Raw genomic sequence first — 57,671 nt, forward strand, 5'->3', positions numbered from 1 at the left:
ATGCAATTTATCAATTGCTTTTTTTATCAATTTAACTTGACTATCAAAAACATTTTGCAAACGCGCACTTCTTTTAATTGATGGTCTAAATGCTTTTAACTTTTTACAATAATACAACAGTAACTCTGCTTCTGTTTCTTTCTTTTTAGAGTAACGAATGTATTTTTTAGTCAACGTTAAAATTTTACGCATACTCTTTCTTATATAAAAAAAACTTTTGGTATTTATCTCTGTAAAAAGCTCATCCATTTGGTCTTTAACAGACTGAATGTAAGATTCTTCATCATGAGACTCAAACAACAAATAGGTTAATAATTCTTTATTCTCTTTCTTAAATCTTGCTAGATGTAAACACAATTCTTTTAAATCATTTGCAGACTTATGAGAAAGTTCGTCTTTTAATTGTTTTACGGTTACTGCCTTCATCAAATTATTTTTTTTACAAGATAAAAAAAGAAAACCTCACATAAATTAATTTGTGAGGTTTATATTTAAATATCCGCTAAAGCGTAATTATTTTCTTATTGAATACTAGGTATTGTTACAACTTCGTTAACATCTGCTTCATAATCTACACCAGGAACTTTAAATCCGAATAAATTATAAAAATCATTACTATAACCTTCTAAATCTCCTATTTCAGATAAATTTTCAGTTGATGCAGTTTCCCAAAGCTTAGTAACTTCAGCTTGCACATCTTCTCTCATTTCCCAATCATCAATTCTTATTCTTCCTTTATCATCTAAGTCTAAAGAACCACCAAATAAACGCTCACTATATAAACGTTGAATTTGCTCTATACAACCTTCATGAATTCCTTTGGCTTTCATTATTTTATATAATAAAGAAATGTATAAAGGAATTACAGGAATAGCAGAACTAGCTTGTGTAACTAAAGCTTTATTAACAGAAACATAAGCTTCTCCACCAATAGCTTTTAAATCGTCTGAAATTGTAAACGCAGTAGCTTCTAAATGATCTTTAGCAGCACCAATTGTTCCATTTCTATAAACTGGTTTTGTAACTTCTGGCCCTATATAAGAATAAGCCACTGTTTTAACACCTTCAGATAAAACGTTAGCTTCATTTAAAGCGTCCATCCACATTTTCCAATCTTCACCACCCATTACAGTTACAGTGTTTGCAACATCATCTCCTTCTGCAGGTTTTATAGAAATATCTGTAACCTTACCTGTATGAAAATCTACTGTTTTATTAGAAAAATCTCCACCAATTGGTTTTAATACAGATTTGTATCTTTTTCCTGTTTCTGGATGTGTTCTTACAGGTGAAGCTAAACTATAAATTACTAAATCTACCTGACCTAAATCATCTTTAATTAAGTTAATTACTTGTTCTTTAACTTCGTTAGAAAAAGCATCACCATTAATACTTTTTGCATATAAACCTGCTGCATTTGCATGTTTTTCAAAAGCTGCAGTATTGTAAAACCCAGGAGAACCTGGTCTTCCTTCTGATGCTGGTTTATCAAAGAATACTCCAATTGTAGCTGCATCTGAACCAAATGCACTAGAAATTCTTGAAGCCAATCCAAAACCTGTAGAAGAACCAATAACTAACACTTTTTTTGCGCCATTAATTGCTCCTTTAGATTTTACATATTCTATTTGATCTATCACGTTTTGCTCACAACCTGTTGGATGTGAAGTTAAACAGATAAATCCTCTTGTTCTTGGTTCTATAATCATTATAATTAGTTTTTGTTAATTTAAATTAACTACTTATTTAAAGTTTTATTTTTAATTATTTCAAATCCAAAAAAACCTATTTGAGATTCTATTGTTATCGATTTAAAGCTATCCATCTCTTTTAAGTAGCTATGGCTGTATTGTATGTTTTTTTCTTTTTTATTAAATTCTATTATAAAAACTGGTTTTCTTTCACTTCTATGATATTTTCTACCTCTAACTGAATACCTATCAATTATTTTATATTCTTTTTTAGTTTTAGTATGATCGGGTAAAAAAAAGTTTATTGACAAAAATAATAACCCAATTAATCCGCCTAAAAATAATGCATTTTGTAAAAATGATAAAATATAACTTAAATACCCCTCTAATTTATAGGTAAAAACATATCTCTTATAATCATAAAAAAAACCAATTAAACCTGAGACTAAAATTACACCTAAAATTATTGTAAAATCAATACTTGTTTTGGTAAAAAGCAAATATTGAAGAAAAAGAAATATAAAACCAATAAAAAATAAAAGTTTATATATTCTTTTATTTTTCTTTCTTATTTTTTTTATTCTTTTTTTCTCAGCTTTTTTAGAAACCATTAATTATTGATTCAAAAAAGAATTTACATTCATTTCAATTCTATTTAAAACATTATCAGTAGCTGCTTTTACAAAAGTTTCTCCTGTAATTTGTTCATATAACTCTATATATCTGTTAGAAATTTCGATGATTTTTTCATCAGACATTTCTGGTATTTGTTGTCCGTCTTTACCTTGAAAACCGTTTTCTATCAACCATTGACGTACAAACTCTTTAGATAATTGTTTTTGAGCTTCTCCTTTATCTTGTCTTTCTTGATATCCATCAGCATAAAAATAACGAGAAGAATCTGGTGTATGAATTTCATCAATTAAAACAATTTTACCTTCTTTTGTTTTACCAAACTCATATTTAGTATCAACTAAAATCAAACCTCTTTTTGCAGCAATTTCAGTACCTCTTTCAAATAGAGCTCTTGTATACTTTTCTAAAACAATATAATCTTCTTCAGAAACAATTCCTTTTGCTAATATATCTTCTCTAGAAATATCTTCATCATGCTCTCCATTATCTGCTTTTGTAGATGGTGTAATTATAGGTGAAGGAAATTTATCATTTTCTTTCAATCCTTCTGCCATTTCAACCCCACATAAAACTCTTTTACCTGCTTTATATTCACGAGCTGCATGTCCAGAAACATAACCTCTAATAACCATTTCTACTTTAAAAGGATCACATAAATGACCAACTGCTACATTTTCATCTGGATTTGCAATTAACCAATTAGGAACAATATCTGCAGTGTCATTCATCATTTTTGTTGCAATCTGATTTAAAATTTGACCTTTAAATGGAATTTGACGTGGCAAAATTACATCGAATGCAGATAGTCTATCTGTTGCAATCATTACTAAAAGTTCATCATCTATATTATAAACTTCTCTTACTTTACCTTTATAAACAGACTTTTGTTTTGGAAACTGTAAGTTTGTATCGTTAATTGTATTCATTATTTGTTATGTTGTTGTGGCTGCAAAAATAAACTTTCCTAATTTATTTCTTTTTGTTTTTTAAAACTTTTATTTGTTTTAAATTATCTGCTATTGGAGTTGCAGTAATTACTTGTTCTCCAGGGATAAAATAGAAGAAATACGCTGAATTTTGGCCAACTTTTCTTACATTTAATTTAGTATTGTCTTTAAATACAAGCGTGTAATTTGGTATTATTTCTTTGTTAGCATATTTACTCTTTGTACCTAGTGCCATACCTGTTCTCATAGAAACAAATAGTAGAAAAAAGATAAACATCATTCCTGGAATAATACTTTCTTTCTTTTTTAATATAGCATATTTCTTATCCCATTTTTCGATATTATAAATTTTTTGATACCATTTTTTAACTCTTAAATAGGCATAAAATTTAAACATCCATTTTGTAAAATATAAATACATTAACCAAAACATAATTCCTAAAAACAACGAAAGCTTCCAATTATTAGTTAATAAACTAATAGGAGAAATTAATGCATCTAATATAGTTGTGTAATTTAAATAGGAAACTCCAAAAATTCCGTAGAAAATTGCATCACTTACAATTCCTAAAATAATAAGATACAAATACCCGATATAAAAATAATCTTGTAGTCCTAATTTGCTTTCGTCTATTTTTATCATTCTGTTTCTATACTTTTATAAGCAGTAATTATTTTCTTTACTAATTTGTGTCTTACAACATCTTTATCATCTAAAAATACTTGAGCAATTCCATCAATATCTTTTAAAGCCAATAAAGACTCTTTTAAACCAGAAACTTGTTTTCTTGGTAAATCTATTTGACCTGGATCTCCAGTAATTATAAATTTAGCACTTTTACCCATTCTTGTTAAAAACATTTTCATTTGATTATGAGTAGTGTTTTGGGCTTCATCTAAAATTACAAATGCACTATCTAAAGTTCTACCCCTCATAAACGCCAAAGGTGCAATTTGAATTACTCCTTTTTCTAAATGAGATTCTAACCTTTCATGTGGTATCATATCTCTTAAAGCATCATACAAAGGTTGCATATATGGGTCTAACTTTTCTTTTAAATCTCCAGGAAGAAATCCTAAATTTTCTCCAGATTCTACTGCAGGTCTTGTTAAAATAATTCTTCTAACTTCTTTTTCTTTCAATGCTTTTACAGCTAAAGCAACTGCTGTATAAGTTTTTCCTGTTCCTGCAGGACCAACAGCAAATAACATATCGTTTTTTGCCATTAAAGAAACCATTTTACGTTGGTTTTGAGTTTGTGCTTTTATAAGCCTACCATTAACTCCATGAACCAAAACTTCTTTTGCATTTTTTGCAGCTGTAGTTTTTTCTTCATTTCCATTAGATGTTAATATTCTTTCAATACTATTCTCATCTAACTTATTGTACTTATTAAAATATTTAATTAAGCGTTCTAAACGGATTTCAAACTCATCTAAAATATCTGATTCTCCATATATTTTAAGTTTAGATCCTCTTGCTACAATTTTAATTTTTGGAAAATATCTTTTTAATTGTTCTATTGTACTATTATGTGCTCCAAAAAAATCTTTTGGATTGATTTCTGTAAGCTCTATAATGCGTTCGTTCAAATGATTAATTTTTATTAGTTATTTACAATTTTATTTCAACTAAAAATAGCGAATAAATTTTCTAAAATGATTAGATTTGCGTAAAATAGTTAACAACTTTTACACAATTAATTAACAGCAATAATTTAATGTCTCTAATTACATTAACAACCGATTTTGGAACAAAAGACCACTTTGTAGGTGCTGTTAAAGGAGCTATTTACTCTGAACTACCTGATGCTAAAATTGTAGATATTACTCATGAAATATCTCCTTTTAACATTACAGAAACTGCTTATATTTTAAAAAACTCGTACAAAAGTTTTCCAGATAAAACCATACATATAGTTGGTGTAGATTCTGAATTAAGTGCAGACAACAAGCATATTGTTTTAGAATTAGACAATCATTTTTTTGTTTGTCCAGATAATGGAATCATTTCTATGATAGCTTCAGAAATTAAACCTACTAAAATTTTTGAAATTAATATTCATGATAGAATTGAAAGTAGTTTCCCTGTTTTAGATGTTTTTGTACAAGTGGCTTGTTTTATTGCTAGAGGTGGTAATTTTACTGTTATAGGCAAAGAAATTCAAACCTATAAAAAGATGATCGAAATTCAGCCTAAAGTTAATCAAGCACAAAACCAAATAGTTGGAGGCATTGTTTATATAGATAATTATGGAAATGTAATTAGTAATATAAGCAAGAAAATGTTTCAAGAAATTGGAAAAGGGCGTCGTTTTAAAGCAAATGCAAGACGTTATTCTTTTTCTAAAATATTTAGCAAATACAATGAGGTTGCTGGTGATAGTGCTCATGACAGTATACAATATGATGGTAGCAAACTTGCGCTTTTTAATTCTGCAGGGTATTTAGAAATAGCAATTTACAGAAGCAATTTAGATACTGTTGGTGGTGCTTCTACACTTTTAGGTTTAAGCTATAGAGACTCTATAACTATAGATTTTATAAACGATTCTCAACCAGACTTTACACCAATCTCTTAAGAAATATGTTTGTTAGAATTGTAAAAATGAGTTTTCATAAAGAACACATTTCAGCATTTTTGTCGATGTTTGAAGAAAAAAAAGCATTTATAAAAGCTTCTAAAGGATGTAGTTTGTTAGAATTATATCAAGATAAAAATAATCCAGAAATATTTTTTACTTATTCTTATTGGGAAAAAGAAGAAGATTTAGAAAACTACAGAAACTCTGATTTATTTAAAAATGTTTGGGCAAAAACCAAAGTGTTTTTTAATGACAGACCTTTAGCTTGGAGCGTAGATAAAAAAATTACCCTTATTTAAAATTCGTTTATGAAAAAAATTACATTATTAATTATTATTCTTTTTACAATTACAATTAGCGCCCAAACTGAAAAAGGAAAAGTTTTTGTTGGTGCAAACAGTAATTTTAGTTTTAATTCGTCTAAGTATACAACAACTAGTACAAGTTCTAACTATTCTAGTACCTACACAAGTGACCCTACAAACAGTTTTAGTTTTAGCCCACAAGTTGGTTATTTTATATCTGATAATTTTGTTTTGGGTTTAAATTTTAGACTTTCTTCTACAAAAGTAAAAGGAAATGAAAGTAATGGTTTTTACACTATTTCTCCTTTCGCAAAATATTATCTTTTAGAAGGCAACTTAAAACCATTTTTAAATGCAAGTTTAGGTTTAGGTTCTTTTTTTAATAGTTATCAAAACTATATTGTAGATCCAAATACTTCTTATTATGAAAAAGTTTCTACAAAAATAAATTCAGCTAGAATAGGTGGAGGTTTAGCTTACTTTTTAAATGATATTATTGCTTTTGAGTTTAATCTTGATTATTTTAATGAAACCTACAAATCTGACAATAATCAAAATAGCAATACAACTAAACAAACTCATTCTGGAATTCAGTCAACAATTGGAATAGCTCTTTTTTTATAACCTATGAACTTCTCTCCTTTTCCCATATTAGAAACTAAAAGGTTAATTTTAAGACAATTAAATCTTAATGATACAAAAGCTATTTTTGGTTTAAGAACCAACAAAGAAGTAAACCAATTTATTACAAGAAACACTCCTAAAAATCTTGCAGAAGCAAGAGCTTTTATAGATATGATTTCTAATTTAGTTGCAAATAATAATGGTATTTTTTGGGTAATTGAATCTAAACAAAACAACCTTGTACTTGGTACAATTGGTTTAAGACATTTTGGAGTTGATGAAAATTATGCTGAAGTTGGGTATGAATTGCATCCAGATTTTCAAGAAAGAGGCTTTATGAGTGAAGCTTTACAAGAAGTATTAAATTTTGGTTTTGATAAATTAAACTTAAAAACTATAGAAGCTTTTACTCACAAAAATAATATTGCTTCAATTGCGTTGTTAGAGAAACATAGTTTTGTTTTTCAACCAGAAAGAAGAGAAGAAGGATTTGAAAATAATAGAATTTTTAAACTTGAAATTAAAAATTAAATGCTAGCAATACTAAAAAAAGAATTCAACTCGTTTTTTGCAAGCCCAATAGCCTATTTGGTTATTGCTGTCTTTTTGCTAATTAACGGTTTATTTCTCTGGATTTTTAAAGATGATTTTAACATCTTAAATGCTGGATTTGCAGATTTAAATCCGTTTTTCTTTTTAGCTCCTTGGGTGTTTTTATTTTTGATTCCTGCTATTACAATGAAATCTTTTGCAGACGAATTTAATAACGGAACCATAGAACTTTTAAAAACAAAACCAATTACAGATTGGCAAATTGTTTTAGGTAAATTTTGGGCCTCACTTTTATTAGTAATTGTTGCTTTAATTCCTACTTTAACTTATGTTTATACAGTTTATAGCTTAGGAAATCCTGAAGGAAATTTAGATTTTGGAAGCACAATTGGTTCTTATATTGGTTTGCTTTTTTTAGCATCAACTTATACAGCAGTAGGTTTATTTACCTCTACTTTATCTAAAAATCAAATTGTTGCTTTTATTTTAGGAGTTTTTATAACATTCTTTTTATACTATGGTTTTGATGCCATTTCTAACTCTTTAGGAAATGACTTAATCATCAAAAAAATAGGGATTAACGAGCATTTTAAAAGTATATCTAGAGGTGTAATTGACACAAGAGATATAGTTTATTTTTTAAGTGTTACTTTATTCTTTTTATTCATCACAAAAATGCGTTTAGACAATGAGTAAAAAAATAAAAAACATAGCAATTTCACTTATTTTATTGATTGTTTTAAACTTTATCAATCAATATTTTTACAAACGTTTTGATTTAACTGCAGACAAACGTTACACACTTTCTGAAACCACAAAAAACATTGTTTCTAACATTGACAAAAATCTTTTTATATCTGTTTATTTAGAAGGAGATTTTCCATCAGAATTTAAAAGATTACAAGCAGAAACAAGACAGTATTTAGAAGAATTAGCTGCAGAAAACTCAAACATTAAAATTAATTTTGAAACTCCAGATAATCAAAGAGAAGACTTGATTAAAAGAGGAATGTTACCAAGTCAGTTAACAGTTGAAGAAGAAGGAAAACTATCTGAAGCAATTATTTTTCCTTGGGCAGAAATAACTTATGGTAATAAATTAGCAAACGTACCTTTATTACCAAATGCTATTGTTTCATCTCAAGATGAACAGTTACAAAAAGCTATAGAAAATTTAGAATATAGTTTTTCTAATGCCATAAATTCTATCACTCAAAAAAAGAAAAAAAGTGTTGCAGTTATAACAGGAAATGGCGAATTGCAAGACATTTATCAGTTTAGTTTTTTAAGTGAAATTGCTAAAAAATATCATTTAGCAAAATTTACTTTAGACTCTGTAGCTACAAATCCGCAAGAAACGTTACAAGGTTTAACTACTTTAGATTTGGCTATTATTGCTAAACCAACACAAAAATTTACTGCCAAAGAAAAATTTACTTTAGACCAATATATTGCAAATGGAGGTAAAACTTTATGGATGTTAGACAATGTACAAGCAGACCAAGATAGTTTGTTTAATAATGGTAAAATGTTGGCTTATCCTAGAGATTTAAATTTAACAGATTTGTTGTTTTCTTACGGAGTTAGAATAAACACAACTTTAATAAAAGACTTGTATTCTGCTCAAATACCTTTAGCTACTGGTAATGTTGGCAATCAAACTCAGTTTAAAAATTTAGAATGGTTTTTTCACCCTTTAGTTGGCGGAAATCCAAATCATGCAATTACAAAAAATGTTTCTCCAGTTCGTTTGCAATTTGCAAATCAGATAGACACTTTAAAAAACAACATTAAAAAAACTCCTTTATTAGTAAGTTCTTTATTAACCCAAAAAGTAGGAACTCCTAATTTTATTGAATTACAATCTATTGCTAACGAAGTTTTAGAAAAAGATTATAATAGTGGAAATCAATTATTTGCTGTTTTGTTAGAAGGCGATTTTAATTCTGCATATAAAAACAGAGTAAAACCATTTAAATCTAACTTATATAAAGAAAATAGTATAGACAATAAAATGATAATTATTTCTGATGGTGATATTGGAAAAAATCAAATTTTAAAAGGAGAGCCATTTGATTTAAACAGAGATAAATGGACCAATCAACAGTTTGGAAATAAAGATTTTCTTATAAATTCTGTAGATTATTTATTAGATGATGTTGGCTTAATACAATTAAGAAACAAATCACTAAAAATTAGAATGTTAGATAAACAAAAAGCATTTAAAGAACGTACTTTTTGGCAGTTTATTAATGTTGCTTTACCTCTAATTATTTTATTCGTTTTTGGTTTTATTTTTAATTATTTGAGAAAAAGGAGATATTCTTAAATATTGAAAGTTTTCAGTTGCAGTAAGTAAAAATTAAAGTTCTCGATACAATTTTCTCATAAAATCGAAAATCACTCGAACTGACAGACTCTTCAACTTTTAGTCTTTATTGCTCTATACCTCAGAACCTTTACAATTTTATAACTAACCAATACTCAACAAATCATCATGAATAAAAGTATAACCTAATATTTCTTGTACTTTTTTAGAGCTAATTATTTTCCACTGATAAACCTCATTATTTTCAAACTCTGACATTTCAAAACCATTACTTAATTTCGCTAAAGTGTAAAATTCTCTTCTTGTTGGATGATGATTAGAGCATGCGTTAAAAGTTTGATTCCAACAATTTTGATCTATAATTTCATGAAGAATTTCAATACAATCTTCTTTATGAATCATGTTTACAAATCCTTTTGGTTGTGGAATTTTTCTTCCGTTTTTAAACCAATTACAAGGTTGTCTTTCATCTCCAAACAAACCTGCAAAACGAACTATAGTCGTTTCAAAAAAAGTATTTTCTCTAAATAAATTTTCAATTTCAGTTAAAGGCGTATTTAAAACCTCATCTTCTTCAGTCATAACTTTATTAACTCTACCATAAACTGATGTAGAACTAATAAATATTACTTTTTGAATTGAAGAGTTTTCAATTTGAGATATTAAGTTTTCAAAACCATCAACATCTTTAGAGGTAATTGCAATAATTAAAATATCAGAATTTAAAAAAGAATCAAACTCTTCAAACTCAGAAATATCAACAATATAAGGTTCAATTCCATTATCTTCTAAAAGCTCTAACTTTTCTTCAGAAGTTGTAGAACCTTTTACTTTAAAACCTTCATTTAACAACGAAACTGCTAATGGTTTTCCTAACCATCCACAACCTAAAACACTAACATCCTTCATTACAACAATTATCGTCTTTTACTAATTTACAAGAAGAAACTGCTAATAAAGCTCCTAATATTGGTGCTAAAATGTACAACCACAATCCTTCAATATTACCAGAAACAATATTGGGTGCTAAAGAACGAGCAGGATTCATTGATGCATTGGTAATTGGACCTGCAAAAAGAGCTTCTAACAATACTACACCACCAATTGCTATACCTGCAATAACACCTATTTCTTTACTACCTGTAGAAACGTTTATAATTACAACCATTAAGAAAAAGGTTAAAAGTAATTCTAAAACAAAAGCACGCCAAACATCTACTTTTGGTATTGTAGAACCTAAAAATTCACTTTCAGGAAAAAGAAACCACATTACTAAACTTGCAGCAAATGCTCCCAAAACTTGAGCAATAATATACTTAGGTACTTCTTTCCAAACAAACTTTTTTGCATAGGCAAAAGCTATGGTAACTGCAGGATTAAAATGCGCTCCAGAAATGTCTCCAAAAGCATAAATCATTGCCATAACAATTAATCCCCAAGTTATTCCAATACCAACATGTGTAACATCTCCACCTGTAACTTCATTAATTGTCATGGCTCCTGTACCACAAAAAATTAGTGAAAAAGTTCCAATAAATTCAGATATATATTTCTTCATCTTTTTATATAATAGCCACAAAGATACAAACCCTTATTTTAAGTTTTTGTTAACGTTTACCGTAATTTGAAATTGTAATTTTATAACACAAATAAAACTAAACAATCATGAGAAAAATTTCATTTAAACTTTTAAGTACTTTAACTGTATTTTCTTTATTAATTCTAACAAGTTGTCAGAATAATGAAACAAAAGAAGTTGTAGAAAAGAAAGTAGAAAAAACCGTAAAAAAACCAGCTGCAAAAATTTCTGCACCTCAACCTAGTCCTTCATCTACTTTAATACAAAAAGTAGGATTAACTGATGTTACTGTAGAATATTCTAGACCAAGTATGAAAGGACGTGCTATTTTTGGTGATTTAGTACCTTATGGAAAAACTTGGAGAACAGGTGCAAATGCAAACACAAAAATTACTTTTAGCACAGATGTTACTATTGCAGAAAAAAATGTAGCAAAAGGAACTTACGCAGTTTACACTGTACCAAATAAAGAATCTTGGGATATTATGTTGTACTCAGACACAAAAAACTGGGGAAACCCTAAAGAATGGGATGATACAAAAGTAGTTGCTAAAACTTCTGCAAAAGTTCTTAAAATGCCTATGGATGTTGAAACTTTCACAATTACTTTTGATGATTTAACAAACAATTCTGGAGTTTTAGGTTTCCTTTGGGAAGATGTTTATGTGGGTATGCAATTTGATGTACCAACTGATAAAAATGTAATGGCATCTATAGATGAAGTAATGAAAGGTAAACCAAATGCAAGAGCCTATTATGATGCTGCTGTTTATTTTAAAACTACTAATAAAGACGTAAATAAAGCTATGACTTGGATTGATAAAGCTATTGAAATGAGTAAAGAAGACCCTAAGTTCTATTATTATAGACAACAAGCATTAATTCATGCCAAAGCAGGTGACAAAGAAGGTGCAATTATTGCTGCTAAAGAATCTTTAAAATTAGCTGAAATTGCAAAAAATGAAGGATATGTAAAAATGAATAAAGCATCTTTAAAAGAATGGGGAGCTCAATAATTTTTTTCAATTTAATATAGTTTAAAAAAATCTCAAGTGTTTACTTGAGATTTTTTTTTATTATGGTAATCAAAATCATCATTTCTTAATATTTTAATATATTTGATTTCATAATACTTTTTAAAGTGAAAAATATTTTAATTCTATTTTTATTATTTACAAGTTCTTCTTTTTTATTTGGTCAAGATAATGAAGACAGACAGGGAGATGGATATTCTAGTAATTCTTCCTATATAGAAGAACTGAACAGTTTATTAAAAAGAAGTTATACTTATGAGCATAAATCTTTAAGATTTAAAAATGATTCATTAATTCAGATTAATAAATATGGAAAAAGAAGTATAAGAGTTAGAGATATTGATATTAGTAGTATTGATGTTAAAAAAGATACTGACTCTAATTATAAAGTAATAATATTATGCAAAGGTGGTAAAAAAAACATGATTGCAGATTGGGGAACTTATAATAGCTTTGGAATAGTAGTTACAACTAAATATTATGCTGAAGAAGTTGCCAGACAATTAAAATATTTTCTATACTCTTTAGGGTATAATTAATGATTACTTTTTAATATTTTAAATCAATAATTTCTCTCACAGTATCTAATGTCTTTATTAAGATTTTGGAAAAATTAAAAGTCATTACATCACTTTCTTTTTTTCCATTTCTTAAAAGGTTATTGAAATGTTCTGTTTCAAAATTGTAACCAATTGTTTGGTAATTAAAATCTATTGTTTCTTCTTTACCATTTTCTGTTATTGTTACAGTTGTTGGCATATGAAACATGGTATTTATCTTTATAGTTCCCCTTTCAAAATTAAAAATGGCTTCTGTAGCTGTATTTTCTATCAAAGTACTTTTTAAAGTTACTTTAGCTGTTTTATAGTTAAAAATCATATCACAACTTGAATCTGCTCCATTTTCAAAAAAAGTAGCATCTGCTTTTATAGAATTTGGGTTACCTAAAGTAGATAACGCAGCAAAAATTGGATAAATTCCAATATCTAATAAGCTACCTCCTCCTACTTCTTTTCTAAACAATCTTCTACTAGTATCATATTCATTGTAAAATCCAAAATCTGCTTCTAAACTTTTTAACTTCCCAAGTTTTTCATTTTTATAAACTTCTAAAACATAATTATAATGAGGCAAAAAGAAGGTCCATAAAGCCTCCATTAACAAAACGTTGTTTTCTTTTGCTACTGTTAACATTTCTTCTACTTCTTGCAAATTCATTGCAAAAGGTTTTTCGCATAAAACAGCTTTTTTATTTTTTAAACAAAGTATTGTATGCTCTTTATGAAAACTATGAGGTGTTGCAATATAAACTGCATCAACTTCAGCATCTTTAGCTAGTTCATCATAAGAACCGTAAGCTTTTTTAGAGTTGAATTTTACAGCAAATTCATCTGCATTTTCTTTACTTCTAGAAGCTACAGCTACTAGTTCAGCATCTTTTATTGTTGCTAAATCTGTTGCAAATTTTTGAGCAATATTACCCAAACCAATTATTCCCCAACGTATATTTTTATTTTTCATTTGTAAGCGTTTTATCAAAATTAAAGTATCCTAAAAAAAAGAATAAAATTATTAAAGAAACTACGTGAATAATATTTAAAGAAACATCATTAAAGATATCAAAAGTAATTTTAAATATGGTCAAAGAAGTAATCATTAAAGTAATTTTACTTTGTTTATTTATTGATTTAAAAACAAATGACAAAGAGAAAAATAAAACTAAAATACATCCAATAAAATTCAACCATAAATAGCTAATTATTGGTTCTAATCCTTGAGATTCTAATCTAAATATTCCAAAATAATAAATAGAACATATTAATATTTGAGTTATCAAAGCAGATTTAAAAACGGAATTTCCATTTACTTTTTTAAAGAAAAATGCCAATAAAAAAATACCCAACACATTTCCGTAAAAAATTGATCCAATAATATTTACCAACTGTATTAAATTATCAAACAAATTGGCTACACAAGCTACTGAAATTGCTATTAAACCCCAAAGTAACGTAAACCATTTAGATGCTTTTACAAAATGAGCTTCACTCTTTTCTTCGTTTACATTACGTTTATATAAATCTATGGCAGTTGTACTTGCCAAGGCATTTAATTCTGAAGCTGTAGAAGACATAGCTGCAGATAAAATTACGGCTAACAAAAGTCCTATTAAACCTCTTGGTAAATTGTTTAAAATAAAATGAATAAACACATAATCTTTATCATTAGATTCTATTTTTTTTATGGATTTTTCATCAACTTTTTTAATTATTTTTTTAGCCGATTCTTTTAATTCTAAATCTCTTTTATTTAGCTCTTGAATTCTTTCTTTTTCTTCAATCTGAAATCCATCAGAAAACAACAACCTTTTATCATTTTCAATTTTTATATGTTCACTTTCTAACTTTTTATATTCTTCTACAAACTCAGATTTTAAAATTTCTTCATTTGCAGTTGGATTAAAATTTAAAGGAGAAGCATTAAATTGATAAAAAACAAAAACCATTACACCAATTAACAGAATAAAAAACTGCATTGGTACTTTTAAAAGTCCGTTAAAAATTAACCCTAACTGACTTTCTCTAATAGATTTTCCAGATAAATAACGCTGCACCTGACTTTGATCTGTTCCAAAATAAGAAAGCATTAAAAAAGTTCCGCCTAAAATCCCTGTCCAAATTGTATATCTATTACTTAAATCAAACGAAAAATCTAACACTTCCATTTTATCACTTGCTCCTGCAATTTCTAAAGCATTTGTAAAAGAAATGTTTTCTGGCAATTGACTCATAATCATAAAAAACGCTATTAGCATTCCTATAAATATGATAACCATTTGTTGTTTTTGCGTAACATTTACTGCTTTTGTACCACCAGAAACTGTATAAATAATTACTAAAAAACCAATAATAATATTTAAGGTTAACAAATCCCAATCTAACACTGCACTCAATATTATTGCAGGTGCAAAAATGGTAATTCCAGCAGCTAAACCTCTTTGAATTAAAAATAGAATTGCAGCTAAACTTCTGGTTTTTAAATCGAATCTTCCTTCTAAAAACTCATAAGCTGTATACACTTTTAATTTGTGATAAATTGGTATAAAAACAACACAAATTATAATCATTGCTAGTGGAATTCCGAAATAGAATTGCACAAAACCCATTCCACTATGAAAAGCTTGACCTGGTGTAGATAAAAATGTAATTGCACTTGCTTGAGTTGCCATAACAGAAAGTCCAATGGTCCACCATTTAGAGTCACTTCCACCTTTAATATAATCGGTTACATTTTTATTTTTTCTAGTAACATAAGTACCATAAGCAACAATAAAAATTAAAGTAACAGACAGAATTATCCAGTCTATTGTATGTAGTTTACTTGAAATTCCCATAAATTAAACTGTAAAATAAGTAGTAATAAAATAAAACGCAATAATGTAAATAACATTGGCTATTAAAACCAATGAATATTCTTTTTTCCAAGTACTCTTTTGTTCTTCCATTATAATATTTTTTTGAAGCTATTTCCTGCTTTCCACTATATCTTTTTATACCGTCATTACGAAATTTACTATTTTGTAAACTGTGGCAATCTTATAATTAAAAGACAGATTGCTTCGTTCCTCGCAATAAAGCTTATTTATTTTGAGTATAAAAAGGATGCCGTTTCAATCAGGGCTAAACTTGTTTGCTTGTTTTTTACTTCTTAATTATTGATTTTACCTCTACATTACTCTTACCTACAGATAGCATATTTGCAAATAATTTATAGGCTCCAGAAACACCTGCTGGTAATTCTCTAAAAAAGCTTAAACCAGTGTATATATAATTTCCTTTACCATATTTTGCAATTAACAAACTTCCTTTTTTAGCAGTTTCTCCTTTATCATGCATAGATAAAATAGGTGTATACTCTTTACTCCAAGAATTAGGAAAATACAACCCACGTTCTTGTACCCAACCCTTAAAATCATCATTTGTAATTTTGTTTGGAAAATTTAAAAGTGCATGATTTTTAGCTAAAATACTTACTTCAGCAAACTCATCTGTTACTCTATCTCTTGACAATGTTAACGAAAAAGGTGCAGCAACATCTACCCCTCTATTGGTATTGTATTGCACAATCATATTCCCTCCTTTTTCTACATAATCTAACAAGAATTTTTGTTTAAACTTTAATTCTTTCACCACATTATAGGCTCTAATTCCTAAAACAACAGCATCGTATTTATGTAAGTTTTCATCATTAATTTCTAACGGATTAATTGCTACAACTGTATACCCAATTTGTTGTAAACTTTCTGGAACCACATCTCCAGCACCTTTTATATAACCAATATAATTTCCTGCTTTTTTTATGTTTAATCTAACAATTTTAGCTTCAGAATTTAACAAAACAGATTGTTTAGGAATATGATTATAGTTAATTTCTACCAACTCTTTTTTGTACAATTTCCCATCAATATTTGCAGTAACAGTTAGCTTACCATCAGATTGATTTTTAGGTGGAGTCACCAAAAATTCTACTATTTGTTTGTCATTTTTTTGCTGAATATCAAATTCAATTTCTTTTGGAGTTACTTCCCAACTTGTTGGAACATTTAATTCTACTTTACCTTTCGTATTATTTGCTCCTGCTCTAACTTCTACAGATACTTTTTTAGGTTCATCTGAAGAAAAAATTAGTACTTTGTCTTTTAGTTTTGTGGTTACTTTAGGCAAAACTTCAAAAGGTTCATAAATTTCACCTTTATCTCTTTTAGAATACCTATAAACAACATCTTTTGTAAAGGAAATATCATGTTCCCAAATGTTTAAGTTAAAAGTAACTTGCAAAGGTCTTTTGGTTTCTGGATTTCCAATTAAAAGCTGATTATCTACTGTATACATTCCTAAACTAGCTTCTTTTTCTAACCAATAAGGAGCAGAATAATTCTTATTTTTAATAGGCAAATTACCTTTTAAATTAATTTTTACATTATCCTCTAACTGTTTATCAACTTCTATTGTAGTTGTTGTGTTATTGTATGAATAATCGTAAGAATATAAGTATGAAGTAATATCACTTCTATTTAAAACTTCAATATTTATGGCAATATCAGAGTTTGGAATTCCACTAGAACTTGTTGCAGAAACCTCTAGATACAAACCAGCACAAGCTTCTATAATTTCTTTAATTTCTTTTAGTTTTAAACTCCTCCAATGAGCATCATCTAAACGTTTAATTTTTTCATAAGCTTCTAACAATTTTGGTAAATGTTTAGAAGGATTTACAAAATTGAAATTGTTTTCTATTTCATATAAAATAGCACCAATTTCACCACCATTTTTTAAACGATTCCAAGTAGTATTGATTCCCGAAAAAACATAGTTTTTATCTTTTAATGGAGTTCCTTTTAAAAACTCTAAATATTCGTTTTGTGTACCTCTAGTTGTTAATCTACCAAAACCCTGACATAAATGCTGACTACTTGCAATAGATGCCAACTCGTTATTAGACAATCCTTTTAAAGGATAATACACACCAATATTTAATTTTGTAAAACCTTTTGTTGCTTTTTTAAACGCATCTTCTCTACCTCTAAAAAACCAAGAAGAAGTATTTTGAAACAATCTTTTTGGCTGCCAAGTATTGGTATATTTTAATTGATTTTTAAATTTGTTTTTATCATTTGCCAACTCAAAAGCCTCTACACTTAAAATTGCAGAACTTGTATGATGCCCATGTGTGGTTCCTGGTGTTCTATGATCAAATCTATTAATTATTACATCTGGTTTAAAAGTTCTAATTGCCCAAACAACATCACTCAAAACTTTTTCTTTGTCCCAAATTTTTAACGTTTCATCTGGATGTTTAGAATACCCAAAATCATTGGCTCTAGAAAATAGTTGTTCTCCTCCATCAACATTTCTTGCAGCTAACAACTCTTGAGTTCTAATAACCCCTAACAATTCTCTAATTTCTGGTCCTATTAAATTTTGACCACCATCTCCTCTTGTTAACGATAAATAACCTGTTCTTGCTTTTACATTATTTGCCAAATATGCAATTAAACGTGTGTTTTCATCATCTGGATGTGCAGCAATGTATAAAGCTGTTCCTAAAAAATTTAATTTTTGAATTTTTTCATAAATTTCATTTGAATTTAATTTATTTGGCTTTTGAGCAAACAAACTCAATGATATCAACAAAAAAGAGCATAAAACTAAAAGTGGTTTTTTCATAAAATAGGTTTGGTGTTAAAACAAAAGTAGTTTTTTTATAGACTAAACATCTTCAATTAACATAATTATAACGTTTTTAAATTCATCAACAAATTGCTCATAACCTGTTAATAAAATAATTTTTAAAATCACTTAATAAGGTTATATTTGTAAGACTAATTAAGAAAAAATATTACATGAAATTTATTGTATCTAGTTCGCAATTATTAAAACAATTACAAGTTTTAGGTGGCGTTATAAATAGCAACAACACTTTACCTATTTTAGATAACTTCTTATTTGAATTATCTGAAAATGAATTAAAAGTATCTGCATCAGATTTAGAAACAACCATGAGTTCTGTTGTAGAAGTAGAGAGTGAAAGCACTGGTTCTATTGCTGTTTCTGCACGTTTGTTATTAGATACTTTAAAAACGTTTCCTAATCAGCCTTTAACGTTTAAAACAGAAGGTGATAATACCATTGAAATCAGTTCTGATCAAGGTAAATATGATATGGCTTATTTTGGAGGTGATGAGTTTCCAAAAGCTGTTTCATTAGCATCACCAAGTACAACTGTAGTGCCAGCAAGTATTTTAGGAACAGCAATATCTAAAACTATTTTTGCTGCTGGTAATGATGATTTAAGACCTGTAATGAGTGGAGTGTTTTTTCAATTCAGTTCGCAAAGTTTAACTTTTGTTGCTACTGATGCTCATAAATTGGTAAAATATTCTAGAACTGATGTTACTGCAGATCAAACTGCAGAATTTATCATGCCTAAAAAACCTTTAAACTTATTAAAAGGTATTTTAAGTGGTTCTGATAGCGAAGTTACTATTGAGTATAATGATGCTAATGCAAAATTTACGTTTGACAATGTGGTTTTAGTATGTCGTTTAATTGATGGTAAATACCCAAATTACGAAGCAGTAATTCCTAAAGAAAATCCGAATAAATTAACGGTTGATAGAGCTTCTTTTTTAAACTCTGTTAGACGTGTATCTATTTTCTCTAGTAAAACTACACATCAAATTCGTTTAAAAATGGCAGGAACAGAATTAAACATTTCTGCAGAAGATTTAGATTTTGCCAACAAAGCAGACGAACGTTTAAGTTGCGATTACCAAGGTGATGACATGCAAATTGGATTCAACTCTCGTTTTTTAAGCGAAATGTTAAACAACTTAAGTTCAAGCGAAGTTTTAATTGAAATGTCTTTACCAAACAGAGCAGGAATTTTAACTCCTATTGATGGTACAGATGAAGGAGAACAAGTTACAATGCTTGTGATGCCAGTAATGTTAAATAACTAATTATTGTCATTGCGAGTTTTCGAAGCAATCTCATAGAAAGGTTTCTCGATAAAATCTAAATGATAAAATAGTAAATATAAAAAGTAAAAAACCACAACTTTTGTTGTGGTTTTTTGTTTACATTTACTTTAATGAATTTCCTTGCACATCTCTTTTTATCAAAAGAAAACACCAATATTATGATTGGTAATTTTATTGCAGATCATATAAGAGGTAATAATTACACAGCTTATTCTAAAGAAATTCAACAGGGTATTTTTTTACATAGAGCAATAGACACCTTTACAGATGCACATCCAATTGTAAGAAAAAGCAAACGTAGGTTGCATGAAAGATATGGACATTATGATGGTGTGATTATCGATATTTTTTACGATTACTTTTTGGCAAAAAATTGGAATTCTTATTCTGAAATTCCTTTAGACATTTATACCAATAAAATATATTCTCTTTTTAAAGAAAAAGCTCCAGATTTACCTTTAAAGTCTCAACAATTCATCAAATATATGATTGAGTATGATATCTTATTCAATTATCAATTTGAAGAAGGAATTGCAAAAGTTTTAAATGGTATGAACAATAGAACTAAAGGAAAATCTCAAATGAATTTAGCCATTGAAGATTTAAAAAATTTAAAAGAAGTATTAGAAGAAGATTTTACTTTATTTTTTAAAGATTTAGTAAATCATTCAAATAAAAAATTAAAAGAAATAATAGAAAATTTATGAAAAAATTAATCTTACTTTTTACAGTAATATTTTTATTATCTAACTGTAAAACAGCAACCAAAAATAAAAAAGTTACAGGCTTAATTGCAGAAAAAGCAATGGTAGTTTCAGCTAGAAAAGAAGCTTCTAAAATTGGTTCTGATATTTTACAAAAAGGAGGTAATGCATATGATGCTATGGTTGCAACACATTTTGCTTTAGCTGTAGTTTACCCTGTTGCAGGAAATATAGGTGGTGGTGGTTTTATGGTGTATAGAAATAATGATGGCACTAAAGGTTCTTTAGATTTTAGAGAAAAAGCACCAATTACTGCTCATAGAGATATGTATTTAGATTCTCTTGGTAACGTTATAAAAAACAAAAGTACTTTAGGTGCACATGCTGTTGGAATTCCTGGTTCTGTAGCTGGAGCTGTAGAAGTTTATAATAAATTTGGTAGCTTACCTTTTAATGAATTAGTTCAGCCTTCTATAGATTTAGCTAGAAACGGATTTATAGTTACCAAAAAACAAGCTAATTCTTTAAACAATGCTACAAAAAGGTTTGAAAAAGTAAATAATTTTAAAACTCTTTTTCAAAAAGAATGGAAAGAAGGAGACGTTTTAAAACAAGAAGAATTGGCACAAACTTTAGAAAGAATTCGTGATTTTGGAAAAAATGGATTTTACAAAGGAAAAACAGCAGATTTACTTGTAAATTATGTTACAGAATTAGGTGGAATTATCTCTCATAAAGATTTAGAAAAGTATAAAGCAATTTGGCGTAAACCTATAACTTTTAACTACAAAGATTATACTATTACATCAATGACATTACCTGCAAGTGGTGGAATTTGTTTAGCTCAAATTTTAAAATCTGTAGAGCCTTTTAACTTATCAGAAATTAATCATAATTCTACTAAATACATTCAGCTTTTAACAGAAGCAGAAAGAAGATCTTATGCAGATAGAGCTAATTTTTTAGGTGATATTGATTTTGTAAAAGTACCAATGGATAGCTTAACTAATAAAAATTACATCAATAAAAGAATGAGCTCTTTTTCTTGGAAAAAAGCAACACCTTCTTCTGAAGTTTCTCATGGTAAAATTTTAGGATATGAGAGTAATGAAACTACACATTATTCTATTGTAGATCAGTTTGGTAATGCAGTTTCTGTAACAACAACACTTAATACAGGTTATGGTTCTAAAGTTTTGGTAAAAGGCGCTGGTTTTTTCTTAAATAATGAAATGGATGACTTTTCTAGTAAACCTGGTGTTCCAAATGTTTATGGTTTATTAGGTTCTGAAGCTAATTCTATTGCACCAGAAAAAAGAATGCTAAGTTCTATGACACCTACAATTGTAGAGCAAAATGGTAAATTAAAAATGGTTGTTGGTACTCCTGGAGGTTCAACAATTATTACATCTGTTTTACAAAATATTTTAAATGTTACAGAATATAATATGGGAATGCAAGAGTCTGTAAATCAACCTAGATTTCATCATCAATGGTTACCAGATATAATTAGAATGGAACCTAATGGTTTTACAAAAGAAACTAAAACAAACTTAGAATCTTTGGGATATAAAATTTATGAAAAGAATTCTTTAATTATAGGTAAAGTAGATGCTATTTTAGTTTTACCAAATGGACAATTAGAAGGTGGTGCAGACCCTAGAGGAGATGATACTGCAGTTGGATTTTAATGCAGTTATTAGAAACACATATTGTTCCTAAATTAGAAAAACAAATTCGTTTTCAAGAATATAGTGTTGGTATATTTAATAAAACACCTACCAAATCTGGCATTAAAAAAGCCATTAAAAAAGAACTTATTTTTATTGATGGACTTTTAGCAACTACTTCTAAATATATTTCTGGTGGAGAAAAAATTGAGCTTTTTGAATCTGAAAACTCATCAACTTTTGAACGACTAAAACTAGAGTTAGAAGTTTTATTTGAAGATGATTATTTGGCAATTATTTACAAACCTGCAGGTATTTTAGTTAGTGGAAACAAGTTTGTAACCATTGCAAATGCACTTGCTCAAAATCTACAAAAAAGTTCATTTTCTGATGCTGTTAAACCTCAACCCATTCATAGATTAGATTATCCAACAAGTGGACTTTTATTAATAGGAAAAACGAGTTCTTCAATTATAGAATTAGGAAAACTTTTTAAAGAAAAAGAGATTCAGAAAACATATTTTGCCATTACAATTGGTAAGATGAAATCTGAGGGTGTAATAAATTCGCAAATTGATAACAAATTAGCAGAAACTAAATATCAAGTTTTAGAAACTGTTAACTCCAAACGTTTTGAGTTTTTAAACTTGGTAAAATTACAACCAACTACAGGAAGAAAACACCAACTTAGAAAACATCTTTTTTCTATTGATAATCCTATTTTGGGTGATAAAGAATACTTTTTAGATGATAAAATATTTAATGGAAAAGGCTTGTTTTTACACGCTGCTACTTTAAATTTTACACATCCTTTTACAAAAGAAATCATTACCATAACTAAAGAACTACCAAAAAAATTTAAAAAGATATTTTCAGGTTTTTCACTTCATTTATAGTTAGTAACAGCCTCTTTAGCAACTCTTTTATTTCTTCTTCATTGTAAGATGCAAAACCTATTCTTATAGAATTATGACCAACTTTAGCATTGTCATAACGTTGCCACTCTCCTATTTCTAATTGATATTTTATGGCTGCTTTTGAAATGTTTGTCCAAGAATATTTTTTGTTTAAAGTTAACCAAACTGCCATTCCTCCTTTTGGTTTTTGAAAAGTGAAAACATCAGAAAATTGTTCGTTTAAAATCTTGCAAAACAAATCTCTTCTTGTTTTATAAACTTTCATCACTTTTTTAATATGTCTGTCTAAATCTCCAGATTTTATAAAATCTTCAAAAGTTAATTCTAACAAAGCATCACCTTGTCTATCAATAAATCTACGTTGATTGGCTGCTTCATCTACAAAAGGTTTTGGAGCAATTAAATAGCCAATTCTAAAAACAGGAGCCACAGTTTTACAAACAGAACCAATATAAATTACGTTTCCATTGGTATCATGACTTGCCAAAGGCAAAATAGGAGAATGATTGTAATTAAAATCGTAATCATAATCATCTTCAATAATTGCAAAACTGTATTTTTTAGCTAAATTTAATAAATGAATTCTTCTTTCCGCAGATAAAGTTACAGTAGTAGGATGATGATGATGAGAGGTAACATAAACTGCTTTTATTATTCTTTTTTTACAGATTTGCTCAATTTCATCTGTAACCAAACCATTATCATCAACAGTTACTCTAATTAAATTGGCTTTTCTTTGTAAAAAATTAGTGTCTGCAGATGTATAATTTGTTAGACCAATTACAACACAATCTTCTTCTTGAAGCAAAAGTTTAGATGCCAAAAAAATTCCCATTTGACTTCCTCTAGTTATTATTACATTATCTTTTGAAATATTTAAACCTCTAGTTTTGTTTAAATATTCAACCAACGTTTTTCGTAATTTTTCATTACCATAAAGAGATCCATAAGACATTTCTTTGTAAATATTTTTTCTGCTACAAATCCTTCTGTAAGTTCTTGCTAAATCTTCTGTTGGTGTTAATCTTGCATCAGAAATCCCATCATTTAAATACATCCATTTTTCTTTAAATTCTGGAGATTTTCTTACTAAAGATGTATTCTTATAAAAACCAAAACCAATTGTTTTGGCAGCAATTATATTTTCTTTCTTTAAAAATTCTTGTTGATGTAATTCTGGTAAATTGGCATTGATAAATGTTCCTTTTTTAGGAATACTTTCTACCCAACCTTGTAACAATAACTCTTCATAGCAAGCAACTACCGTTTTTCTATGAACATTTAACAATTCTGACAAAGTTCTACTTCCTGGTAATTTTGTTTCTGGAATTAATTTTCGTTCTTTTATGAGCTCAATAAACCTATTGGATAGTTGTAAATACAAAGCTTGTTTACTTTTTCTATCTAATTGAAAACTGGTTTTATAAGGAAACATAAACTGGACTATTATTTATTTTAATTCTGGATGATTATAAGAGTCCATAAATGTAGTAATTTTGATATATAAATTTTAAGTGATGATAAAAAAAGATTTAAAACATACTGAATACAATGAATATTACTCAAGATACATTAACATGGTTGATGAAAACATTGATCTAATTGCTGGATATGAAGATGATAAAAAAATGGTAATTGATTTTTTTAGTTCAATTCCTAAAGACAAATTAGAATACAGATATGCAGAAAACAAGTGGACAATAAAAGAAGTAATTCAGCATATTATTGATACAGAACGTATTTTTATGTATCGTTTTTTATGCATTTCTAGAAACGACAAAACTGCTTTACCAGGTTATGAACAAGATGATTATATAGCTCCTTCAGAAGCAAATCATAAAAGTATGGATGCGTTAATTGAAGAATTTAAAATGACGCGCTTATATTCACAAAATTTAATTAAAAGTATTTCTGAAAAGAATTTAAAAAACTTAGGAACAGCAAGTAACTCTACAATATCTGCAAGAGCATGTGCATTTATAATGTTAGGTCATAGTATTTGGCATATCAATGTAATTAAAGAAAGATATCTATAAACAAAATTGTATGTTAGAAATTAGACCCAATTGCGAACATTGTAATAAAGATTTACCAAACACATCTACAGAAGCTATGATTTGCTCTTTTGAGTGTACATATTGTAAAACTTGTGCAATCGAAATTTTTGAAAACGTTTGCCCAAGTTGTTCTGGTAATTTTGTAGAACGTCCAATTCGTCCATCAAAATACAATGAAAAATACCCAATGTCTACCAAAAGAACATACAAACCTAAAGATTTAGTAGCTGCAAAAATAAATACTGAGAATTTTAAAGAGATAAAACCAGAAAAAAGATAACATGTTAGAAATAAGAAGAGCTACTGTTTCAGATGCTACATATATTGCTTTATTAGGCAGAATTACTTACACAGAATCTCATGGAGATTATATTGAAGACAAACAAAATCTATTAGATTTTTACAACACACATTATTCTGTTGCTCAAATTAAAAAAGAATTGAATGATGAAAACAATGTTTTTTGGATTGTATTTTCTAACGATTTACCAATTGGTTTTGCAAAACTTTGTTTGAATGAAAACCATGAAAACAAAACAGATACAAAGTACTGTAAACTACAACGTTTGTATATTTTAAACGATTTTATTTCTTTAAAAATTGGATCGCAATTGCAAGAAAAAATATTACAAAAAGCAACAGAACTAAACTTTAAAACTATTTGGTTAACTGCTTATTACAAAAACACAAAAGGAATTAAATTTTACAAAAAATACGGATTTAAAGAAATTGGAAGTATCGATTTTTATGTAGGTGAAACCAATTATGAAAACCTAATTTTTGCTAAAGAATTATAGTATGAAAGAATATCCTCAATCAAAATTAAACAGAGTAAAACGTGGTCAAAACAGGGCAACTTATGATGTAGAAAAAATCAACTCAATTTTAGATGCCGGTTTTTTATGTTATGTAGGTTATATTTATGATGGTAAGCCTATTTCAATTCCTATGGCTTACACAAGAAGAGATGATAAAATTTACATTCATGGTTCTACAGGAAATAGAATGTTGTTGTCTATACTAGAAAGTGAGGAAACTTCTATTACAGTGATGCATTTAGATGGTTTGGTTTTGGCTAGATCTGGCTTGCATCATTCTGTAAATTATAGATCTGTAACGTTATTTGGTAGCTTAAAAAAAGTAGAAAATGATACTGATAAAACTGAAGTTTTAAAATGGATTGTAAATCAAATGGTTCCCAATCAATGGGATTCTTTAAGACCAATGTATCAAAAGGAATTAGACAGAACTTTGGTTGTAGAATTTACTATAGAAACTGCTTCTGCAAAGGTAAGAGATGTTGGTGTTGCAGATGAACCAGAAGATTATGATTTAGATGTTTGGGCAGGAATTGTACCTATTAAACAAGTTGCAGAATACCCAATTGCTGATCAAGGGAAGCCTCAAAAAATGGAGATTCCAAAACATATTTTAGATTATTATGAAGCCAACAAATAGTTTCTTCATTTAAATATTCTATTTTAGCTTCTAAATTTTTAATTTATAAAAATGAAGAAGCTTTTTAAATTTATAGGAATTCTATTATTGCTCTTAATTGTTGCTTTAGGTATTTTTTATGTGGTTAATAACGAATCACTTCCTGAAGGAAAAAAGGGAAAAGAAGCGGATGCATTAGCCATAAAAATGTTTAATGCAATTAACAATGATGCATTTGAAAATACAGAAATTTTAAAATGGAGTTTTAGAGGAGAGCATTTTTATACTTGGCATAAACAAGAAAACATTGTTCATATTTCTTGGGCTCAATACAAAGTAACATTAAACACCAAACAAATAGAAAAGTCTGAAGTTTATATTGATGGTAAACTTTCTGACAATAAAGAAATTATAAAAGAAGCTCAAAGTTATTTTAATAATGATTCTTTTTGGTTAATTGCACCTCACAAAATTTTTGACAAAGGCACAGAAAGAAGCATTGTAAAACACAATGATAAAGACGCATTATTAATAACTTATACTTCTGGAGGAACAACTCCTGGAGATTCTTATTTATGGATTTTAGACGATAACTTTTATCCTACTTCTTTTAAAATGTGGACATCAATTATCCCATTAGGTGGTGTTTCTGCAACTTGGTCTGATTGGAAAAAAACAAGTGCAGGCATACAATTACCTACAAAACATAAACTTTCTTTATTTGGATTAGAAATACCAATGGTAGATGTAAAAGCTTATAATGAAAAAGCAGATGAATTAGCACAAAATATATTAAAAGCCATTAAACATGAAGCGTATAAAAACACACGTTTTTTAGAATGGAGTTTTGCAGGAAGAAGACATTTTAAATGGGATAAAGAAAAACATGTTGCAGCTGTTTCTTGGGATACAATCCGTGTAAATTTACATCCTCAAGAAAAAGAAAAAAGTACAGTATTTTATAATGAAATTCTTCAAAAGAATCCAGATGCTAAAATTGTTAAAAAGGCTTGGGATATTTTTAATAACGATTCTTTTTGGCTAGTAGCTCCTCATAAATTATTTGATGATGGAACTATTAGAAATATTGAAAAAATAGACCAAAACAATGCTTTAAGAGTAACGTACACTTCTGGAGGAACAACTCCTGGAGATTCTTATTTATGGATTTTAGATTCTAATTTTGTTCCTAAAAGTTATAAAATGTATCTAAAAAATGGAAGAATAAATGGAGATACTGCTACTTGGCAAGATTGGATTACCACAAAGAGTGGAACACTATTACCAACAAATCATGCTTTTTCTAATGGTAGAATATTAAGTATGGGAACTGTAAAAGGATATAACTAATGAACTCAAAAACAATTGCAAACGGAATTTTAAGAGCTATAGGAATTTTAGTAGGAATTTTTCTTTTTGGCTACTTTTTATACGCAATTCAATCTGTAATAATTTACATAATTATTGCAGGTATTTTATCATTAATTGCAAGACCAATTATTATCTTTTTAAGAAGAAAATTAAAGTTTCCTAACACACTTGCCGTAGTTTTTACAATGCTTTTAATGTTAGGTTTACTAACGGGTTTAATTGTAATGTTTATTCCTTTAATTGCAGAGCAAGGCAAAAGTTTATCTTTATTAGAAGTAGACAAGTTACAAGAAAATGTACAACAAATTTTTAACCAAATTACTGCCTATTTTTCATCAAAAGGGATTGATGTTTTAGGCGAATTAAAGAATGTGGATTTTATTTCTCAATTTAAAGAAATCCCCAATTTATTAAACTCTGTTTTAGGTGCTGTTGGGTCTTTAAGTGTTGGTTTATTTTCTGTTTTATTTATTTCTTTCTTTTTTATGAAAGATAGTCAATTATTAAAAAAAGGAATGCTAACAATAATGCCAAATGGAACAGAAAAAAGGTTTTCAAATTCTCTTGAAACGATATATGATTTATTGTCTCGTTATTTTATTGGTTTAATTTTTCAAATAACAATATTGTTTGTTTTATACACAATTATCTTACTAGTTTTTGGTATAGACAATGCAGTTGTTATAGCATTTTTATGTGCTTTGTTAAACTTAATTCCTTATGTAGGCCCAATGATTGGAGCAGTAATTATGTTTGTTTTATCAATGACAAGTAATATTGGTTTAGACTTTCAATCAGAAATTTTATCTACTTCATTATGGATTATGTTTTGTTATTTAATTGCGCAATTAATTGACAATTTTGCGAGTCAACCCCTTATTTTCTCTAAAACTACAAAATCTCACCCTTTAGAAATTTTCTTAATTATTATAATTGGTGGATTGCTTTTTGGAGTTGTAGGAATGATAACTGCTGTACCTCTTTATACTGCTTTAAAAGTAATCTTAAAAGAATTTTTATCTGACAATAAGATAGTAAAATCAATTACAAAAGACATTTAATTTTTCTTGAATTCAGCAATTTTACATCCAGAAGTTCAGCAATTTATTACTGAAAATTTAAAATCAGACATTACAAAACTGATTTTTAAAGGAAGTCCTTTTAATGGTGTTTCAATACAAGAATTGGCAAATCAAATTGTTGCAAAACAAAAATCTGAACACAAACTTACTTCTTGGTTTCATACAGAAAACATTTATTATCCACCTAAAATTAGCATTGAGCAAACCTCATCAGAAATTACAGCAAAATATAAATCTAACTTAGTAAAAGGAAATTCTATAATTGACATTACTGGTGGTTTTGGTGTAGATTGTTTTTACTTTTCTAAGCAATTTAAAGACGTTACACATTGTGAAATTAATGCGGATTTATCAACAATTGTAAAGCACAATTATCAACAATTAAACGTAAAAAACATAACTACTTTTTCTGGTAATGGAATTGAGTTTCTAAAAAATTCTGAACAAAAGTTCGATTGTATTTATATAGACCCATCAAGAAGAAATGATATAAAAGGTAAAGTTTTTTTATTGAATGATTGTTTGCCTAACGTACCAGAAAATATTGATTTTTTATTTTCTAAAAGCAATCAAATCTTAATTAAAAACTCACCTATTTTAGACATTACAAGCACAATAAATGAATTAAAATTTGTAAAAGAAATACATATAGTTGCATTAAATAACGAAGTTAAAGAACTGTTATTTTTATTAGAAAAAGATTATAATAATACAATACAAATTAATACAGTAAACATCAATAAAAACAATATTCAATCTTTTAATTTTTCGTATCAAAAAGAAGTTAATTCAGAATATTCTAAACCTCTCACCTATTTATATGAACCAAATGCTGCCATTTTAAAATCAGGAGGTTTTCATAACGTTTCTACTAAATTAGGTATTTATAAATTACATCAACATTCTCATTTATACACTTCAGAAAAATTAATTGACTTTCCTGGAAGAGTATTTAATATTGAAAATATAATTCCATATAACAAAAAGAAAATTAAAAATTTACTTCATCAAAATAAAGCTAACATTACAATTAGAAACTTTCCTAAAACAGTAGCTCAAATTAGAAAAGAAACAAAAATTAAAGATGGTGGAGCATCTTATTTATTTTTTACAACAATAAATAACAATGATCTTATTGTAATTTTTTGTAAAAAAAATATTGATACAATTTCCTAAAAAAAAATACGTTCTCATTAAAAATATCTTTGAAAATTAATTAATTTTTATTATATTTAACAAAGATTAAGTGTTTTAAGATTAGGGGCTTACAACACTTAAAACGAAGTCTCGAATTTACTTTCGAGACTTTTCTTTTTTACCAACTATATTTTTCGTTAAGTTTGTATAGAAGCTTAATGTTCTATTTTATGCAAACACTAACTTATCAAGCATTAAAAATAAACCAAAATACTCCCACTACAATTCAAGATGTTTTGGTGGTAGAAGCTCCTCTTCAAATTAATATTAACAACGAACCTTATACTGTTGTTATGAGAACACCTGATAATGACAAAGAGTTAATTATAGGTTTACTATATGCTGAAGATATTTATAAAAACAAAACTCCATTACAACTTAATATTGTAGAAAAACAAAATGAGATAAATACAATTATAAATGTTTCTATTCCTCTAAACTTAATAGGAAAAGGCTATTTAAACAAAAGAACACTTTTATCTGTTTCTTCTTGCGGAATTTGTGGAAAAAAAGAATTGAAAGATTTAAAAGTTAATGGTAAAAAAATTTGTGAAACAATTACTTTTTCTAGTAATATTTTACATGATATGATTTCTAAAATGAATTTCTTTCAACATACTTTTAAAAGTTCTGGAGGAAGTCATGCAGCTGCACTATTTAATAAAAAACATGAGTTTTTAACTCTTAAAGAAGATATTGGACGCCATAATGCTGTAGATAAAGTTATTGGAGATTTGCAAATAAAAAACTATTTACCACAGGCTAATTTTTTAATTGTTAGTGGTCGGGTTTCTTATGAAATTATTTCGAAAGCATTTATTGCAAAAATTCCAGTTATTATTGCTGTTTCTGCTTGTTCATCTTTAGCTGTTGACTTTGCCAAAGAATTTGGTATTTGCTTAATTGGTTTCACAAGAGAAAATAAAATGACTATATATTCTAATCCTTCATTAGTAAAAACAGAAATTGTAGATGTCTAAAAATCCTAAAGAACAACCGTCAGAAAAACTAACAGGAATAAAATTAATTGAAGTTCCTAAAACTTCTGTTGGTGTTAAAGCCATTGCTTCTGCTTTAACACATATTAAAAATGAAGTTGGAGTAAGAAAAGGTATTCAATTATTATCTAAACTTAATCAAAGAGATGGTTTTGATTGCCCAGGTTGTGCATGGCCAGATCCAGATGACAAAAGAGCATTTTTAGCAGAATATTGCGAAAATGGAGCAAAAGCTGTAGCTGAAGAAGCTACAAAAAACAAGGTTTCTCCAATGTTTTTTTCAACTCATTCTGTTCAAGAATTATCAGAATTATCAGATTATGAAATTGGAAAAAGTGGACGAATTACACATCCAATGTATTTAGCTGAAGGAGCAACACATTACCAAGAAATTTCTTGGGATAATGCTTTTCAAATGATTGGAGAAGAATTAAATTCTTTAAATTCTCCAGATGAAGCAATTTTTTATACCTCTGGAAGAACAAGTAATGAAGCTGCTTTTTTATATCAGTTATTTGTACGTCAATTTGGAACTAATAATTTACCAGATTGCTCTAACATGTGTCATGAATCTAGTGGTGTTGCATTATCGCAAACATTAGGTATAGGTAAAGGATCTGTAACTTTAGATGATTTTAACCATACAGATTTAGTTATTGTAATAGGTCAAAATCCAGGTACAAATCATCCAAGAATGTTAGCAGCATTAGGTGAAACTAAAAAAAATGGTGGTAAAATAATTACAATTAATCCTTTACCAGAAGTTGGATTAATGAATTTTAAAGATCCTCAAAATCCATTAAAATGGATAGGTTCTGGACAAGAATTAACAGATGAGTTTTTACAAGTAAAAATTAATGGAGATGTAGCTTTGTTAAAAATTATCTTAAAATTAATGAAAGAAAAAGAAGATGCTGAACCAAATTCTGTTTTCAATCATCAATTTATAAAAGAAAAAACAGCTGGTTTAGACGAACTTTTAAAAGACTTGGACACCTATTCTATAGATGAACTTTTACCACAAACTGGTTTAACTATAGAACAAATAAAAAAAACAACAGAACTCATCATCAACAATGACAAAATTATTATTTGTTGGGCAATGGGTTTAACTCAACATAAAAATGGAGTTGATAACATTCGTGAAGTTGTAAATATTCTTCTTTTAAAAGGAAGTATTGGTAAAAAAGGAGCAGGAACTTGTCCTGTTCGTGGACATTCTAATGTACAAGGAGACAGAACAATGGGTATTTGGGAAAGACCAAAACCTGCCTTTTTAGATAGTTTAGAAAAAGAATTTATTTTTAAAGCTCCAAGAAAACATGGTTATGATGTTGTTGAAGCAATAGAAGCAATGCATCAAAACAAAGCAAAAGTATTCTTTGGTATGGGGGGTAATTTTATTTCTGCAACTCCAGATACAAAGTTCACTGCAGAAGCTTTAAGAAACTGTAACCTAACAGTACAAGTTTCTACCAAACTTAACAGAAGTCATTTAATAACGGGTAAAAAAGCAATTATTTTACCATGTTTAGGTAGAACAGAAAAAGATTTTCAAGGTAAAAATGAACAATTTGTTTCTGTAGAAAATTCAATGGGTGTTGTGCATCAATCTAAAGGAACTTTACATCCTTGTTCATCAAAATTATTAAGTGAACCTGCAATTGTTGCAGGAATAGCAAATGCAACATTAATAAAATCGACTACAAATTGGTCTAAACTAGTATCAAATTACGATTTAATTAGAGATAAAATTGAAGCGACAATTCCTGGATTTAAAGATTATAATAAACGAATAAGAATTAAAGGAGGTTTTTATTTGCCAAATAATGCAAGAGATAATAATTTTACACCAACAAAAACAGGAAAAGCAAATTTTAGTCTTAATAAGCCATCAGAAATTCAGTTAGAGAAAAATCAGTTTATCATGATGACTATTAGAACTCATGATCAATACAATACTACTATTTATGGTTTAGATGATAGATATAGAGGTATTTTAAATGAACGTAGAGTTGTTATGATGAATCCAAATGATGTTGAATTGTCTGGATTAAAAAAATTAGATTTAGTAGATTTAACAAGTCATTTTAATAATGAAGAAAGAGTTGCTAAAGGGTTTTTAGTGGTTCCTTATGATATCCCTAAGCAATGTACAGCTACTTATTTTCCAGAAGCAAATGTTTTGGTTCCATTAAAAAGTAAAGCAGATATTAGTAATACACCTGCATCAAAAACAGTCATAATTTCAATAAAAAAACAATAATAAATTATAATGAAAAAGTATATTTTTTTATTCACTTTCACTTTAATCTTTACACAAATTTTATTTTCTCAGACAGAAATTATTCCTGAAAAAATTACACAAAAAGGTTTTGCTAAAATTGATTTTTTATCGATTGAAATGCCAATAACAAATATTCCTAATGAACAAAACATGGGGTTTACTGGTATACATTATAATCTAAATTTTAAAAATTCTTTTTATACAGGTGTAGGAATATATGGAGCTATTTCAGGTGATAGAGGAGGTTTTTTTACATTAGGAATTAATGCAGGTTTAAAAAAATATTTATCAAACAATTTTTACTTAGATACTGGTCTTCATTTTGGAGGAGGAGGTGGTGCTGGAGCTCCTGATGGAGGTGGAGCATTTATTTTGCCTCATTTTAATTTAGGATATGATTTTAAAAATTTTTCAATAAACTCTGGTTGGAGTTATGTTAACTTTTTTGATGAAGGAGCAATTAAAAATCATCAATTAAATTTTAGTATAGAAATTCCTCTTGACTTTAACTATGCAAAATATACCAGTGCTGAAAAAGAAATAGACATAGAAAAATTTAAAATGACTAAATGGAATCAAAAACCAAAAAAGAATTCTTTAATGGTTCATTTTAATAATCTTAAAATTAAGGGAAATACGCAAGGAATTAACAATGGTAAAACTATAAAATTAGCTGGTTTTGAATTTACTTCTTATATAAACAACAACTGGTTTACATTTTTAAAAGTTGATGGTGCCTATGATGGTATTAGAGCTGGTTATATGGATGTTTTTTTAGGAGGTGGATATCATTTATCTTTAAATAAAAACAATACTAATATTTTAGCAAAATTAGGTATTGGTGCAGCTGGAGGTGGTGGTATTAATACTGATGGAGGCTTTTTATTATATCCAGATTTATCAATTGAACAAAGAGTATTTAATGACTTATTTTTAACTGTAAACAAAGGATACTTACTTACACCAAGTAAAGATTTCTACACATCCACTTTTGGTTTAGGTATTAAATACTATTTAGAAAGAAATGGAGTTAAAACAAATAACACTTCTTTTACAAAAGGAAAATTTAAAGGTTTTGACGTTATTTTAAAACAAGATATGTATTTAAATGCTCAGAGAATGACAAATCCTACTGAAGCAATGCATCAAATATCTTTACAGGTTAATTTTGATTTAAATAAAACAATTTTTGTTGCAGGTCAAACTTCGTTTGCCAATTTTGGAGATGCAGGTGCCTATGCAGAAGGATTGGTTGGTTTAGGAATAAAATCAAAACTATTATTTAATAATTCTACAAATTTCTTCACTCAAATATTAGGTGGTGCAGCTGGTGGAGGAAATATAAGTACTGGAGAAGGTTTAATTATAAAACCTAGTGCAGGTTTAAACTACAAGCTATCAAACAACTTAAAACTTAGAGCTTCAGCAGGATATGTAAAAGCAAAAGGAGGAGATTTAAGTACAACTTTTATAAATTTTGGAATTAAATACAATATCTCTCTTTTAAAGTTAAAATAATTTTATATATTTGCAACATCAATAGCCCCTTATTGATGTACCCTCTTTTTTAAATTTATAATGAAGTTCATAACCTGTTAGGGTAATAATCTAACGCGTTATTCATTTATTAAAGCTCCCTGACTTTATAAGTATCATTTAGTTGCTATTTTTAATAGCTGCACAGGATATCTAAAGCCCTACTCCTCTACAAATTAGTACCTGTATTGCCTATTATATAATAGTTGTTTTTTTAATTGTAAAATATATTATTATGAAAAAAATGTTATTTGCTTTAACATTTGTAGGGGTATTATTAACAAGCTGCCAACCTGTAAAAACAGAATTACAACATTACGAGTCTAACAAAGCTACTGTAGAAAAGGAGTATCCAAATTACCACATTACTTCTTTTAGACAATTTAGTTATGTATTTCAGGTATCTAATCCAGAAAGAGTAATTAAAGTAACTTTAGGTAGTAATGCAAAAATTATTAAAAGAGATACTTTAAAAGTATTCTCTTCTCTTGCTACAAGATAAGTTAACTACTCCCAGAGTATGTTTATGAAGATATAACACCCCACGTGTTATATTTAAAAGAGTAACTTTTAGTTACTCTTTTGCTTTTTTAAATAATCTAAAACTAAATCTAGTTCTTGTATTGTATTATATTTTGAAAAAGAAAATCTAACAGAAGTTTTATCAGCATCTTCATCAGTTAAAATTTCAGATAAAACATGAGACCCTATATTGCTTCCACTCTGACATGCACTTCCTCCAGAAACAGAAATTCCTGCCATGTCTAAACTAAATAAAAGCATTGCATTATTAAAAGGAAAACGTACATTTAAAATTGTATAACTACTCTTTTGCATATCTGATGAAAAACCATTGAATTTGATGTTTTTTGATAATTTCTTTAACCCAAAAATTAAATATTTCTTTAAGCCCTCTATATAATTTTTATCATTTTCTAAATTAGAAATAGCAATTTGTATCGCTTTTTCCATCCCTAAAATTGAATGAACATTTTCTGTACTAGACCTTGCTCCTCTTTCTTGATCTCCACCATGAAGCATAGGCATAATTCCAAATCCTTTTTTAAAATAAGCAAACCCAACACCTTTAGGTCCATGAAATTTATGCGCACTTACAGCTATAAAATCTATTGGAGATTCTTTTAAATCTAAAGAATAATGGCCAATTGCTTGTACTGTATCTGAATGAAATAATGCATTATGTTTTATACATTTATCAGAAATCTTATTGATATCTAATAAATTGCCAATTTCATTATTTATCATCATTAAACTTACTAAAGTTTTAGCTTTAGAAGCTTTTAATAGTCTTTCTAAATCTTCAATTATTACAGCTCCAAACGCATCTACTTTTACATAATCTATAATTACATTAAATTTTTCTTGTAAATGATTACATGTATGCAAAACTGCATGATGCTCTATTTTAGAAGTAATAATTCTTTTAACGTTAAGATTAGAAACTGCATTCTGCAAAATTAAATTATCTGCTTCTGTACCTCCAGCTGTAAAAACAATTTCACTAGCAGATACATTAAAATGTTTTGCTATATTTTTTCTAGCAGTTTCTACTGCTGATTTTGCTTTTCTTCCAAATTGATGTGTAGATGAAGGATTTCCGTAAATATTTTTCATAGAAGTATTAATTACATTAATAACTTCGTCATCTATTTGCGTAGTTGCAGCATTATCTAAGTAGATTGTTTTCATAAGTTAAAAATACAATTAATTAGCGTTTTGATAAACATAAACTTCTGTTGCTCCTAAACCATATTTTTTATAGGAAGCATCGTAAAATTTAATTGGATATTTACGTAATAGTCTATGGAGCTCAGATTTTAATACACCTTCTCCTACTCCATGAATAAAAACTATTTTAGAAATTCTTTTAGCTATAGCAAATTCTATTTTATTTTTTGCTGTATCTAATTGCAAGTTTAACATATCGTAATTATCCATATTTCTAGTAGATTTTACTAATTTATTTATATGCAAATCAACTTCTAAAATAACTTCCTTTTTTTCTTTTTTAAATAAACTTTTCTTAGGAGGATTTTGAGCAATTTTTTCATTTAAAATAGCATTGTTAATATCTGTAAATTTTGACAATTCATGTTGTTCAACATCAATTTTTACTAACTCTGAAGAATGAAATTTAAAAACCATTCCATCTGTAGTTTCTACAGAAATTTCATCATTAACAATATGAATAACAATACCTTTTAAAACATCATCTAGAACAGCAACTTTATTTCCTATTTGTAAACACATTCTTAACTTTGTATTAATTTATTTTGGTATTGATGGTAGTATCTTTGTGCAAAAATAACAAGATGAATTACACTTCAGCAATTTCTACTAAAAATTTCTTTATAAATGCATTTAATAACGCTACTTTAGATGTTAATAGAAAAGATTTACTTTTTAAAATTGCTAAAGAAATAAGTGTTGTTTACAAAAAAAATGAAGTTGTAAATTTAAATTTTATATGTACACACAACTCTAGAAGAAGTCAATTAGGGCAAGTATGGGGCTTCTTTGCTGCAGAGTTTTTTAATTTAAATATTAATAGTTTTTCTGGTGGAACAGAAATAACAGCTTTCTATAGAAATACTATAAAAACTTTACAAAAAGTTGGTTTTACTTTTCATTTAGATAATTTTTCTCATCAAAACCCTAAATACCTTATTTCTTTTGAAGGGTCTTCAAAATCTATTATTGGTTATTCTAAAAGATTTGATAACAAGGACAACAAAAAACCCTTTATAGCAATTACTACCTGTAATAATGCAGATAAAAATTGTCCTTTTATACCAGAGGCAATTAATAGATTTCATCTACCTTTTGTAGACCCTAAATCTTATGATGGCACTAATTTACAAGACGAGTTTTATTTAAAAACAAATAGACAAATTGCTGCAGAAATTTATTATATTTTTTCTGAAGTTAAGAGTTTTCTAAATTAAATTTCTAAATTTTTATCGTATGGAATTCTATCTAAAATGTGATTAATCACATTTACACGAGCTTCTGTTTTTCTATTTGCTCTAATAATTTTCCAAGGAGACAACTCTGTATCAGTTTTAGCAAACATAGCTTTTTTATACTCAGTATATTCATCCCAAAAATCTTGAGCTTTTTCATCTAGCTTAGTCATTTTCCATTGTTTTAATGGATCACTTTTAATTTCAGCAAAACGTTTAGCTTGTTCTTTTTTAGAGATAGACATATATATTTTTACTACATGAATTCCAGATTCTAAAATCATTCGTTCAAAATCATTTACTTGATTCATAAAAATATTATATTGTTCTGGAGTACAGAAACCATTTACAGGTTCTATAACAGCTCTATTATACCAACTTCTGTCAAAAAACACAATTTCTCCTGCTTTTGGAAGTTGCTCAATATATCTTTGAAAATACCATTGAGTTTGCTCATCTTCTGTTGGTTTTGGTAAAGCTACAATACGCATATGACGTGGATTAATACGATCTGTTAACCTTCTAATTGCTCCACCTTTTCCTGCTGCATCTCTTCCTTCAAAAATTACAATTATTCTTTCTTCTTTGTTAATTGCCCATGTTTGTAAACGAATCAACTCTACTTGTAATTTTTCTAATTTTTTTTGATAATCTACATATCGAATTGCACGTTCAATATTTAAAGGTTTTTTAGACATTAGTGCTAACAACCCTTTTTTCGAATTTAATTTTCTTAAATTTTTTGGTGATATTTCCATAGTAAATTTAATCTATTTGAGTGTTAGATCTATAATAACGCATTACAACATTTGGATCTGGATTTAATACTGTTTTTGCCTCTTCTTTACCTTCATAATCAAACTGAGATAAAACATGTCTTATTGCTTCTAACCTTGCTACTTTTTTATCATTTGTTTTAATCATCATCCAAGGACTGTAGGATGTGTGCGTTTTAGAAAACATTTCTTCTTTAAAGTGTGTATATCTATCCCAAAGAATTTGTCCTTGCTTATCTACAGGACTAAATTTCCATCTTTTTAAAGGGTTTTCTTTTCTTCCTTCAAAACGTTTTAATTGTTCTTCTTTTGTAATTGAAAGCCAAAATTTAATAATAATTACACCATCTTCATACATCATATGCTCAAACTCAGGTACTTGTACTAAAAACTCTTTGTATTGTTGGTCTGAACAAAATCCCATTACAGGTTCTACAACAGCTCTATTATACCAACTTCTATCAAAAAATACAATTTCACCAGGGTTTGGTAACTCTTTAATATATCTTTGAAAATACCATTGTCCTTTTTCTATTTCTGTAGGTTTGTTTAAGGCTACTAATCTACTAGAACGTGGATTTAGATGCTCCATAAATCTACGAATATTCCCTCCTTTTCCTGCTGCATCTCTTCCTTCAAAAATTATAGCAACACGTTTATTATTGTTAGATATCCATCTTTGTAACTTAACAAGTTCTATTTGAAGTAACCTTAGCTCTTCATTATATAAAATTGTTTCTTTAACTTTCTTACATGCAGTATTTTTCTCTTTAATTAGAGCGAATAAATCTTCATTATTCTTAGCATTTTGAAAGTCTTCTGAACTTAATCCTTCTTTAGTCTCCATTAATTTATTTTGCTTGCTCTAAAATAACTACTTTTTTGTTAGAAAGCAATAAAAAAATCATCATTTTACCTAAGTTCTTTTATATTTGCTTGTTATGAAAAAAATCATCTTTATTCTTTTCTTATTTGTTTCTTCATTTATTATTTCTCAAGAAAAATTTTCTAAAGAAATAAGTTTTATTACAGATAATGATTTATATGTTTCTGTTGTTAGAGATCGTTATTATACAAGTGGTATTTTTTTAAGTTATAAATACCTATCTAAAAACAAAAAAGAATCTTTAGAGAAAAAAATATTAGAATGGCAATTAAGACAAGAAATGTATACTCCATACAAATCTACCATAACTAACATTTTACAACATGACAGACCTTTTGCTGGCTATTTATATGGAAGTTATGGCGTAAATAGAATTTATAAAAATGAACAAATTTTTAACACATCTGTTCAGTTTGGTGTTATAGGCCCTAATGCATTTGCCAAAGAAGTTCAACAATTTATACATGATATCTATGGTTTTAAAAAAGCGGAAGGTTGGCAATATCAAATAAAGAATTCTTTAGCGCTAAATTTTAACACAAAATATATAAAACCAATTTTTAAATCTAAAAATAATTCTTTTGATTTATTTTGGAAAAACGACTTAAACTTAGGTACAGTTTATACAAATGCATCATCTGGTTTTTATTCTAGAATAGGTTTTAAACCTTTAAAAAAAATTACAAATTCTATAGCTTTTAATACAAATTTAAACAATGAACAAAATAATACGTTTAGAGAAATAGAATCGTTTTTCTACATAAATCCAATGATTAAATATGTGGTTTATGATGCAACAATACAAGGTAGTTTTTTAAATAAAACAAGTTTAGTTACAAAAGATGTAATGCCTTTTGTTTTTGATATTGAATTTGGAATTAAATTTACAGCTAAACGTTTTAATTTTGGATATGCATTTATATACAACACAAGCGAATCTAAAGATTTAAGATATACTTACGGACATAAATACGGAACAATCTCTATTAACTATTTATTACGTTAATCATTAAAAAACTCTTCTTTAAAACCAATTAAATATAGTTTTTCTTGTGCTCTTGTTAAAGCTGTATATAACCACCTATAATACTCTCTAGAAACTCCTTCTAGTAAATATGGTTGTTCTATAAAAACAGTATTCCATTGTCCTCCTTGAGATTTATGACAAGTCATAGAATACGAAAATTTTACTTGCAATGCATTAAAAAATATATTCTTTTTTATTGCTAAAAACTGTTTGTACTTAGATTTTTCATCTGCATAATCTTCTTTAACTGCTTGATATAGTTTATTAGATTCTTCATAAGTTAAAGATGGAGTTTCACTTGTTAAAGTATCTAATAAAAGAACGGTTTCAAAAGGTTGCATATCTGGATAATCTATCATTCTAACCTCAACCTCAGCAAACTTAAAACCATATAATTCTTTAATTGAAAATATTTTTAAGACTTCGCAAATGTCTCCATTAGCAATAAAACCAGCTGCAGAATTTTCTTTTAGCCAAAAATAGTTGTTCTTAACAACCATAATATAATCTCCAGCAGAAATTTCATTTTCTTGCCCTCGAATTTTCATTCTAATTTGTTGATTATATTGATTAGCTCGTTTATTAGAACGAACAATAAAAGCTGTATCTTCTACTCCTTCATTGTCATAAGCAGTAACTAAAGCATCTTCTATATCATAACCATCTTCTAATCTTACAATATCTGGAAAATCAATATCAAACTTAAAATTTGTTGCATCATTCTGTATCATTAACCTTAATAAAGTAGCGTTTGCTAAAATCCCAGAGTTTTCATGCTGACGCATTACTTCATCTAACTCAATTTCAGTTACATTTTTTTGATACTCATATATTAAAGTATCTTGTTCTAATGCTGGACTAATATCTAATTTTACAGGCGGTAATTGAGCTGTATCTCCAATAAATATTAATTTACATTGATGACCAGAATATACGTATCTAATTAAATCATCTAATAAAGAACTAGATTCAAATAATTTTTGATTTTGTCTTCCATCTGGAATCATTGATGCTTCATCAACAATAAAAACCGTATTTCTATGCTTATTTGGTTGTAAAACAAATTCTACAGAACCATTAGATTGTTTTTTAGGAAAATATATCTTTTTATGAATTGTAAAAGCTGGTTTTTTAGCATAAACAGAAATTACTTTAGCTGCTCTTCCTGTTGGTGCCAACAATACTGCTTTTTTTCCTGCAGACCACAAACTATTAACATATGCACTAATTGTTGTTGTTTTTCCAGTACCTGCATAACCTTTTAATAAAAATAAGGCCTCTTTATCATCTGTAAAAGTAAAATCACTTAAAAATCGTAAAAGTTCATTTTGCCTTAAAGTTGGGGTAAAACGGAACTTTTGAAGCAATTTTTGGTAAAATTCTGATGTTTTTTTTATCATAAAAAAATTAATGTAACAAAGATACATTGATTTGCTCTTAAAAATTTTTATCATTAAAAAAAAATTGTAAATTTGCTTGAGACTATTAAAAAATATAATAAAAAATGGGATTACTTGGAATGATTTTGGCAGCTGTTGTAGTTGCAATACTTTTAGCTATTATTATAGTTAAATATTTACCATTAAAACTAAAATGGCTTGCCTCAGTTTTACTTTTAGCTTTAACAGTGTTTTTAGTTTATAAAATTTATTATGGTATTATGCAGCCAATAATCTTCAACAAAGAAAAGGTTACAAAATATAGTAAAGTAATTAAAAATTTAAAGATTATTAGAGATGCAGAAGTTAAGCATTTTGAGGTTACTGGAAAATATACTAATAACAAAACTAGCTTAATTCAATTTATTGATACTGCTCAATTAGCATTAACAGAAACTAAAACTATTGTAGAAAAAGAAGATAGAGGTGGTGGAGTTGTAATTGATGTAGAAAAAAGAATTACAGATACTATTGGATACGAACCTGTAGCTAAATACTTTAAGGGTAAAGACTACAAAAACATGTTTAAAGTTCCTGGTGTAGCTGGTAAAGAATTTGATATTGAGATTGGAACTGTAGAAAAAGTACAAGGTTTAGTTGTACCAACTTTCTTTGTGAAAACAGAAAAAGCAGGAATCTTAAAAGGAATGGATGAGTCTTTAATTAAACAAGAATTAGAAGCTGTTGCAACTGACCAAATTAAAGGTGAGTTTGTTTCTGTTGGTTCTTTAGATGAAGTTACTACTGGTGGTAACTGGCCTCCATCATATGACAAAAAAGACGGTGATAAAAAAGAATAGTAATATTATTTTATCAGACACAAAAGATACAAAGTTATCCATCCAATTTAATTTGGATGGATTTTCTTTTTGTATAACAAATACAAAGGAAACTATATACTTTGCAGAATATATTTTTGAAGAAACACTAGTTACTCCAGAAAATTTATTATCTAAAATTGAAGAAATATTTAAAACGGATACTGTTTTACAAAAAGATTTTTCTTCTGTTTTAGTAATACATCAAAGTAACTTATTCACTTTAGTACCTAATGCTTATTTTAATAAAGATAAATTATCAGAATATCTTAATTATAATATAAAAACATTGGCAACAGATTATATTGCTTTTGATGATATTGATACCATAAGTGCAAAAAACATCTATGTTCCTTATATAAATATCAATAACTATTTATTTCAGAATTTTGGTGAATTTAAATATGAACATCATTTAACTGTTTTAATAGAAAAATTAATAAACATAAATGATTCTGAAAAGAAAAAAGTTTTTGTAAACGTTGGTAAAAATAATTTTGATATTATTGTTTTACAGAACAAACAATTAATACTTGCTAACTCTTTTAGTTTTGAAACAAAAGAAGATTTTATATATTATATCTTATTTACTTTTGAACAATTAAAATTAAACGTAGAAGAAATAGAATTGTATTTTACAGGAGCTATTGAAAAAGAATCAGAAATATATACAATTACATACCAATACATTAGAAATGTTTTCTTTTTAGAAAGTAAAAACAACATATTTAATCATTTAAATACTTCTAAACACTCTAATTATATACTTTTAGGAACATGAGAATAATTTCTGGTAAATACAAAAGTAGACGTTTAAAAGCGCCTAAAAACTTACCTGTTCGTCCAACAACAGATATGGCAAAAGAATCATTATTTAATATTTTAAATAACACCTATTATTTTGATAGCATTTCTGTTATAGATTTATTTGCAGGTACAGGTAATATCAGTTATGAGTTTGCTTCTAGAGGTACTAAAACTATTTATGCTATAGATGCTAATTTTGGTTGTATAAAATATATAAACTCAATTGCTAAAGAACTAGAATTACCTATAAACACTTACAAAAGTGATGTGTATAAATTTTTAGAAAAAACATCTATAAATGCAGATGTTATTTTTGCAGATCCACCTTATGATTTTGAAGAAGAACAATTTTTAAAAATTGTTGATTTAGTATTCAATAAAAAACTCCTTACTGAAGAAGGAGTTTTAATTGTAGAACACTCTAAACATACAGATTTATCTTCGCATAAAAACCATAGCTATGACAAACGATATGGAGGGAATGTGTTTAGTTTTTTTGAATATTAATAATTTTTAATTCTTAGTTTTATCTAAATATTCTTGAGATTTTCTTTTTAACTCTGTCATTAATTCCGAAGGTAATTTTTTAGCACATTCAATAAAATATTTTTGATACTTATTGTTATTAGACATATAAATATCAAACAACACTCCATCTTGTTTTTTATCCATTAACTTTAAAATTTCTGTTACTATTTTTCTTCCTGATTCTTTATTTTTAAAGCCAGAACAAACTTTTGCCATAGAATTATAAAAAGTAACAAAACATTCTACATCATCACAAGCATTAATCTTGTTCATTATTTTTGTAGCCAAATCATTAGTATCTACTTTAGTATTAGTAGTATTATTTACATGTACAGCATCTCCACCTTCAGATTGTGCATTAGAATTAAAGGAAATAAAAAAAAACATTAATAAAGCGCATAAAATTTTCATAATTATAGGTTTAAGGTTACAACACAAAGTTGAGTAAAAACAAACGCATAAAAAATACGGCATTTGCCGTATTTTTAATTTTTACTACATTAAAACTCTCTAAAGCAAAGAGTTAATAATATCTTTTATGGTAACTCCCTCTGCCTCTGCTTTGTAATTTTTTACAATTCTATGAGATAAAATAGGAATAGCAACTGCCTTAACATCTTCTATATCTGGAGAAAACTTTCCATTTACTGCTGCATGTGCTTTGGCTGCTAAAATTAAATTTTGTGATGCTCTTGGTCCTGCTCCCCAATCTAAATAAGATTTTACTAAATCTGTAGCTTCTTTAGATTTTGGTCTTGTTTTACCAACCAAACCAACTGCATATTCTATTACATTATCTGCAACTGGTATTTTACGAATCAACTTTTGTACTTCAATAATTTCTTTAGCAGAAAATAAAGAATTTATAGATTCTACTACATTACTTGTTGTACTTTTTACAACTTCTACTTCTTCTTTAAAAGAAGGATATTCTAAATATATAGAAAACATAAACCTATCTAATTGAGCTTCTGGTAAAGGATAAGTACCTTCTTGCTCAATAGGATTTTGAGTTGCCAATACAAAAAATGGTAAATCTAATTTATAATGATTTCCAGAAACAGTTACAGAGCGTTCTTGCATTGCTTCTAGAAGTGCAGCTTGTGTTTTTGGTGGAGTTCTATTAATCTCGTCTGCAAGAATTATATTTGAAAAAATAGGTCCTTTTATAAATTTAAAGTGTCTATTCTCATCTAAAATTTCGCTTCCTAAGATATCTGAAGGCATTAAATCTGGAGTAAACTGAATTCTTTTAAAATTCAATCCTAAAGCATCAGAAATAGTATTTACCAATAAGGTTTTTGCTAAACCAGGTACACCTACTAAAAGAGAATGACCTCCACAAAAAATTGATAATAAAGTAAAGTTTACAGCTTCATGCTGACCAATAATTACTTTACCAATTTCTTTTTTTAGTGCGTTATATTTTTCTACTAAATCTTTTACAGCTTTAACGTCAGACATTATTTATTTACCTCTTTTTTCCAATTCTTAGAGAAAGTACATTTGTTATGTACAGCTCCTATTTTTATATATGTGTCTTTTATTTTGTCTTTAGACCATTTTGTAATGGTTTCTTCTTTCTTTTTTTGAAGTGCTAATTGTTGAATTTTAACATAATCTTCAATAATATCTGCAATATGAGTATCTGTTCTGTTTTTCATAATGATAAACTTAAACATCTTATCACCAGATCTTTCTTCATCGTAAAAAGGTTCTGTCATTTCACCCTTTTTAAGATCACTAACTCTTGCATAAAATGCAGGATCCATTCTTGTTAAATCAAACTTAGACTCTCCTGTAGAAGGATTTACAATAAGACCTCCATTATTCTTAGTTGTCTCATCATTAGAATATTTCTTTACAGCTTCAGCAAAAGTAATTTTACCTTCTCTAATTTCTAAAATAATTTTTTCTGCTTTTTCTTTTATTTCATTTAGTTTTTCATCTGGAACTTCTGGTTGCATAAGAATATGAGAAGCAATTCTTGTATTACCTTTAATAGCATGTAATTGCATAATATGATAACCAAAATCAGATTTAAAAGGTTTAGAAACCTGACCAACATCTAATGTAAAAGCCATTTCTTTAAATTCTTTTATAAAACTAGATTCTTTAGTTACTGTGTACTGACCTCCATTATTTGTAACACCTGGATCATCTGAATTGATAATAGCTTTCATTTTAAAACTAGAACCTTCTTCAATTTCTTTTTTAATACTGTTTAACTTAGCAATAATTCTTTCATTTTCTTCTTTAGTAGGTATTGCTTTTATAACAATTTGAGCCAATTCTATTTCTGCAGGAAATTGAGGTAACTCTCCTTTTTCTTTTAATCCATTAAAATACACTCTAACTTCTTCTGGAGTAACGTCTACTTTTTCAGTAATATTTTGTTGCTCTTTTTCTATTAAAACATTTTCGGTTTGTACAGAAGTTAATTCTTTTTTTAAATCATCTAAATCATTAAAACCATAAGCTTTAATTACTTTTTCTATACTACCATATTGTTGTGTAAAAAATTGAATACTTCTATCTACTCTAGACGATACTTCTGCATCAGAAACAATAACACTATCTACAACTGCATGATGAGCCATTAGTTTTTGTTGCATTAACTCATCTAACATTTCACAGTCAGAAATTTTTACTTTTCCTTCACTTCTTAGTTCTACTTCTTGCTTAAATTTTGCAATATCAGAGTCTAAAACGATGTTTTTACCAATAACAACAGCTACACCATCTATTTTAACTTTTTGAGCATTTGTTTGTAATCCCAAAAAACCAATTATAAGTGTGCAAATTGATAATTTAATATATTTTGAAATTGTTGTTTTGTGTTGCATCTTTTACTATTATTTTTTCTATCTCTCTAATTAATTCAATTTTACGTTTATGTAAAATCATTTGTTTTAAAGTTGGTGTTATATAACTCAAAGGAGCTATAGAATTTCGTTTTAAAACATCTTTTATGGTGGCCAAATATAAACCTATTGAATCTTGTTTTTGGATGAATTTTGTTTTTTTTAACAGTTTTTCCTTAGAAAAAGGAAGTTTTAACAAAATGTTATCTAATTGCGTCCAAACTGAATCGTTAAACTGATGAAATTTAAAGCTTAATTCTTGCTTTTCTAACTCTTCTAAGTCATTTATATCATCAGACTTAAAAAGTGATAATATTTCTTCTTTGTCGTTAATAGTATTATCTATATTAAGGTATCTAATTTTAACTAGTTCTTCATTTAATTTAAAATTTTCTTTATTTAATAAATAATACTCTTTTAATTCTTCTTCAGAGATTAATGTATCTAACTTTTGTTTTACTAGTTGTTCTTTATAACTATTAATTAGTAAACTTTCTTTATAATCTTTAACTAAACCATCTATTTGATTAACAGTTTCTAAAGAACTGTTGTTTTTTGCATTTTCTAAAAGAAGTCTTTTAATTGCCCAATCTTGTATATAGCTTTTAACTAAAACAAGACTATCGTTTTTATTAATATTTTGAGGTAAAGCTTCTTTTAAATCTTTTTTAAATAACTTTTCTGTATTTACAATTGCTACAATTTCTGATGCTTTATTTTCTTTTTCTTGAATTTGAAACAAATCACAAGAAGTTAAAAAAACTAAACAAAAAATAGTAGTTACATACTTCATTATTCTTTACCGTAAAATTTAATTAAATTTTTAAGTTGTTTTTTACTAACCTTTATCTTGCTTTTCTTTCTTAAATCTGCAATCCAGTTTTTTTCTAAAAAGGTTTGATAATCATTAATTACTTGTCCCTTTATTGCTTTTAAAGTGTTTGTTTTATACTTTGTTGAATTATTATCAAAGTATTTTTTTAACCCAATAGAATCTTTAGAAGACTTATTCCAAATTTTTTCTTGCATTAATTCAAACAACAACAAACCATCTTCATATTCTTTTAAAGTATAAGCATATTCTGGTTCTGTATGAATTAAGTTTTCTTTGTAATAGGTTAATATTTGATCTTCTTTAAACATATCAAACAACTTATAAACAGCTAAATGTCTTCTATTTCTAATGTATTTAATAAATTCTTCTTGAGATATTTTTTTATCATTAATACTTAAAATAGTACTTTGTAGAGAATCTTTAGAAATTGATCTTAACTGTTTATTATCTAAAATCTTTTTAGCTTTTTCAAACTCTACAATTGTGTACTTAGTTTTCAATGAATTAACTACTGCTTTTTCAGACAATTGCATTCTAGAGCTTTTTTTAATTTTTGCTTTTAAATCTTTTTTCATTTCGTCAAAAGATTTAACAGGATGCTTTTTTAATAGTTTAACAATATGCCAACCAAAACGTGTTTTAAATGGTTTAGAAAAATCATTTTCATTTTCTAAACTAAAAGCTGCATCAGAAAAAGGTTTTACCATTCTTCCCTCACCAAACTTACCAAGTTTACCTCCTCTTGCTTTAGAACCAGTATCATCTGAATATTTTTTTACTAAATCCTCAAATTTTTCATTGTTTTTTAGCTTTAAATATATGCTGTCAATTATTTTTTGCCCTTTTGCAGAACCATCTTTTATTAAAATATGAGCTGCTTCTATTTCTCCTTTAGAAAGTTTAAAATCATCAACTTGCATTATATGGTATCCAAATTGCGTTTTAAAAGGCATAGAAATTTCTCCTTTTTTAGTAGAATAAGCAGCTTCTTCAAAAGGAAACACCATTCTAAATGCAGAAAAATACCCTAAATTACCTCCATTACCTTTTCTTCCAGATTTTTTATCATCTTGTGCAGATTTATCTTCAGAAAACTGAGCAGCAACCGTTTCAAATTTTTCTCCATTTAAAATTCTCTCTCTTAATTTAAAGATTTTATTATATGCTGTTAAAGTATCTTTAGGAGTAGCCTCTCTTGGCATTCTCACTAAAATATGTTTCGCTTTTACTTCGTTTTTAGTTCTAAAATAAGCATCTTTAACTAACTTATCTATAAAAGTTGTGTCTTGTAAATAAGGTGCAGAAAGTTGGTTTTTATAAGTTTCCATCTCTCTTTTATAAGAAGGTAATGTGTCTAATTTTATGCTATAAGCTTCTTTAACCTTTAATTTATAATTTATAAATAATTCTAAATTTTTAGTTACGCTTTTGGCTTCATCATTATCTATAGCATCTAAATTTTTTTCATAAACTCTTTTAAATTCAGATACTGTAATTTTTTCACCATCTATTGTTATTAACGTTTTATCTTTCTTTTGTGCAAAAATTGATGTTGATAAACTTAAAACAAATAATAAAACTATTTTTCTCATAAACTTTTAATTATAACGAAATTATTCCTTTAATTTTTTCTGCTTTTTTATAATAAGAAATTACTTTTTCAGAATTTTCTATCTTTAATACGATAGAAACACTAACATATTTTCCTGTCTTAGATTTTTTTGTTTTAATTACAGCTCCTGTATTGTTAAATAACTCTTCAACTTCATTAACCTGATTGCCATCTGTTGGTACTATAAATTTATACAAATAATCTGCAGGAAAGCTTGTAGTTTCATCTAATTGATCTTTTAACTTAATATAAAATTCTTTTTTATCGCTCATAAAAATAGGTTCTTTTTATAAATTAATTAAAAATTACAAGACACAAAATTACGTTAAAAATTAGTTTTATTAAGGGATTCATTTATTTTTGTGCAATGCAGCAAAAAATATTACTTATAGGTGGTCCTGGAACAGGAAAAACTTCAGTTTTAAATCAATTAATAAAACGAGGTTATTTTTGTTTTCCAGAAATTTCTAGAGAAGTAACTTTAAAAGCTCAAGAACAAGGTATAGAACAATTATTTTTAACAAAGCCATTGCTATTTAGTGAAATGCTTTTAGAAGGTAGAGAAAAACAATTTTTAGATGCTATAAAATCTAAAGAAGATCTTGTTTTTTTTGATAGAGGTATTCCAGATGTGCATGCTTATATGGATTATTTTAAAACTGCATACCCTTCTATTTATTTAGAAAAAAGTAAACAATATAAATACGACAAAGTTTTTCACTTTTCTCCTTGGAAAGATATTCATGAAATAGACAATGAGCGTTATGAAACCTTTGAAGAAACTACTGCTATTGATGTATATTTAATGAAATCTTATACAGATTTAGGTTATAACATAATTAATGTTCCATTTGGTAATTTAGATGAAAGAACCAATTTTGTCATAAATTCGCTTTCTAGCGATTTATGATATCACCAAAACAAATATTAAAAAAACATTGGGGTTTTACAGAATTTAGACCTCTTCAAGAAGAAATAATTTCTGCTGTACAAAAACAAAAAGATGTTATTGCATTATTACCTACAGGTGGTGGAAAATCAATATGTTTTCAAATTCCTGCTTTGGCAAAAGAAGGTGTTTGCTTGGTTATTTCGCCTTTAATTGCCTTAATGCAAGATCAGGTAGATAATTTAAATACTAAAGGAATTAAAGCCAAAACAATTCCTTCTGGTGTTTCTCAAGATGAAATAATCACTCTTTTTGATAATATTAAATTTGGGGGAGTTAAGTTCTTATATATCTCTCCAGAAAGGCTACAATCATATTTTATTCAACAAAAAATAAAAGAATTAAATATTAATTTAATTGCTATTGATGAAGCACATTGTATCTCAGAATGGGGACATGATTTTAGGCCTTCTTATAGAAATATTAAAATTTTACGAGAATTAAATCCTACAAGTAACTTTATTGCTTTAACTGCTACAGCTAACAAAAAAGTTTTAGAAGATATTTCTAAAAACTTAGATTTAAACGAACCTCAAATTTTTAAGAAATCTTTTTTTAGAGAAAATTTAGCATATCAAATATTTACGGTTCAAGATAAATTACAACGTTTAATTAAAATATTTACAAAAACTAAAAAGCCAGCTATTATTTATGTTAATTCTAGAAAAAAAACAGAACAAATTGCAGCTTTTTTAAATGCAAATAATTTTAAAAGTTCTTTTTATCATGGTGGATTATCTACCGTAGAAAAAACAATTTCTTTTAACAATTGGATGTCTGAAAAAACACCAATAATTGTGGCTACAAATGCATTTGGGATGGGAATTGACAAAGCAAATGTTGGTTTAGTTATACATTTAGATTTACCATCTAGCATAGAAAATTACACTCAAGAAACAGGAAGAGCAGGCAGAAACAATAAAAAATCATTTGGTGTTTTACTTTTTAATGAAAGTGATATTTTACTTTATAAAGAACGGTTAGAAAAAACACTGTTAAGTATTAATGAAATTAAAGAAATTCATAAAAAACTATATCAGTACTTTCAAATTTCTTTAGGAGAATTAAGTGAAACAACTTATTCTTTTAACATTTTAGAATTTTCTAAAAAATATAATTTTTCTGTTTTAAAGGTAGATAGTGCCATAAAACTTTTTGTAAATAATGGTATTTTAGAAATTAGCAATAATTATAATAAAAAGTCTACCCTACAGTTTATTGTAAATAGTAAAACCGTATTAAATTACATAGAAAACAATACCAATATTAAAAATTTTACCAATTCTATATTAAGAACCTATGCAGGTTTATTTGAACAAGAAGTTAAAATTAATGAGTTTTTTATAGCAAAAAAAGCAGGTATCACTACTAGTTTAGTTTTAGAAAATTTAAATAGATTACATAATGATAACATTATAACATATAATGCTGTAAAAAGTGATGCAGAATTTACATTTCTATTTCCTAGAGAAGATGACTATACAATAAATAGGTTCTCTAAAGAAATAAAACAATACATCAATCAAAAGAAAAAAAAATCTGAAGATTTAATAAACTTTGTAAAAAACGATAGTATTTGTAGAAGTATTCAGGTTTTAAATTATTTTGATGAATCTAAAACAAAAAATTGTGGTATTTGTGATGTTTGCATATCAAAAAACAGAAAGGTAAAAAAAGGAATTTCTGAAGAAATAATAAATATTTTAAATCAAAATCATTCCTTAAGTTCTTCAGAAATTAGTCAATCTTTAGTTGCTAATGAAAAAGACATTTTAATACATTTGCGTCAATTATTAAATGATGATAAAATTAGAATCAATCATCAAAACAAATACCAATTAAACTTATAATTATGAAAGATTTACGAATTGTTTTTATGGGAACTCCAGATTTTGCAGTTACTATTCTTAAACATCTTATAGAAAATAATTATAATGTTGTAGGTGTAATTACAGCATCTGATAAACCAGCAGGAAGAGGTAGAAAGTTAAATGAATCTGCAGTAAAAAAATATGCTGCATCTGTAAACTTACCAATTTTACAACCTACCAATTTAAAAAATGAAGAATTTAATACAAAATTAAAAGCTCTAAATGCCGATTTACAAATTGTAGTAGCTTTTAGAATGTTGCCTAAAATTGTTTGGCAAATGCCAAAATATGGTACATTTAATTTACACGCATCTTTATTACCAGAATATAGAGGTGCAGCTCCAATTCATTGGGCAATAATTAATGGTGAAACAAAAACAGGAGTAACTACTTTTTTTATTGATGATAAAATTGACACTGGTGAAATTATCCTTCAAGAAGAAATTGAAATTTTAGATAATGAAACTGTAGGATCATTACATGATAAATTAATGTTTTTAGGTGCAGACTTAGTTGCAAAAACTGTAGATTTAATTGCAACAGAAAAAGTAAAAACTACAAAACAACCTGAATTAGAAGAAAAAGCAGCTTCAAAATTAAATTCTGATAATTGTAGAATTGACTGGTCAGATTCTTTAGACAATATTTACAATAAAATTAGGGGATTAAATCCATTTCCTGCAGCATGGACTATTATAAAAAACGAAGAAGAAGAAATATCTTCTAAAATTTATGCCATTAAAAAAGAAAAAGAAGATCATAATTTAACTTCGGGTAAAATTATAGCTTCAAAAAAAGAACTTAAAGTTGCAGTTAATGGTGGTTATATTATTATTGATGAAATTAAGCTTTCTGGTAAGAAAAAAATGGATTCAAAAAGCTTACTAAATGGCTTTAGTTTTTCTTTAGAAGCTAAAATGTTGTAAACCCTTTATTAGTAAGGATTGTAGAGTTTTTATATTTTTCAAGTAGCTTTATTAACAATTTACCATCATTTATTAACAAAAAGGCACTTTTTACACCTTCAAATTTGCGTAAACCCTTAATCCGTCTATATTTGTTAAGCTATTAAGCAAAAATATTTATTCAATTAATTTTTAAAATTTATTTATTATGAACAAGTCAGATTTAATCGATGCAATGGCTGCTGATGCAGGAATTTCTAAAGTAGCAGCTAAAGCGGCATTAGAATCTTTTACAGGTAATGTAACTTCTGCTTTAAAAGGTGGTGGTAAAGTTGCTTTAGTAGGTTTTGGTACTTTTTCAGTTTCTAACAGAGCTGCAAGAACAGGAAGAAACCCTCAGACTGGAAAAACTATTCAAATTGCTGCTAAAAATGTAGCAAAATTTAAAGCTGGAGCTGGTTTAAGCGACGCTGTAAACTAAGAGACTTAGTTTTAAAGTATATAAAGACTCTCTTTTTAAAGAGAGTTTTTTTTTATCCTAAATTTTACTATATTTAAAGATAATAAGTTTAAAACAATCATTTGAAACCAAATAAAGGTAAATTACTAATTGCAGAACCAGCTATTTTAAATGATAGTTCTTTTAATAGGGCTATTATTTTATTAACTGAACACACACCTAATAATTCTGTTGGTTTTATTTTGAATAGACCTCTAGAGTACACTATTAACGATTTATTGCCTGATATAAATTGTAATTTCCCTGTATATCAAGGGGGGCCTGTAGAGCAAGATAATTTATACTTTGTACATAAAATACCAGAATTACTTCCAGAAAGTGTTGAAGTAGCAAATGGTATTTACTGGGGAGGTAATTTTGAATCTTTAAAAGAATTATTAAACACAGAAGTGTTAAACTCATCAGATATTAGATTCTTTTTAGGGTATTCTGGTTGGGGAAAAGAACAACTTAATAATGAAATGAACCAAAACTCTTGGTTTGTTGGCGAAAATGACTTTGAAAATATTTTTTCTATGGATTATGAAAGCCTTTGGAAAAACAAATTACTACAAAAAGGTGGTAATTATAAACTTTGGGCAAATGCACCAAGTGATTTTAACCTAAATTAAATTCCAGCTATTTGTAATACTTTAATATTACTTGCTATTTTATTTCCAAAATCTGTTTTAAAAGTTTTTTTCTTATAACTTGTTACTGGTTGAACACCCATAATAGAATTTGTAATAAAAACTTCATCTGCTTTTTGTATTTCAAACGGAGAAATTGACGTTTCTTCGATGGTATACTCTTTATTTTTAGACAGAATAGAAATTACTTTTTTTCTTATAACTCCTTTTATACAACCTTCTTCTAAAGCTGGAGTTTTAATAACAGAACCTTTAATAATAAAAATATTACCATTAGTTACTTCTACTACCCCCTTTTTCTCATTCAATAAAATACAGTTATCTAAATCATTTTCTTCTGCAAAAATACTTGCCAAAGTATTAAGCATTCTATTATTTGTTTTTATTGTAGATAATAAACCAGAATAATTATAAAAATCTTTATAAAGATCTAAAGAATAATTTTCTTTTGTTTTAAAAGTATTCTCTTTTACCTCTATTGTGTAATCTATTTTATTTGTTTTAGGAGTGTACAAACCACCATCTTTTCTAAAAACATTTAAACGAACTCTATAAGAAGGTAAATCATTTTGAACTGCAACTGTTTTTAAAATTTCTTGCTCTAAAAACTCTAAAGTAAACTCAATAGGAATTTTCATACGAAGCATTCTCATTGATGCCATTAATCTAAAATAATGATCTTCCCAAAAAACAACCTTTTTGTTCATCACTTTTACTGTTTCAAAAATGGCATCTCCATATTTAAAAGCTCTATTTTCTGATGATATTTTTATATTTTCTGGGTTTGTTAAATTTCCGTTGAAATTAATCATTACTTAAAATTTTAGGTTGCGAAATTAATATTTTTTGTGATAATTAAGCATAAAAAAACTCAACAATAATGTTGAGTTTTAATTTTTTATTTTGAGAAATTAAGCTCCAATTGTATGCCTTAATTCGTCTATTTGATTTTCCCATAATTGTTTAGATTCTTCAACCTCATCTTCATCATCTGCAAAATCAGTAATAATTAAAGATACATCTTTAGTTAAAGCATCTACTTCAATTTTAATTTCAAAATAACTTTCATCATCTTCACTCTCTAACCATTTAAAACGTACTTTTTCATCAGTTCTTTTGGTTATTAATTCTGCTTTTTCCTCTTCTCCTTCCCATGTAAAGCTAAATTCTTTTCCTCTAGAGTTTACTTTATCTGCAAACCACTCTTGTAAATTTGAAGGTGAGGAAATATATTGATACAGCATGTGGGGTGATGCGTGAATAGGTATTTCTAATTCGAACTTTATTTTATCCATCTTTGTTATTATCTTAAGAGGACAATATAGGTAATAATTCTATTTAAAAAAAATTAAAAACACTTCTTGCCAGTTTATAAAATTCAATTATATTTGCAGCCTCAAACTTATGGCGAGGTAGCTCAGTTGGTTAGAGCGCAGGATTCATAACCCTGAGGTCGGCAGTTCAAATCTGCTCCTCGCTACTATTTTTAGATTACTAAAAAACAACAGTTTAGATTTTTCTAAGCTGTTTTTTTTTGCTCCAAAATTACTCTTTTTAATGTCTAAAGCTTATCAAAAATTATTATGTAAAAGATTTTAATTTTAAAATTAAAAACAACACCAATTCTTATTAAATATTTGTGTTCTAAAATTAAATTTTGAGTTTAGACAACACAATTACATAAAACACTCTTTTCATGATAATTAACTTTTAAATTCATAAATAAGCGATTAAAATAAACCCACTTTTTTAATCTTAACTTTAATTATTTTTTGTATTTTTATATGAAAAAGAATGTTAAATTATACAAATTAAATTAGTGTAATTTATTTTAAAAATCTTAAGTAACCCTCCTAATCTTAAGTTATGATTTATGACCAAATTGCTATATTTTTTTTACAAGGTACTTTAGTTGCTTTTGTAATACTTATATTATTTAGACTTAGAAAAGTATTAGGTATTGGCGCTCTTTTTGCCTGTTTAGGGTTATTTAAATTTATACAAATTTTTTTATCTCACTCTTCATATTCTTTTGTTAATAGTAACATTCTTATTGCTCCTGGAGCTTCAATTTTTATAACTGCTACTTTTTTTTGCATTATTGGTTATATATATAAAAGAAGATGCTTCAGAAACTAAAAAAATAGTAATAGGTTTATTAATTGTAGATTTATTAATTACTTTTTTATTAGAAGTTTTTGGATGGAATACCAATACAACTTCATCTCCAAATGATTCTTTTCCTCTAAAAAAATCTTTGTCTGTAATTTTTATAGGTAATATTACTCTATTAATTGATGCTCTTATTATAATTACAACTTTTGAGTTCCTATCAAAAAAAATAAAATACTTATTTTTTCAAATTTGTATTACTATGCTAATTGTAGCAACTTTTGATACTTTTTTCTTTTCTCTACTTTCTTTTTGGAAATCAGAAAATCTATATACAATTATTAGTATGGGTTTAATATCTAAAGGTAGTTTTACTATTTATTATAGTATTATTTTCTTTTTTTATTTAAAGTACTTTGAGCAAAACAATACACTATTTACTAAAATAAAATTTAAAGACACTTTTAATTTATTAACCTACAAACAAAAATTTGAACACGCTAAACAAAACATTAAAAATACTGAGAAAATGTTTCGTTTAATAACCAACCATTCTAATGATATAATTTGTTTACAAGATCCTGATAGTACTTTTAGATATATAAGTCCTTCAATTAAAAACATTTTAGGATATAAGCAACACAAGTTTTTAGGCAAAAAGATTTATAGTATTGTTCATGAAGATGACTTAGAAGAATTAAAATCTTTAATAGAAGCTAAAGAATTTAGTACAAAATTAATTAGAAATGTATATTTATTTAGGTTTAAACACATAAACGGAAAGTATATATGGTTAGAATTTTTAACTTCTCCTGTTTTCAACGGAAAACAAATTAGTTATTTTGTAACTACTGCAAGAGACGTTTCTAAAAGAGTATTAGCTGACAACGAACATAAAAAATCTGTAAACCTACTAACTAAAAGAGAACATAACTTAAACGAAGCAAGTAAAGTTGGTAAAATTGGTTTTATACAATATGACAATGCTTCTAAAACCTATACTTGGTCTGATTATGTTTATACTATATTTG

General features: G+C 27.3%; 60 protein-coding genes and 1 tRNA gene (2 of these 61 running past the window's edge). 36 read left to right on the forward strand and 25 right to left on the reverse strand.

Features of this window, described 5'->3' with window-relative positions; translation table 11 throughout:
- From MPF13_RS11430 to MPF13_RS11455, 6 genes are all read right to left on the reverse strand, one after another.
- Positions 1-426: the 5' portion of a hypothetical protein gene (locus MPF13_RS11430; RefSeq protein ID WP_249982652.1), read on the reverse strand. Its footprint begins 54 nt before the window's first position; the window shows 426 of its 480 coding nt (coding positions 1-426); the start codon lies at positions 424-426; its stop codon lies off the left edge, out of view.
- A gap of 95 nt (positions 427-521) precedes the next feature.
- Complete coding sequence (gene fabV, locus MPF13_RS11435; protein ID WP_249982653.1) at positions 522-1,709, reverse strand: enoyl-ACP reductase FabV; 1,188 nt, start codon at positions 1,707-1,709, stop codon at positions 522-524.
- 29 nt (positions 1,710-1,738) lie between these two features.
- Positions 1,739-2,191 (reverse strand): hypothetical protein, encoded by a 453-nt coding sequence (locus tag MPF13_RS11440; protein ID WP_249982654.1) that lies wholly within the window; start codon positions 2,189-2,191, stop codon positions 1,739-1,741.
- A 114-nt stretch (positions 2,192-2,305) separates the two neighbouring features.
- Positions 2,306-3,253 carry a phosphoribosylaminoimidazolesuccinocarboxamide synthase gene (locus MPF13_RS11445; RefSeq protein ID WP_249982655.1) on the reverse strand — a complete coding sequence of 316 codons (948 nt, stop codon included), beginning with the start codon at positions 3,251-3,253 and terminating at the stop codon, positions 2,306-2,308.
- 43 nt (positions 3,254-3,296) lie between these two features.
- On the reverse strand, positions 3,297-3,917 hold the full coding sequence (locus MPF13_RS11450; protein WP_249982656.1) for a hypothetical protein: 621 nt from the start codon (positions 3,915-3,917) through the stop codon (positions 3,297-3,299).
- Positions 3,914-4,867, reverse strand: coding sequence for a PhoH family protein (locus tag MPF13_RS11455; RefSeq protein WP_249982657.1), 954 nt, complete (start codon positions 4,865-4,867; stop codon positions 3,914-3,916). Before MPF13_RS11455 ends, MPF13_RS11450 begins: the two co-directional genes overlap by 4 nt.
- Positions 4,868-4,995: 128 nt before the next feature.
- On the opposite strand from MPF13_RS11455, the gene MPF13_RS11460 reads away from it, so the two are divergent.
- Genes MPF13_RS11460 through gldG form a run of 6 tightly spaced genes read left to right on the forward strand, consistent with a single transcriptional unit; the run spans position 4,996 to position 9,669 of the window.
- The gene (locus MPF13_RS11460; protein WP_249982658.1) at positions 4,996-5,856 is read left to right on the forward strand and encodes an SAM hydrolase/SAM-dependent halogenase family protein; all 861 of its coding nucleotides are present in this window, start codon (positions 4,996-4,998) and stop codon (positions 5,854-5,856) included.
- 5 nt (positions 5,857-5,861) lie between these two features.
- Positions 5,862-6,158: a putative quinol monooxygenase gene (locus MPF13_RS11465; RefSeq protein ID WP_249982659.1), complete on the forward strand. Its 297-nt coding sequence runs from the start codon at positions 5,862-5,864 to the stop codon at positions 6,156-6,158.
- Between the two features lie 9 nt (positions 6,159-6,167).
- A complete protein-coding gene (locus MPF13_RS11470) occupies positions 6,168-6,788 on the forward strand; it encodes a hypothetical protein (RefSeq protein WP_249982660.1) in 621 nt (206 codons plus the stop codon).
- Between the two features lie 3 nt (positions 6,789-6,791).
- Entirely contained in the window at positions 6,792-7,319 is a 528-nt protein-coding gene (locus MPF13_RS11475; RefSeq protein ID WP_249982661.1) for a GNAT family N-acetyltransferase, read from the forward strand.
- Positions 7,320-8,036, forward strand: a complete 717-nt coding sequence (gene gldF, locus MPF13_RS11480; protein WP_249982662.1) for a gliding motility-associated ABC transporter permease subunit GldF — start codon at positions 7,320-7,322, stop codon at positions 8,034-8,036.
- Positions 8,029-9,669 (forward strand): gliding motility-associated ABC transporter substrate-binding protein GldG, encoded by a 1,641-nt coding sequence (gldG, locus tag MPF13_RS11485; protein WP_249982663.1) that lies wholly within the window; start codon positions 8,029-8,031, stop codon positions 9,667-9,669. Before gldF ends, gldG begins: the two co-directional genes overlap by 8 nt.
- A 144-nt stretch (positions 9,670-9,813) precedes the next feature.
- Here gldG and MPF13_RS11490 read toward each other — a convergent pair whose 3' ends face one another.
- A complete protein-coding gene (locus MPF13_RS11490) occupies positions 9,814-10,578 on the reverse strand; it encodes an NAD(P)H-binding protein (protein ID WP_249982664.1) in 765 nt (254 codons plus the stop codon).
- On the reverse strand, positions 10,565-11,227 hold the full coding sequence (locus tag MPF13_RS11495) for an MIP/aquaporin family protein (protein WP_249982665.1): 663 nt from the start codon (positions 11,225-11,227) through the stop codon (positions 10,565-10,567). The genes MPF13_RS11490 and MPF13_RS11495 overlap by 14 nt, the downstream gene beginning before the upstream one ends.
- Positions 11,228-11,334: 107 nt before the next feature.
- Here MPF13_RS11495 and MPF13_RS11500 point away from each other — a divergent pair, with 107 nt between their 5' ends.
- Together MPF13_RS11500 and MPF13_RS11505 are read left to right on the forward strand one after the other, a co-directional pair.
- Positions 11,335-12,264 (forward strand): DUF2911 domain-containing protein, encoded by a 930-nt coding sequence (locus MPF13_RS11500; RefSeq protein WP_249982666.1) that lies wholly within the window; start codon positions 11,335-11,337, stop codon positions 12,262-12,264.
- A gap of 125 nt (positions 12,265-12,389) precedes the next feature.
- Positions 12,390-12,821: a hypothetical protein gene (locus MPF13_RS11505; protein ID WP_249982667.1), complete on the forward strand. Its 432-nt coding sequence runs from the start codon at positions 12,390-12,392 to the stop codon at positions 12,819-12,821.
- Between the two features lie 10 nt (positions 12,822-12,831).
- Here the strand turns inward: MPF13_RS11505 and MPF13_RS11510 are convergent, their stop codons facing one another.
- From MPF13_RS11510 to MPF13_RS11520, 3 genes are all read right to left on the reverse strand, one after another.
- Positions 12,832-13,803, reverse strand: a complete 972-nt coding sequence (locus tag MPF13_RS11510; protein ID WP_249982668.1) for a Gfo/Idh/MocA family protein — start codon at positions 13,801-13,803, stop codon at positions 12,832-12,834.
- Entirely contained in the window at positions 13,793-15,673 is a 1,881-nt protein-coding gene (locus tag MPF13_RS11515; RefSeq protein ID WP_249982669.1) for a sodium:solute symporter family protein, read from the reverse strand. Before MPF13_RS11515 ends, MPF13_RS11510 begins: the two co-directional genes overlap by 11 nt.
- 307 nt (positions 15,674-15,980) lie before the next feature.
- Entirely contained in the window at positions 15,981-18,506 is a 2,526-nt protein-coding gene (locus tag MPF13_RS11520) for a PIG-L family deacetylase (RefSeq protein ID WP_249982670.1), read from the reverse strand.
- A gap of 176 nt (positions 18,507-18,682) precedes the next feature.
- Between MPF13_RS11520 and dnaN the strand changes: the two genes are divergently transcribed.
- The 4 genes from dnaN (at position 18,683) to MPF13_RS11540 (ending at position 23,092) form a co-directional block, all read left to right on the forward strand.
- The gene (dnaN, locus tag MPF13_RS11525; RefSeq protein WP_249982671.1) at positions 18,683-19,801 is read left to right on the forward strand and encodes a DNA polymerase III subunit beta; all 1,119 of its coding nucleotides are present in this window, start codon (positions 18,683-18,685) and stop codon (positions 19,799-19,801) included.
- Positions 19,802-19,932: 131 nt separating this feature from the next.
- Positions 19,933-20,529: an acyl carrier protein phosphodiesterase gene (locus tag MPF13_RS11530; RefSeq protein ID WP_249982672.1), complete on the forward strand. Its 597-nt coding sequence runs from the start codon at positions 19,933-19,935 to the stop codon at positions 20,527-20,529.
- Positions 20,526-22,217 (forward strand): gamma-glutamyltransferase, encoded by a 1,692-nt coding sequence (ggt, locus tag MPF13_RS11535; RefSeq protein ID WP_249982673.1) that lies wholly within the window; start codon positions 20,526-20,528, stop codon positions 22,215-22,217. Before MPF13_RS11530 ends, ggt begins: the two co-directional genes overlap by 4 nt.
- Positions 22,217-23,092, forward strand: a complete 876-nt coding sequence (locus MPF13_RS11540; protein ID WP_249982674.1) for an RluA family pseudouridine synthase — start codon at positions 22,217-22,219, stop codon at positions 23,090-23,092. Before ggt ends, MPF13_RS11540 begins: the two co-directional genes overlap by 1 nt.
- Here MPF13_RS11540 and pdxR read toward each other — a convergent pair.
- Entirely contained in the window at positions 23,055-24,548 is a 1,494-nt protein-coding gene (gene pdxR, locus MPF13_RS11545; RefSeq protein WP_249982675.1) for a MocR-like pyridoxine biosynthesis transcription factor PdxR, read from the reverse strand. The genes MPF13_RS11540 and pdxR overlap by 38 nt on opposite strands.
- 82 nt (positions 24,549-24,630) lie before the next feature.
- On the opposite strand from pdxR, the gene MPF13_RS11550 reads away from it, so the two are divergent.
- From MPF13_RS11550 to MPF13_RS11600, 11 genes are all read left to right on the forward strand, one after another.
- Positions 24,631-25,149, forward strand: coding sequence for a DinB family protein (locus MPF13_RS11550; RefSeq protein ID WP_249982676.1), 519 nt, complete (start codon positions 24,631-24,633; stop codon positions 25,147-25,149).
- A gap of 10 nt (positions 25,150-25,159) precedes the next feature.
- Entirely contained in the window at positions 25,160-25,450 is a 291-nt protein-coding gene (locus MPF13_RS11555) for a DUF1272 domain-containing protein (RefSeq protein WP_249982677.1), read from the forward strand.
- 1 nt (position 25,451) lies between these two features.
- Positions 25,452-25,967 carry a GNAT family N-acetyltransferase gene (locus MPF13_RS11560; protein ID WP_249982678.1) on the forward strand — a complete coding sequence of 172 codons (516 nt, stop codon included), beginning with the start codon at positions 25,452-25,454 and terminating at the stop codon, positions 25,965-25,967.
- Position 25,968: 1 nt separating this feature from the next.
- The gene (locus MPF13_RS11565; RefSeq protein WP_249982679.1) at positions 25,969-26,628 is read left to right on the forward strand and encodes a pyridoxamine 5'-phosphate oxidase family protein; all 660 of its coding nucleotides are present in this window, start codon (positions 25,969-25,971) and stop codon (positions 26,626-26,628) included.
- A 51-nt stretch (positions 26,629-26,679) separates the two neighbouring features.
- The gene (locus MPF13_RS11570) at positions 26,680-27,957 is read left to right on the forward strand and encodes a hypothetical protein (protein WP_249982680.1); all 1,278 of its coding nucleotides are present in this window, start codon (positions 26,680-26,682) and stop codon (positions 27,955-27,957) included.
- Positions 27,957-29,039: an AI-2E family transporter gene (locus tag MPF13_RS11575; protein ID WP_249982681.1), complete on the forward strand. Its 1,083-nt coding sequence runs from the start codon at positions 27,957-27,959 to the stop codon at positions 29,037-29,039. Before MPF13_RS11570 ends, MPF13_RS11575 begins: the two co-directional genes overlap by 1 nt.
- 6 nt (positions 29,040-29,045) lie before the next feature.
- Positions 29,046-30,236 (forward strand): class I SAM-dependent methyltransferase, encoded by a 1,191-nt coding sequence (locus MPF13_RS11580; protein ID WP_249982682.1) that lies wholly within the window; start codon positions 29,046-29,048, stop codon positions 30,234-30,236.
- 191 nt (positions 30,237-30,427) lie between these two features.
- Positions 30,428-31,237, forward strand: a complete 810-nt coding sequence (fdhD, locus tag MPF13_RS11585; RefSeq protein ID WP_249982683.1) for a formate dehydrogenase accessory sulfurtransferase FdhD — start codon at positions 30,428-30,430, stop codon at positions 31,235-31,237.
- On the forward strand, positions 31,230-33,521 hold the full coding sequence (locus MPF13_RS11590) for an FdhF/YdeP family oxidoreductase (RefSeq protein WP_249982684.1): 2,292 nt from the start codon (positions 31,230-31,232) through the stop codon (positions 33,519-33,521). The genes fdhD and MPF13_RS11590 overlap by 8 nt, the downstream gene beginning before the upstream one ends.
- A 9-nt stretch (positions 33,522-33,530) precedes the next feature.
- The gene (locus MPF13_RS11595; protein WP_249982685.1) at positions 33,531-35,060 is read left to right on the forward strand and encodes a hypothetical protein; all 1,530 of its coding nucleotides are present in this window, start codon (positions 33,531-33,533) and stop codon (positions 35,058-35,060) included.
- Positions 35,061-35,313: 253 nt separating this feature from the next.
- Entirely contained in the window at positions 35,314-35,580 is a 267-nt protein-coding gene (locus MPF13_RS11600; RefSeq protein WP_249982686.1) for a hypothetical protein, read from the forward strand.
- 68 nt (positions 35,581-35,648) lie between these two features.
- Here MPF13_RS11600 and MPF13_RS11605 read toward each other — a convergent pair whose 3' ends face one another.
- Both MPF13_RS11605 and MPF13_RS11610 read right to left on the reverse strand, forming a co-directional pair.
- Positions 35,649-36,788 carry a cysteine desulfurase family protein gene (locus MPF13_RS11605; protein ID WP_249982687.1) on the reverse strand — a complete coding sequence of 380 codons (1,140 nt, stop codon included), beginning with the start codon at positions 36,786-36,788 and terminating at the stop codon, positions 35,649-35,651.
- A gap of 15 nt (positions 36,789-36,803) precedes the next feature.
- Complete coding sequence (locus tag MPF13_RS11610; RefSeq protein ID WP_249982688.1) at positions 36,804-37,349, reverse strand: DUF8465 domain-containing protein; 546 nt, start codon at positions 37,347-37,349, stop codon at positions 36,804-36,806.
- A 62-nt stretch (positions 37,350-37,411) separates the two neighbouring features.
- On the opposite strand from MPF13_RS11610, the gene MPF13_RS11615 reads away from it, so the two are divergent.
- The gene (locus MPF13_RS11615) at positions 37,412-38,044 is read left to right on the forward strand and encodes a low molecular weight phosphatase family protein (RefSeq protein ID WP_249982689.1); all 633 of its coding nucleotides are present in this window, start codon (positions 37,412-37,414) and stop codon (positions 38,042-38,044) included.
- Here MPF13_RS11615 and ppk2 (MPF13_RS11620) read toward each other — a convergent pair.
- Both ppk2 (MPF13_RS11620) and ppk2 (MPF13_RS11625) read right to left on the reverse strand, forming a co-directional pair.
- A complete protein-coding gene (gene ppk2, locus MPF13_RS11620; RefSeq protein WP_249982690.1) occupies positions 38,041-38,820 on the reverse strand; it encodes a polyphosphate kinase 2 in 780 nt (259 codons plus the stop codon). The two genes, MPF13_RS11615 and ppk2 (MPF13_RS11620), sit on opposite strands and share 4 nt — an antisense overlap.
- Before the next feature lie 7 nt (positions 38,821-38,827).
- Positions 38,828-39,685, reverse strand: a complete 858-nt coding sequence (gene ppk2 / locus MPF13_RS11625; RefSeq protein ID WP_249982691.1) for a polyphosphate kinase 2 — start codon at positions 39,683-39,685, stop codon at positions 38,828-38,830.
- Positions 39,686-39,779: 94 nt separating this feature from the next.
- On the opposite strand from ppk2 (MPF13_RS11625), the gene MPF13_RS11630 reads away from it, so the two are divergent.
- Positions 39,780-40,730 (forward strand): lipid A deacylase LpxR family protein, encoded by a 951-nt coding sequence (locus MPF13_RS11630; RefSeq protein WP_249982692.1) that lies wholly within the window; start codon positions 39,780-39,782, stop codon positions 40,728-40,730.
- Here the strand turns inward: MPF13_RS11630 and MPF13_RS11635 are convergent.
- Entirely contained in the window at positions 40,727-42,151 is a 1,425-nt protein-coding gene (locus MPF13_RS11635; RefSeq protein WP_249982693.1) for an ATP-dependent DNA helicase, read from the reverse strand. The genes MPF13_RS11630 and MPF13_RS11635 overlap by 4 nt on opposite strands.
- Positions 42,152-42,255: 104 nt before the next feature.
- On the opposite strand from MPF13_RS11635, the gene MPF13_RS11640 reads away from it, so the two are divergent.
- The 3 genes from MPF13_RS11640 to MPF13_RS11650 are packed head-to-tail and all read left to right on the forward strand — an operon-like array spanning position 42,256 to position 44,322.
- Entirely contained in the window at positions 42,256-42,990 is a 735-nt protein-coding gene (locus tag MPF13_RS11640) for a hypothetical protein (protein ID WP_249982695.1), read from the forward strand.
- Entirely contained in the window at positions 42,959-43,789 is an 831-nt protein-coding gene (locus MPF13_RS11645; RefSeq protein WP_249982696.1) for a DUF3822 family protein, read from the forward strand. The genes MPF13_RS11640 and MPF13_RS11645 overlap by 32 nt, the downstream gene beginning before the upstream one ends.
- On the forward strand, positions 43,786-44,322 hold the full coding sequence (locus tag MPF13_RS11650; protein ID WP_249982698.1) for an RsmD family RNA methyltransferase: 537 nt from the start codon (positions 43,786-43,788) through the stop codon (positions 44,320-44,322). Before MPF13_RS11645 ends, MPF13_RS11650 begins: the two co-directional genes overlap by 4 nt.
- Positions 44,323-44,328: 6 nt before the next feature.
- Here the strand turns inward: MPF13_RS11650 and MPF13_RS11655 are convergent, their stop codons facing one another.
- The 6 genes from MPF13_RS11655 to MPF13_RS11680 form a co-directional block, all read right to left on the reverse strand.
- Complete coding sequence (locus tag MPF13_RS11655) at positions 44,329-44,754, reverse strand: hypothetical protein (protein WP_249982699.1); 426 nt, start codon at positions 44,752-44,754, stop codon at positions 44,329-44,331.
- A 99-nt stretch (positions 44,755-44,853) separates the two neighbouring features.
- Positions 44,854-45,807, reverse strand: coding sequence for an AAA family ATPase (locus tag MPF13_RS11660; protein ID WP_249982701.1), 954 nt, complete (start codon positions 45,805-45,807; stop codon positions 44,854-44,856).
- On the reverse strand, positions 45,807-47,189 hold the full coding sequence (locus MPF13_RS11665) for a peptidylprolyl isomerase (protein WP_249982702.1): 1,383 nt from the start codon (positions 47,187-47,189) through the stop codon (positions 45,807-45,809). Before MPF13_RS11665 ends, MPF13_RS11660 begins: the two co-directional genes overlap by 1 nt.
- Positions 47,155-48,000: a hypothetical protein gene (locus MPF13_RS11670; RefSeq protein ID WP_249982704.1), complete on the reverse strand. Its 846-nt coding sequence runs from the start codon at positions 47,998-48,000 to the stop codon at positions 47,155-47,157. Before MPF13_RS11670 ends, MPF13_RS11665 begins: the two co-directional genes overlap by 35 nt.
- On the reverse strand, positions 48,000-49,634 hold the full coding sequence (locus MPF13_RS11675; protein ID WP_249982705.1) for a peptidylprolyl isomerase: 1,635 nt from the start codon (positions 49,632-49,634) through the stop codon (positions 48,000-48,002). Before MPF13_RS11675 ends, MPF13_RS11670 begins: the two co-directional genes overlap by 1 nt.
- A 10-nt stretch (positions 49,635-49,644) precedes the next feature.
- The gene (locus MPF13_RS11680; protein WP_249982707.1) at positions 49,645-49,926 is read right to left on the reverse strand and encodes a DUF493 family protein; all 282 of its coding nucleotides are present in this window, start codon (positions 49,924-49,926) and stop codon (positions 49,645-49,647) included.
- 95 nt (positions 49,927-50,021) lie between these two features.
- Between MPF13_RS11680 and MPF13_RS11685 the strand changes: the two genes are divergently transcribed.
- From MPF13_RS11685 to MPF13_RS11705, 5 genes are all read left to right on the forward strand, one after another.
- Positions 50,022-50,564 (forward strand): AAA family ATPase, encoded by a 543-nt coding sequence (locus tag MPF13_RS11685; RefSeq protein ID WP_249982708.1) that lies wholly within the window; start codon positions 50,022-50,024, stop codon positions 50,562-50,564.
- Positions 50,561-52,453 (forward strand): RecQ family ATP-dependent DNA helicase, encoded by a 1,893-nt coding sequence (locus MPF13_RS11690; protein ID WP_249982709.1) that lies wholly within the window; start codon positions 50,561-50,563, stop codon positions 52,451-52,453. The genes MPF13_RS11685 and MPF13_RS11690 overlap by 4 nt, the downstream gene beginning before the upstream one ends.
- A gap of 2 nt (positions 52,454-52,455) precedes the next feature.
- Complete coding sequence (fmt, locus tag MPF13_RS11695; protein WP_249982710.1) at positions 52,456-53,400, forward strand: methionyl-tRNA formyltransferase; 945 nt, start codon at positions 52,456-52,458, stop codon at positions 53,398-53,400.
- Between the two features lie 187 nt (positions 53,401-53,587).
- Entirely contained in the window at positions 53,588-53,860 is a 273-nt protein-coding gene (locus tag MPF13_RS11700; protein ID WP_249982711.1) for an HU family DNA-binding protein, read from the forward strand.
- Positions 53,861-53,961: 101 nt separating this feature from the next.
- Entirely contained in the window at positions 53,962-54,510 is a 549-nt protein-coding gene (locus MPF13_RS11705) for a YqgE/AlgH family protein (RefSeq protein ID WP_249982712.1), read from the forward strand.
- On the opposite strand, the gene MPF13_RS11710 is transcribed toward MPF13_RS11705, so the two are convergent.
- Both MPF13_RS11710 and MPF13_RS11715 read right to left on the reverse strand, forming a co-directional pair.
- Entirely contained in the window at positions 54,507-55,340 is an 834-nt protein-coding gene (locus MPF13_RS11710; protein ID WP_249982713.1) for an aminotransferase class IV, read from the reverse strand. The two genes, MPF13_RS11705 and MPF13_RS11710, sit on opposite strands and share 4 nt — an antisense overlap.
- Before the next feature lie 99 nt (positions 55,341-55,439).
- Positions 55,440-55,823, reverse strand: a complete 384-nt coding sequence (locus tag MPF13_RS11715; RefSeq protein WP_249982714.1) for an START-like domain-containing protein — start codon at positions 55,821-55,823, stop codon at positions 55,440-55,442.
- A gap of 111 nt (positions 55,824-55,934) precedes the next feature.
- Between MPF13_RS11715 and MPF13_RS11720 the strand changes: the two genes are divergently transcribed.
- The 3 genes from MPF13_RS11720 to MPF13_RS11725 form a co-directional block, all read left to right on the forward strand.
- Positions 55,935-56,008, forward strand: a tRNA-Met gene (locus MPF13_RS11720).
- A gap of 386 nt (positions 56,009-56,394) precedes the next feature.
- The gene (locus tag MPF13_RS15700; RefSeq protein ID WP_502924394.1) at positions 56,395-56,667 is read left to right on the forward strand and encodes a hypothetical protein; all 273 of its coding nucleotides are present in this window, start codon (positions 56,395-56,397) and stop codon (positions 56,665-56,667) included.
- A protein-coding gene (locus MPF13_RS11725) for a PAS domain S-box protein (protein WP_249982715.1) crosses the window boundary here: on the forward strand, positions 56,630-57,671 show its beginning. 3,455 nt of this gene lie beyond the right edge of the window; only the first 1,042 of its 4,497 coding nucleotides appear in the window; its start codon is at positions 56,630-56,632; the stop codon falls past the right edge of the window. The genes MPF13_RS15700 and MPF13_RS11725 overlap by 38 nt, the downstream gene beginning before the upstream one ends.

Source organism: Polaribacter sp. Z022 (assembly GCF_023555495.1).
GTDB lineage: Bacteria > Bacteroidota > Bacteroidia > Flavobacteriales > Flavobacteriaceae > Polaribacter.

Excerpts from the sequence above, each read along its gene's own strand:
- fabV (WP_249982653.1), bottom strand. The coding sequence starts at position 1,709 with ATGATTATAGAACCAAGAACAAGAGGATTTATCTGTTTAACTTCACAT.
- MPF13_RS11445 (WP_249982655.1), bottom strand. The coding sequence starts at position 3,253 with ATGAATACAATTAACGATACAAACTTACAGTTTCCAAAACAAAAGTCT.
- MPF13_RS11450 (WP_249982656.1), bottom strand. The coding sequence starts at position 3,917 with ATGATAAAAATAGACGAAAGCAAATTAGGACTACAAGATTATTTTTAT.
- MPF13_RS11460 (WP_249982658.1), top strand. The coding sequence starts at position 4,996 with ATGTCTCTAATTACATTAACAACCGATTTTGGAACAAAAGACCACTTT.
- MPF13_RS11465 (WP_249982659.1), top strand. The coding sequence starts at position 5,862 with ATGTTTGTTAGAATTGTAAAAATGAGTTTTCATAAAGAACACATTTCA.
- MPF13_RS11470 (WP_249982660.1), top strand. The coding sequence starts at position 6,168 with ATGAAAAAAATTACATTATTAATTATTATTCTTTTTACAATTACAATT.
- MPF13_RS11475 (WP_249982661.1), top strand. The coding sequence starts at position 6,792 with ATGAACTTCTCTCCTTTTCCCATATTAGAAACTAAAAGGTTAATTTTA.
- gldF (WP_249982662.1), top strand. The coding sequence starts at position 7,320 with ATGCTAGCAATACTAAAAAAAGAATTCAACTCGTTTTTTGCAAGCCCA.
- gldG (WP_249982663.1), top strand. The coding sequence starts at position 8,029 with ATGAGTAAAAAAATAAAAAACATAGCAATTTCACTTATTTTATTGATT.
- MPF13_RS11490 (WP_249982664.1), bottom strand. The coding sequence starts at position 10,578 with ATGAAGGATGTTAGTGTTTTAGGTTGTGGATGGTTAGGAAAACCATTA.
- MPF13_RS11495 (WP_249982665.1), bottom strand. The coding sequence starts at position 11,227 with ATGAAGAAATATATATCTGAATTTATTGGAACTTTTTCACTAATTTTT.
- MPF13_RS11500 (WP_249982666.1), top strand. The coding sequence starts at position 11,335 with ATGAGAAAAATTTCATTTAAACTTTTAAGTACTTTAACTGTATTTTCT.
- MPF13_RS11510 (WP_249982668.1), bottom strand. The coding sequence starts at position 13,803 with ATGAAAAATAAAAATATACGTTGGGGAATAATTGGTTTGGGTAATATT.
- MPF13_RS11515 (WP_249982669.1), bottom strand. The coding sequence starts at position 15,673 with ATGGGAATTTCAAGTAAACTACATACAATAGACTGGATAATTCTGTCT.
- MPF13_RS11520 (WP_249982670.1), bottom strand. The coding sequence starts at position 18,506 with ATGAAAAAACCACTTTTAGTTTTATGCTCTTTTTTGTTGATATCATTG.
- dnaN (WP_249982671.1), top strand. The coding sequence starts at position 18,683 with ATGAAATTTATTGTATCTAGTTCGCAATTATTAAAACAATTACAAGTT.
- MPF13_RS11530 (WP_249982672.1), top strand. The coding sequence starts at position 19,933 with ATGAATTTCCTTGCACATCTCTTTTTATCAAAAGAAAACACCAATATT.
- ggt (WP_249982673.1), top strand. The coding sequence starts at position 20,526 with ATGAAAAAATTAATCTTACTTTTTACAGTAATATTTTTATTATCTAAC.
- MPF13_RS11540 (WP_249982674.1), top strand. The coding sequence starts at position 22,217 with ATGCAGTTATTAGAAACACATATTGTTCCTAAATTAGAAAAACAAATT.
- pdxR (WP_249982675.1), bottom strand. The coding sequence starts at position 24,548 with ATGTTTCCTTATAAAACCAGTTTTCAATTAGATAGAAAAAGTAAACAA.
- MPF13_RS11550 (WP_249982676.1), top strand. The coding sequence starts at position 24,631 with ATGATAAAAAAAGATTTAAAACATACTGAATACAATGAATATTACTCA.
- MPF13_RS11555 (WP_249982677.1), top strand. The coding sequence starts at position 25,160 with ATGTTAGAAATTAGACCCAATTGCGAACATTGTAATAAAGATTTACCA.
- MPF13_RS11560 (WP_249982678.1), top strand. The coding sequence starts at position 25,452 with ATGTTAGAAATAAGAAGAGCTACTGTTTCAGATGCTACATATATTGCT.
- MPF13_RS11565 (WP_249982679.1), top strand. The coding sequence starts at position 25,969 with ATGAAAGAATATCCTCAATCAAAATTAAACAGAGTAAAACGTGGTCAA.
- MPF13_RS11570 (WP_249982680.1), top strand. The coding sequence starts at position 26,680 with ATGAAGAAGCTTTTTAAATTTATAGGAATTCTATTATTGCTCTTAATT.
- MPF13_RS11575 (WP_249982681.1), top strand. The coding sequence starts at position 27,957 with ATGAACTCAAAAACAATTGCAAACGGAATTTTAAGAGCTATAGGAATT.
- fdhD (WP_249982683.1), top strand. The coding sequence starts at position 30,428 with ATGCAAACACTAACTTATCAAGCATTAAAAATAAACCAAAATACTCCC.
- MPF13_RS11590 (WP_249982684.1), top strand. The coding sequence starts at position 31,230 with ATGTCTAAAAATCCTAAAGAACAACCGTCAGAAAAACTAACAGGAATA.
- MPF13_RS11595 (WP_249982685.1), top strand. The coding sequence starts at position 33,531 with ATGAAAAAGTATATTTTTTTATTCACTTTCACTTTAATCTTTACACAA.
- MPF13_RS11600 (WP_249982686.1), top strand. The coding sequence starts at position 35,314 with ATGAAAAAAATGTTATTTGCTTTAACATTTGTAGGGGTATTATTAACA.
- MPF13_RS11605 (WP_249982687.1), bottom strand. The coding sequence starts at position 36,788 with ATGAAAACAATCTACTTAGATAATGCTGCAACTACGCAAATAGATGAC.
- MPF13_RS11610 (WP_249982688.1), bottom strand. The coding sequence starts at position 37,349 with ATGTGTTTACAAATAGGAAATAAAGTTGCTGTTCTAGATGATGTTTTA.
- MPF13_RS11615 (WP_249982689.1), top strand. The coding sequence starts at position 37,412 with ATGAATTACACTTCAGCAATTTCTACTAAAAATTTCTTTATAAATGCA.
- ppk2 (WP_249982690.1), bottom strand. The coding sequence starts at position 38,820 with ATGGAAATATCACCAAAAAATTTAAGAAAATTAAATTCGAAAAAAGGG.
- ppk2 (WP_249982691.1), bottom strand. The coding sequence starts at position 39,685 with ATGGAGACTAAAGAAGGATTAAGTTCAGAAGACTTTCAAAATGCTAAG.
- MPF13_RS11630 (WP_249982692.1), top strand. The coding sequence starts at position 39,780 with ATGAAAAAAATCATCTTTATTCTTTTCTTATTTGTTTCTTCATTTATT.
- MPF13_RS11635 (WP_249982693.1), bottom strand. The coding sequence starts at position 42,151 with ATGATAAAAAAAACATCAGAATTTTACCAAAAATTGCTTCAAAAGTTC.
- MPF13_RS11640 (WP_249982695.1), top strand. The coding sequence starts at position 42,256 with ATGGGATTACTTGGAATGATTTTGGCAGCTGTTGTAGTTGCAATACTT.
- MPF13_RS11645 (WP_249982696.1), top strand. The coding sequence starts at position 42,959 with ATGACAAAAAAGACGGTGATAAAAAAGAATAGTAATATTATTTTATCA.
- MPF13_RS11650 (WP_249982698.1), top strand. The coding sequence starts at position 43,786 with ATGAGAATAATTTCTGGTAAATACAAAAGTAGACGTTTAAAAGCGCCT.
- MPF13_RS11655 (WP_249982699.1), bottom strand. The coding sequence starts at position 44,754 with ATGAAAATTTTATGCGCTTTATTAATGTTTTTTTTTATTTCCTTTAAT.
- MPF13_RS11660 (WP_249982701.1), bottom strand. The coding sequence starts at position 45,807 with ATGTCTGACGTTAAAGCTGTAAAAGATTTAGTAGAAAAATATAACGCA.
- MPF13_RS11665 (WP_249982702.1), bottom strand. The coding sequence starts at position 47,189 with ATGCAACACAAAACAACAATTTCAAAATATATTAAATTATCAATTTGC.
- MPF13_RS11670 (WP_249982704.1), bottom strand. The coding sequence starts at position 48,000 with ATGAAGTATGTAACTACTATTTTTTGTTTAGTTTTTTTAACTTCTTGT.
- MPF13_RS11675 (WP_249982705.1), bottom strand. The coding sequence starts at position 49,634 with ATGAGAAAAATAGTTTTATTATTTGTTTTAAGTTTATCAACATCAATT.
- MPF13_RS11680 (WP_249982707.1), bottom strand. The coding sequence starts at position 49,926 with ATGAGCGATAAAAAAGAATTTTATATTAAGTTAAAAGATCAATTAGAT.
- MPF13_RS11685 (WP_249982708.1), top strand. The coding sequence starts at position 50,022 with ATGCAGCAAAAAATATTACTTATAGGTGGTCCTGGAACAGGAAAAACT.
- MPF13_RS11690 (WP_249982709.1), top strand. The coding sequence starts at position 50,561 with ATGATATCACCAAAACAAATATTAAAAAAACATTGGGGTTTTACAGAA.
- fmt (WP_249982710.1), top strand. The coding sequence starts at position 52,456 with ATGAAAGATTTACGAATTGTTTTTATGGGAACTCCAGATTTTGCAGTT.
- MPF13_RS11700 (WP_249982711.1), top strand. The coding sequence starts at position 53,588 with ATGAACAAGTCAGATTTAATCGATGCAATGGCTGCTGATGCAGGAATT.
- MPF13_RS11710 (WP_249982713.1), bottom strand. The coding sequence starts at position 55,340 with ATGATTAATTTCAACGGAAATTTAACAAACCCAGAAAATATAAAAATA.
- MPF13_RS11715 (WP_249982714.1), bottom strand. The coding sequence starts at position 55,823 with ATGGATAAAATAAAGTTCGAATTAGAAATACCTATTCACGCATCACCC.
- MPF13_RS15700 (WP_502924394.1), top strand. The coding sequence starts at position 56,395 with ATGATTTATGACCAAATTGCTATATTTTTTTTACAAGGTACTTTAGTT.